The sequence below is a fragment of the Bradyrhizobium daqingense genome, from assembly GCF_021044685.1.
GTDB classification, from domain to species: Bacteria; Pseudomonadota; Alphaproteobacteria; order Rhizobiales; family Xanthobacteraceae; genus Bradyrhizobium; species Bradyrhizobium daqingense.
In genome coordinates this window covers 2,025,378-2,080,802 of record NZ_CP088014.1, presented here as the reverse complement: position 1 = coordinate 2,080,802, position 55,425 = coordinate 2,025,378, and the positions used below count along the sequence as shown (strand labels likewise).

At 64.7% G+C, this 55,425-nt stretch carries 55 protein-coding genes and 1 tRNA gene (2 of these 56 running past the window's edge); 24 read left to right on the top strand and 32 right to left on the bottom strand.

All coding sequences use genetic code 11. From position 1 onward, the window contains the following. Positions 1–334, bottom strand: partial view of a phytochelatin synthase family protein gene (locus tag LPJ38_RS09905; RefSeq protein ID WP_145637573.1) — the 5' portion only. It extends 329 nt beyond the left edge of the window; 334 of the gene's 663 nt are visible here — the first part of the coding sequence; the start codon lies at positions 332–334; its stop codon lies beyond the left edge, outside the window. 260 nt (positions 335–594) lie between these two features. On the opposite strand from LPJ38_RS09905, the gene LPJ38_RS09900 reads away from it, so the two are divergent. The 3 genes from LPJ38_RS09900 to LPJ38_RS09890 all read left to right on the top strand — a co-directional run bounded on the left by LPJ38_RS09900 (position 595) and on the right by LPJ38_RS09890 (position 1,612). Next, on the top strand, positions 595–810 hold the full coding sequence (locus tag LPJ38_RS09900; RefSeq protein WP_145637571.1) for a dodecin family protein: 216 nt from the start codon (positions 595–597) through the stop codon (positions 808–810). Between the two features lie 174 nt (positions 811–984). Next, positions 985–1,293: a hypothetical protein gene (locus LPJ38_RS09895; protein ID WP_145637569.1), complete on the top strand. Its 309-nt coding sequence runs from the start codon at positions 985–987 to the stop codon at positions 1,291–1,293. A 130-nt stretch (positions 1,294–1,423) separates the two neighbouring features. Next, positions 1,424–1,612, top strand: a complete 189-nt coding sequence (locus LPJ38_RS09890) for a hypothetical protein (protein ID WP_145637567.1) — start codon at positions 1,424–1,426, stop codon at positions 1,610–1,612. Positions 1,613–1,847: 235 nt separating this feature from the next. Here LPJ38_RS09890 and LPJ38_RS09885 read toward each other — a convergent pair whose 3' ends face one another. Then, on the bottom strand, positions 1,848–2,522 hold the full coding sequence (locus LPJ38_RS09885; RefSeq protein WP_145637565.1) for a hypothetical protein: 675 nt from the start codon (positions 2,520–2,522) through the stop codon (positions 1,848–1,850). 214 nt (positions 2,523–2,736) lie between these two features. On the opposite strand from LPJ38_RS09885, the gene LPJ38_RS09880 reads away from it, so the two are divergent. Then, complete coding sequence (locus LPJ38_RS09880) at positions 2,737–3,207, top strand: NUDIX hydrolase (protein WP_145637563.1); 471 nt, start codon at positions 2,737–2,739, stop codon at positions 3,205–3,207. A gap of 62 nt (positions 3,208–3,269) precedes the next feature. Here the strand turns inward: LPJ38_RS09880 and LPJ38_RS09875 are convergent, their stop codons facing one another. Further along, the gene (locus LPJ38_RS09875) at positions 3,270–4,379 is read right to left on the bottom strand and encodes an ABC transporter substrate-binding protein (protein ID WP_145637825.1); all 1,110 of its coding nucleotides are present in this window, start codon (positions 4,377–4,379) and stop codon (positions 3,270–3,272) included. Between the two features lie 336 nt (positions 4,380–4,715). Between LPJ38_RS09875 and LPJ38_RS09870 the strand changes: the two genes are divergently transcribed. Beyond that, on the top strand, positions 4,716–5,558 hold the full coding sequence (locus LPJ38_RS09870) for a glyoxalase superfamily protein (RefSeq protein ID WP_145637561.1): 843 nt from the start codon (positions 4,716–4,718) through the stop codon (positions 5,556–5,558). 282 nt (positions 5,559–5,840) lie between these two features. Then, positions 5,841–6,287, top strand: a complete 447-nt coding sequence (locus tag LPJ38_RS09865; RefSeq protein WP_231088600.1) for a YybH family protein — start codon at positions 5,841–5,843, stop codon at positions 6,285–6,287. 172 nt (positions 6,288–6,459) lie between these two features. Here LPJ38_RS09865 and LPJ38_RS09860 read toward each other — a convergent pair. Further along, positions 6,460–6,534: transfer RNA gene (locus tag LPJ38_RS09860), tRNA-Val, on the bottom strand. 74 nt (positions 6,535–6,608) lie between these two features. Beyond that, the gene (cpdR, locus tag LPJ38_RS09855; RefSeq protein WP_007597092.1) at positions 6,609–6,968 is read right to left on the bottom strand and encodes a cell cycle two-component system response regulator CpdR; all 360 of its coding nucleotides are present in this window, start codon (positions 6,966–6,968) and stop codon (positions 6,609–6,611) included. A 332-nt stretch (positions 6,969–7,300) separates the two neighbouring features. Between cpdR and LPJ38_RS09850 the strand changes: the two genes are divergently transcribed. The 3 genes from LPJ38_RS09850 to LPJ38_RS09840 all read left to right on the top strand — a co-directional run bounded on the left by LPJ38_RS09850 (position 7,301) and on the right by LPJ38_RS09840 (position 10,521). After that, complete coding sequence (locus LPJ38_RS09850) at positions 7,301–8,191, top strand: N-formylglutamate amidohydrolase (RefSeq protein ID WP_145637557.1); 891 nt, start codon at positions 7,301–7,303, stop codon at positions 8,189–8,191. Positions 8,192–8,736: 545 nt separating this feature from the next. Beyond that, positions 8,737–9,519 carry a histidinol-phosphatase gene (gene hisN, locus LPJ38_RS09845; protein ID WP_145637555.1) on the top strand — a complete coding sequence of 261 codons (783 nt, stop codon included), beginning with the start codon at positions 8,737–8,739 and terminating at the stop codon, positions 9,517–9,519. Between the two features lie 21 nt (positions 9,520–9,540). Next, positions 9,541–10,521, top strand: a complete 981-nt coding sequence (locus LPJ38_RS09840) for a Bug family tripartite tricarboxylate transporter substrate binding protein (protein ID WP_145637553.1) — start codon at positions 9,541–9,543, stop codon at positions 10,519–10,521. 650 nt (positions 10,522–11,171) lie between these two features. Here the strand turns inward: LPJ38_RS09840 and LPJ38_RS09835 are convergent. Continuing rightward, positions 11,172–12,062, bottom strand: coding sequence for a LysR substrate-binding domain-containing protein (locus LPJ38_RS09835; protein WP_145637823.1), 891 nt, complete (start codon positions 12,060–12,062; stop codon positions 11,172–11,174). A gap of 146 nt (positions 12,063–12,208) precedes the next feature. On the opposite strand from LPJ38_RS09835, the gene LPJ38_RS09830 reads away from it, so the two are divergent. Next, the gene (locus LPJ38_RS09830) at positions 12,209–12,961 is read left to right on the top strand and encodes a sulfite exporter TauE/SafE family protein (RefSeq protein ID WP_145637549.1); all 753 of its coding nucleotides are present in this window, start codon (positions 12,209–12,211) and stop codon (positions 12,959–12,961) included. 5 nt (positions 12,962–12,966) lie between these two features. On the opposite strand, the gene LPJ38_RS09825 is transcribed toward LPJ38_RS09830, so the two are convergent. Next, positions 12,967–13,599: a LysE family translocator gene (locus LPJ38_RS09825; RefSeq protein WP_145637547.1), complete on the bottom strand. Its 633-nt coding sequence runs from the start codon at positions 13,597–13,599 to the stop codon at positions 12,967–12,969. Positions 13,600–13,810: 211 nt separating this feature from the next. Here LPJ38_RS09825 and LPJ38_RS09820 point away from each other — a divergent pair, with 211 nt between their 5' ends. Continuing rightward, positions 13,811–15,607, top strand: coding sequence for an adenylate/guanylate cyclase domain-containing protein (locus LPJ38_RS09820; protein ID WP_145637545.1), 1,797 nt, complete (start codon positions 13,811–13,813; stop codon positions 15,605–15,607). Positions 15,608–15,792: 185 nt separating this feature from the next. Further along, complete coding sequence (locus LPJ38_RS09815) at positions 15,793–18,564, top strand: di-heme-cytochrome C peroxidase (RefSeq protein WP_145637543.1); 2,772 nt, start codon at positions 15,793–15,795, stop codon at positions 18,562–18,564. Between the two features lie 136 nt (positions 18,565–18,700). Here LPJ38_RS09815 and LPJ38_RS09810 read toward each other — a convergent pair whose 3' ends face one another. Then, positions 18,701–19,648, bottom strand: coding sequence for an alpha/beta hydrolase (locus LPJ38_RS09810; RefSeq protein ID WP_145637541.1), 948 nt, complete (start codon positions 19,646–19,648; stop codon positions 18,701–18,703). Between the two features lie 218 nt (positions 19,649–19,866). On the opposite strand from LPJ38_RS09810, the gene LPJ38_RS09805 reads away from it, so the two are divergent. Then, complete coding sequence (locus tag LPJ38_RS09805) at positions 19,867–20,331, top strand: Hsp20 family protein (RefSeq protein WP_008543818.1); 465 nt, start codon at positions 19,867–19,869, stop codon at positions 20,329–20,331. Between the two features lie 155 nt (positions 20,332–20,486). Then, complete coding sequence (locus LPJ38_RS09800; protein ID WP_145637539.1) at positions 20,487–21,257, top strand: alpha/beta fold hydrolase; 771 nt, start codon at positions 20,487–20,489, stop codon at positions 21,255–21,257. 231 nt (positions 21,258–21,488) lie between these two features. On the opposite strand, the gene LPJ38_RS09795 is transcribed toward LPJ38_RS09800, so the two are convergent. Beyond that, positions 21,489–22,265 carry a hypothetical protein gene (locus LPJ38_RS09795; protein WP_145637537.1) on the bottom strand — a complete coding sequence of 259 codons (777 nt, stop codon included), beginning with the start codon at positions 22,263–22,265 and terminating at the stop codon, positions 21,489–21,491. Positions 22,266–22,757: 492 nt separating this feature from the next. On the opposite strand from LPJ38_RS09795, the gene gltB reads away from it, so the two are divergent. Both gltB and LPJ38_RS09785 read left to right on the top strand, forming a co-directional pair. Next, positions 22,758–27,503, top strand: coding sequence for a glutamate synthase large subunit (gene gltB, locus LPJ38_RS09790; RefSeq protein WP_145637535.1), 4,746 nt, complete (start codon positions 22,758–22,760; stop codon positions 27,501–27,503). 153 nt (positions 27,504–27,656) lie between these two features. Continuing rightward, positions 27,657–29,108 carry a glutamate synthase subunit beta gene (locus LPJ38_RS09785; protein WP_145637532.1) on the top strand — a complete coding sequence of 484 codons (1,452 nt, stop codon included), beginning with the start codon at positions 27,657–27,659 and terminating at the stop codon, positions 29,106–29,108. A 162-nt stretch (positions 29,109–29,270) separates the two neighbouring features. Here the strand turns inward: LPJ38_RS09785 and LPJ38_RS09780 are convergent, their stop codons facing one another. Next, positions 29,271–29,537, bottom strand: a complete 267-nt coding sequence (locus LPJ38_RS09780; protein ID WP_145637530.1) for a hypothetical protein — start codon at positions 29,535–29,537, stop codon at positions 29,271–29,273. A gap of 12 nt (positions 29,538–29,549) precedes the next feature. Then, on the bottom strand, positions 29,550–31,304 hold the full coding sequence (locus LPJ38_RS09775) for an outer membrane beta-barrel protein (protein ID WP_145637527.1): 1,755 nt from the start codon (positions 31,302–31,304) through the stop codon (positions 29,550–29,552). A 191-nt stretch (positions 31,305–31,495) separates the two neighbouring features. Between LPJ38_RS09775 and LPJ38_RS09770 the strand changes: the two genes are divergently transcribed. Beyond that, positions 31,496–32,503 (top strand): KpsF/GutQ family sugar-phosphate isomerase, encoded by a 1,008-nt coding sequence (locus tag LPJ38_RS09770; protein WP_167520557.1) that lies wholly within the window; start codon positions 31,496–31,498, stop codon positions 32,501–32,503. A 96-nt stretch (positions 32,504–32,599) separates the two neighbouring features. Here LPJ38_RS09770 and LPJ38_RS09765 read toward each other — a convergent pair whose 3' ends face one another. Then, complete coding sequence (locus LPJ38_RS09765) at positions 32,600–33,157, bottom strand: carboxymuconolactone decarboxylase family protein (protein WP_145637523.1); 558 nt, start codon at positions 33,155–33,157, stop codon at positions 32,600–32,602. A gap of 71 nt (positions 33,158–33,228) precedes the next feature. On the opposite strand from LPJ38_RS09765, the gene LPJ38_RS09760 reads away from it, so the two are divergent. Further along, positions 33,229–33,567 (top strand): winged helix-turn-helix transcriptional regulator, encoded by a 339-nt coding sequence (locus LPJ38_RS09760; protein WP_145637521.1) that lies wholly within the window; start codon positions 33,229–33,231, stop codon positions 33,565–33,567. Positions 33,568–33,680: 113 nt separating this feature from the next. Here the strand turns inward: LPJ38_RS09760 and LPJ38_RS09755 are convergent, their stop codons facing one another. The 4 genes from LPJ38_RS09755 to hemH all read right to left on the bottom strand — a co-directional run bounded on the left by LPJ38_RS09755 (position 33,681) and on the right by hemH (position 37,419). Continuing rightward, entirely contained in the window at positions 33,681–34,124 is a 444-nt protein-coding gene (locus LPJ38_RS09755; RefSeq protein ID WP_145637519.1) for an NfeD family protein, read from the bottom strand. A 43-nt stretch (positions 34,125–34,167) separates the two neighbouring features. Then, the gene (locus LPJ38_RS09750) at positions 34,168–35,172 is read right to left on the bottom strand and encodes an SPFH domain-containing protein (RefSeq protein WP_145637517.1); all 1,005 of its coding nucleotides are present in this window, start codon (positions 35,170–35,172) and stop codon (positions 34,168–34,170) included. Positions 35,173–35,392: 220 nt separating this feature from the next. Further along, positions 35,393–36,370 (bottom strand): ABC transporter substrate binding protein, encoded by a 978-nt coding sequence (locus tag LPJ38_RS09745; protein WP_145637514.1) that lies wholly within the window; start codon positions 36,368–36,370, stop codon positions 35,393–35,395. An 11-nt stretch (positions 36,371–36,381) separates the two neighbouring features. Then, positions 36,382–37,419 (bottom strand): ferrochelatase, encoded by a 1,038-nt coding sequence (gene hemH, locus LPJ38_RS09740; protein WP_145637510.1) that lies wholly within the window; start codon positions 37,417–37,419, stop codon positions 36,382–36,384. Positions 37,420–37,501: 82 nt separating this feature from the next. Between hemH and LPJ38_RS09735 the strand changes: the two genes are divergently transcribed. Continuing rightward, entirely contained in the window at positions 37,502–37,900 is a 399-nt protein-coding gene (locus tag LPJ38_RS09735; RefSeq protein ID WP_145637503.1) for an MAPEG family protein, read from the top strand. Between the two features lie 6 nt (positions 37,901–37,906). Here LPJ38_RS09735 and LPJ38_RS09730 read toward each other — a convergent pair whose 3' ends face one another. From LPJ38_RS09730 to LPJ38_RS09715, 4 genes are all read right to left on the bottom strand, one after another. Beyond that, a complete protein-coding gene (locus LPJ38_RS09730; RefSeq protein WP_145637496.1) occupies positions 37,907–38,344 on the bottom strand; it encodes an acyl-CoA thioesterase in 438 nt (145 codons plus the stop codon). Between the two features lie 171 nt (positions 38,345–38,515). After that, positions 38,516–39,640: a nickel/cobalt transporter gene (locus LPJ38_RS09725; protein ID WP_208750566.1), complete on the bottom strand. Its 1,125-nt coding sequence runs from the start codon at positions 39,638–39,640 to the stop codon at positions 38,516–38,518. Next, positions 39,637–40,275, bottom strand: a complete 639-nt coding sequence (locus LPJ38_RS09720) for a DUF1007 family protein (protein WP_145637479.1) — start codon at positions 40,273–40,275, stop codon at positions 39,637–39,639. The genes LPJ38_RS09725 and LPJ38_RS09720 overlap by 4 nt, the downstream gene beginning before the upstream one ends. Then, positions 40,275–42,356 carry a M3 family metallopeptidase gene (locus tag LPJ38_RS09715; RefSeq protein ID WP_145637464.1) on the bottom strand — a complete coding sequence of 694 codons (2,082 nt, stop codon included), beginning with the start codon at positions 42,354–42,356 and terminating at the stop codon, positions 40,275–40,277. The genes LPJ38_RS09720 and LPJ38_RS09715 overlap by 1 nt, the downstream gene beginning before the upstream one ends. Before the next feature lie 162 nt (positions 42,357–42,518). Here LPJ38_RS09715 and LPJ38_RS09710 point away from each other — a divergent pair, with 162 nt between their 5' ends. Beyond that, complete coding sequence (locus LPJ38_RS09710; protein ID WP_145637448.1) at positions 42,519–42,773, top strand: hypothetical protein; 255 nt, start codon at positions 42,519–42,521, stop codon at positions 42,771–42,773. A 473-nt stretch (positions 42,774–43,246) separates the two neighbouring features. Here the strand turns inward: LPJ38_RS09710 and LPJ38_RS09705 are convergent, their stop codons facing one another. Continuing rightward, positions 43,247–43,435, bottom strand: a complete 189-nt coding sequence (locus tag LPJ38_RS09705; protein ID WP_167520556.1) for a hypothetical protein — start codon at positions 43,433–43,435, stop codon at positions 43,247–43,249. Here LPJ38_RS09705 and LPJ38_RS09700 point away from each other — a divergent pair. The 4 genes from LPJ38_RS09700 (at position 43,434) to LPJ38_RS09685 (ending at position 47,355) form a co-directional block, all read left to right on the top strand. Then, on the top strand, positions 43,434–44,576 hold the full coding sequence (locus tag LPJ38_RS09700; protein WP_124163264.1) for a type III PLP-dependent enzyme: 1,143 nt from the start codon (positions 43,434–43,436) through the stop codon (positions 44,574–44,576). The genes LPJ38_RS09705 and LPJ38_RS09700 overlap by 2 nt on opposite strands. Positions 44,577–44,708: 132 nt before the next feature. Further along, entirely contained in the window at positions 44,709–45,296 is a 588-nt protein-coding gene (locus LPJ38_RS09695) for a GNAT family N-acetyltransferase (protein WP_145637445.1), read from the top strand. A gap of 143 nt (positions 45,297–45,439) precedes the next feature. Further along, entirely contained in the window at positions 45,440–45,829 is a 390-nt protein-coding gene (locus LPJ38_RS09690) for a RidA family protein (RefSeq protein WP_145637442.1), read from the top strand. A gap of 83 nt (positions 45,830–45,912) precedes the next feature. After that, positions 45,913–47,355: a homospermidine synthase gene (locus LPJ38_RS09685; RefSeq protein WP_145637439.1), complete on the top strand. Its 1,443-nt coding sequence runs from the start codon at positions 45,913–45,915 to the stop codon at positions 47,353–47,355. Between the two features lie 115 nt (positions 47,356–47,470). Here LPJ38_RS09685 and LPJ38_RS09680 read toward each other — a convergent pair whose 3' ends face one another. From LPJ38_RS09680 to LPJ38_RS09630, 11 genes are all read right to left on the bottom strand, one after another. After that, on the bottom strand, positions 47,471–47,806 hold the full coding sequence (locus LPJ38_RS09680) for a hypothetical protein (protein ID WP_145637436.1): 336 nt from the start codon (positions 47,804–47,806) through the stop codon (positions 47,471–47,473). A gap of 101 nt (positions 47,807–47,907) precedes the next feature. Then, positions 47,908–48,624, bottom strand: coding sequence for an MgtC/SapB family protein (locus tag LPJ38_RS09675; RefSeq protein ID WP_145637430.1), 717 nt, complete (start codon positions 48,622–48,624; stop codon positions 47,908–47,910). Between the two features lie 30 nt (positions 48,625–48,654). Then, a complete protein-coding gene (locus LPJ38_RS09670; protein ID WP_167520570.1) occupies positions 48,655–49,674 on the bottom strand; it encodes a WD40 repeat domain-containing protein in 1,020 nt (339 codons plus the stop codon). Beyond that, on the bottom strand, positions 49,674–50,720 hold the full coding sequence (locus tag LPJ38_RS09665) for a CobW family GTP-binding protein (protein ID WP_061846483.1): 1,047 nt from the start codon (positions 50,718–50,720) through the stop codon (positions 49,674–49,676). The genes LPJ38_RS09670 and LPJ38_RS09665 overlap by 1 nt, the downstream gene beginning before the upstream one ends. Before the next feature lie 54 nt (positions 50,721–50,774). Next, on the bottom strand, positions 50,775–51,638 hold the full coding sequence (locus LPJ38_RS09660) for a metal ABC transporter solute-binding protein, Zn/Mn family (RefSeq protein WP_145637420.1): 864 nt from the start codon (positions 51,636–51,638) through the stop codon (positions 50,775–50,777). A gap of 2 nt (positions 51,639–51,640) precedes the next feature. Continuing rightward, positions 51,641–52,510: a metal ABC transporter permease gene (locus LPJ38_RS09655; RefSeq protein WP_145637416.1), complete on the bottom strand. Its 870-nt coding sequence runs from the start codon at positions 52,508–52,510 to the stop codon at positions 51,641–51,643. A gap of 6 nt (positions 52,511–52,516) precedes the next feature. Then, the gene (locus tag LPJ38_RS09650; protein WP_167520555.1) at positions 52,517–53,272 is read right to left on the bottom strand and encodes a metal ABC transporter ATP-binding protein; all 756 of its coding nucleotides are present in this window, start codon (positions 53,270–53,272) and stop codon (positions 52,517–52,519) included. A 2-nt stretch (positions 53,273–53,274) separates the two neighbouring features. Further along, positions 53,275–53,505, bottom strand: coding sequence for a hypothetical protein (locus tag LPJ38_RS09645; RefSeq protein WP_145637409.1), 231 nt, complete (start codon positions 53,503–53,505; stop codon positions 53,275–53,277). 43 nt (positions 53,506–53,548) lie between these two features. Next, positions 53,549–54,049, bottom strand: a complete 501-nt coding sequence (locus LPJ38_RS09640) for a hypothetical protein (RefSeq protein ID WP_145637404.1) — start codon at positions 54,047–54,049, stop codon at positions 53,549–53,551. After that, a complete protein-coding gene (locus LPJ38_RS09635; protein ID WP_145637402.1) occupies positions 54,046–54,651 on the bottom strand; it encodes a permease in 606 nt (201 codons plus the stop codon). Before LPJ38_RS09635 ends, LPJ38_RS09640 begins: the two co-directional genes overlap by 4 nt. Positions 54,652–54,887: 236 nt before the next feature. Beyond that, positions 54,888–55,425 carry the 3' portion of a superoxide dismutase gene (locus LPJ38_RS09630; RefSeq protein WP_061846478.1) on the bottom strand. It continues 59 nt past the right edge of the window, so only the last 538 of its 597 coding nucleotides appear in the window; the start codon falls outside the window, past its right edge; it ends in the stop codon at positions 54,888–54,890.

Here is a 55,425-nt window from a genome sequence, read left to right as displayed (position 1 = left end):
GCGTGAGGCCCATGATGCATACCCCTGTCCAGCAGCTCCACGTGCCGGCCAACACGTCGCCCTCCGTCCTTGCCGCCTCGCCAAGCGACCGGTACGCATTCGCAACAGCGGCAGGTCCGCAGCGAGAGCCGTTTGACTGCCAATCAACGTGTCTTTGAAATGTGGCTGCCACGGGCAGGTGCCACGCACGCTCTATAAGCTCAGGAGTACGTGTTACCGATGACGCTATGGCGTCTGATGGAACGTGCGTTCGACTGACCACCAGGGCCCCGGCACACACCAGACCCACGGCGACAACGATGCTGCTGATGCTTACGCGGTGCCATCGCTTCATGGGTCAGAACCTTAGCGGCAATGACGACATCGGCCTGCACGAACTATATTGAGAAACCAACCGGCGGGAAGGAGATTCCATATGCGCCCGTTCGGGCTGAAAATGCGATCGCATCTCCCGACGGGGGCGCCCGAGTTCTTCCTTGGTTCGAACAGAAAATGCGACAGCCAAACGAACCCTTTTTCCGCGGCGTCCGCGGACACGTATCGGCGCCGAGATTCAGATGCTAGATTTCCCGACCTACCGAATAGGAGGACGACATGCCCGAGAGCGTCTACAAGGTCATCGAACTGATCGGCACCAGTAAAGACTCGTGGGAGAGGGCGGCCGCCAATGCGGTCGAGCAAGCCGCCAAATCTCTGCGGGATCTTCGCATCGCAGAGGTCGTCAAGCTCGATATGCAACTGGATGAGAAGGGAACGGTCGAGGCTTATCGCGCCAAGCTCAACGTATCGTTCAAGTTCGAGGGCACCTGAGCCTCAGCACCTCGCCCCTTGCGGGCGAGGATGGCTCATTGGAGAAGGCGCGCTGCACGGTCCGCCCAACCGGACGCTCCAACCGGCCGCTGTGGCCTATCCCGGAAGTTGGCACTGGTCCGACTGGGGCCGATATGCTCTGATGCGAGCGGCGCGTATGGCACGTGGTGCTCCATGTACATGGTCATTCGCAAGTACACGAATGTTCGTTCGGTCGCGGACGCCGCTCGTCGCGCCAAGAGCGGCGTCGGTGAGATCCTGAGGCAATCGCAGGGATTTAGATCTTACCATGTGCTGGATGCGGGCGACGGTGTCGGTATCGCCGTGATGATATTCGATGACCGCGATAGCGCCAACGCAGCGAACGCCAAGATACTGGCGTTTATCGAGGCGAGCCTGCATGACCTCGATCTTGGCGTTCCCGAAGTGACCAGCGGCGAACTTTTGGTGGACATCGAGTGTAACGAGTCTTGCATAAGGTAGCCTCCAACGCCGCCAGTTGCGTGGCGGGTGCGGCCCTTGCTCATGTAACGACCTGACGTCACCTGTCGCTTTTGCAGCGATCGCGTCCTGGCCGCCCGTCAGGATATTCTTTTCGAGGAGCAGCAACGCCATGAAGCAGCACACCTTCGAAGCATTTTCCATCACAGCGATCTGCTGGACACCGCTCGTGGTCATGGGCACCGCGATGCCGCCAAGAGACCCTGAAGAGGACGAGGAAGACGATGAGGAGGACGAAGATGACGAAGGGGAAGATGACGATGACGAACCAGCGGTCGTGCGCGAGCCCGACGAAGACTAGATCGACGCTTGTTCGGTAGTCGGCGCTATATATGCCCCATTGGCTGCTTTGGTCGGCAGGACCGAGCGTGGTCGGCTGTGGTGCAGCTTCCCGAGTTCGTCGGCCTAGGGTCGAAAGCTGCCTTGGCCACATCCGATTTCGCTGGTCGGCTCGCCTCTAAGAGCTGACCTCCCCAGGCTGCTGAGCAAGGGGTGGCCTTGGGCGTGAAGCGGTCATCCCAGGGACTGTGCGGTCATTACACAGAAGCAGCGGCTATACGTCGTATGAAGCGATGAAGCCAAATGACGAGATCCCTCGCCTTTGACACTGGAGATATGACCCATTCCGGCGTTCCGAGATGACGGAGCATGTCTTCGTAGCCCTGATCTATTCCCTCCGACATTTTTTTATCGGTAAACGGTGCATTCTCATTGCACCGTTCGAGCCGCCAATTGATCTCTCCTAACAATGTGTCTGCGCTCGGCAGACGCAGAGCAAAATCCAGCTCTCTTCGAGCACAAATCCGTTCGATACGATGGCGCACCGGTTCGTCGTAGCGGACACCCCGCTTCTCCAGTCTCGCATGGGTCGCTTCATGTATGATAGCGGACGCGATCCATTCGAGAGTTGTGGTTTCAGAGGCGACGACACGCGCGTCGAGCAAGCAGGCGTTCAAGGAATGCAGATAGCAGCCGGTTCCATGCGGAACCAGCTTCACCCAAATTCGAGATAGGCTACTCTTGACGCGTCGGTAGTGAAGTGGAGAAATATCCTCCATTAGCTCGAGCGCGGCCTCAACGCGTTGCAGCGCAGGCTCAGGATCACCGTGCGAGCTTCCGATCCAAAGGCCATCGGTCATGCGGCTCGTCGAAAGCCACAGCGCAATCTTGTCATCCAGAAGCGGTCTTGAGATTGGAACGTCGCGAGACATGGGCCGCCGTCGCTTCTGCCTACAAACATATCCCCGCAATGATAAGCCGGTCCCGCTTCGGCGAACTTAACGACTTAAGTTAAACTGTCTGGAAGGTTCGAGGCATGTCCGCTATGGGTCGTCACTAGCCATAATGCTCAACCGATCGGACTATTTCCGCTCAGCCATGAGAAGCCGACATCGTCATCATGACTACACGCGCTAACGGTGCCCCATGACTACATGGCGCCCTCGTGCCCATATCAGGGTCGTCGCCATCGGCCTGCACTGGCGGGACGGGCGGCTGCTCGCGGCCGAAGTGCGCGACGATGCCGGCCGGATCAAGGGCGTGCGGCCGCTCGGCGGCGAGATCGAGTTCGGCGAGAGCTGGCGGGCTGCCCTGGTACGTGAGTTCAACGAAGAGCTCGGCATCGATGTTATCCTGAAGGGCGAGCCCTTGATGGTGGAGAATATCTTCGTGCACGAGGGGGCGACCGGCCACGAGGTGATGTTCATCTCCGAGGTCGAGTTTCCCGATGCCGCATTCTGCGATCAGGAGCGCATCGACTTCAGGGAGGACAATGGCGACCCCATCGTCGCCCGCTGGTTCGACCTCGCCGATCTCGACGTGGACGGTGCTCCGAGCCTGTTTCCGACCGGGCTGAAGGACTTTCTGCTCGGAGCGACAAAGGGCGGCACCACGTAGGCAGCGCGCCTGCTTTGCCGGACGCGACGCGTCAAGCCGAGAAGCCGCCCACTGCCGGGCTGCTACTTCATCAGCCTGAAGCGGCCGCCTTCCACCTTGATCAGAAACGCCGAGCGCTCATCGTAGCCATTGTGATCGGTTGGACTCATCGTGGACAGGCCGTTGTTCAGATACACGTCCTTGCCGCGCTCGAGTTGGTCGCGAAGGGCGGCACGAAATTCTGCCGTGCCGGGCTTCGCGGTCTTCATGGCATTCGGTATCGCCGTCTTGAGCAGCGCCATCGAGTCCCACAGATGCGCGGCGAAGATGTTCGGCTTCTGCCCATTCGCCTTCTCATAGGCGGACAAGAATTCATCCCGGACCTTGCGGAACGGATCGTCCGCCGGCAGATCGTCCGCGATCGTGAACGCCTCGCCGGTGAAGATGGCGCCTTCGACGCTGGCTCCGCCGAGCTTGATGAATTCCTCGGTGGCGACACCGTGGGTCTGGTAGATCTTGCCCGCATAGCTGCGCTCACGCAGCGCCTGTTGCGGCAGCACCGCCGGGGTGCCCGCCGAAGCAATGAAGACGGCGTCCGGATTCGTCGCGATCACCTTGAGAGCCTGGCCGGTCACGCTGGTGTCGGCCCGAGCATAGACTTCGTGCGTGGTCACGGTCAGGCCGAAGGTCGGAGCAAGCCTGCTCACTTCCTTGTAATAACCCTCGCCATAGCCGTCGGAGACGCCGATATAGCCGAGCGTCTTCGCGCCCGATTTGGCGATGTGCTTGAGGATCGCGAGCGCCATCAAATCGTCGTTGGGAACGACCTTGAAAGCCCATTTGCGCCGTTCGTCCATCGGTTGCACGATGGCCGTCGCCGCGGCCAGCGAAATGATCGGCGTCTTGGCTTCCCAGGCGACATCGAGCATCGGCATCGTCACCGGCGTCAGGGAGGAACCGATGAGGACGTCGACGCCATCCTGAATGACGAGACGACGGGCGTTTTGAACGCCCTTGGTCGAATCCGATTCATCGTCGAGGGCGATATAGACGATCTTCTCGCCGCCGATCTCCTTCGGGAGCGCCGCGACCGTCCGCATCTGCGGCTGCCCGAGCGCCGACCCCGGCCCCGTACCGGACACCACGATGCCCACCTTGATATCGGCATTGGCGCCGGAGGTGGCGAGAAGCATGGCCGCGCAAACGCACAAGGCTGCAAGGCAGCGCCTGATCATGATGTCCTCCCGTGTATTGTATTTCGCCGACGCAATCTCGCGCGGGTCGCGGCGAAAGTCTGTCCCTACGGCTAGGGACAGGTGCGATCTCAGAAGGGAGCGCCCGATGCTGCTGGTTCGGTTGACAAGCGCAGAGCCCTCGATCACAATTTGCGCAGGTAGATACCGCCTGCTGCTTGCGCCCTTCGGGGTATGGTGAAGTGTATCAGACCGCCGCACGCTTCCTTTGCACAAAGTGAACGGGTCCATAACGCAAGCCCTGACGATCTCGTTCACATTGCAGAGGATCAGCAGATGCGCGATTTCCGCGACGCCAAAGTCATGGCGCAAACCCTTCGCGAAGCCTTGAACGCCAGATCGGTCTCTCTCACCGTCGGTGAGAGCCTGGAGCTCATCGCCAAAATCCTGGGATTTCCTGACTGGAACGTGTTGGCCGCGCGTATCAAGGCCACCGGACAGGACGACAGCAAACGCGTTGCAGAGCCTGCACGAAACGCTGCGAGCGGCGCGGCAGAGACCGAAGCCGAGGTACCGCCCACGACCCTGGACCGATATGCCGGAACGTATCGGTTTCACAATGCCGTCTTTACCGTGCGGCGCGATGGGCGCCGTCTATCGGCGCATCTGAGCGGACAAGGCTCGGTGTCCTACCGCGCCTTGAGCGAAACTGAATTCGCCGGGGAGGACGTCGACGTCAAGCTTCGCTTCGTTTCCGAATCAGGCAACACGCCGGCCACACTGGTGCTGCAACAACACGGCAATGATCACACCATGCAGCGGATCGATGCGGATGCGGCTCAGGAGCTCGAGCGCGCTATCAAGGAGCGCATGAAAGGCCGCTCTGCCAATCCCGGAACTGAGGCGGCGCTTCGCCGTCTCATCGAAGAGGTCGCTGCCGGCCGGCCCGATTACTCTGCAATGAGCCCCGGATTGGCGGAAGCCACGCGCCAGCAATTGCCGCGATTGCAGCGCGGGCTTGCGGAGATGGGACCGATCACCTCGCTCGCATTTCTCGGCGTCGGCGCGCAGGGGCAGGATGTTTACTCCGTCTGGCACGAAGGCGGCGCCTCGCACTGGCACATTGCCCTCGACGCCGATGGCAGGATCGGGTCGGCCTTCGTCATGCCGGGGCCCTGACGCGGACGCGATTGCCCCGCGCCCGCGTCACGACGGGCGCGGAAGTCGCACGGTCGTCACCGTAGACGCGTCGCGATCATGCAGGGCCTGTGGCGGCACCTGCCTGGGCGTGGGCAACGGATACGTGATGCATCGACGACTGCGGATCGCATGATCCTGAATGCGCGGTGAAGCGTTCAATGGTATTATTGTTGTCATTCAATCAGAGGGGCGACGATGATCCATTCCGAGATATTTGCAGGCGGCCTCAAGCCACGGGCACGACGTCGCCACGTCGCTGCAATGGCCGCGGCGCTGTGTCTCGCGGTGACATTCGGCTCAGGCGGACGCGCGCTGGCTAACGATGCCGAGGCACGCACCACCTTCGAAAAGTTCATTGCCGCGCAGAACGCGCATGATGCGGACGCGGTAAAGGCCATGCTCTGGAATTCACCGGGTACGCTGCTGTTCGCGAGAGGCATCGAGACGCGAGGCCGCGATGCGGTGGCCGCCCGGTTCAAGGCATATTACGAGGGCACCTGGCACCTCGAACCCGACATGTCGAAATTCCACGTCGCCGTGATCTCCAACGAGGTCATGCAGGTCCTTGTCCCGATCGTTTTCACGCGCGGCCTTCCGGGCAAGCCACCCCAGCAAAACACGTTCCTGATCAGCCAGACCTACGTTCACGACGCGGCCGGCTGGTCCGTCGCGTCCATCATGCCGGTGGCGAATACGGAACTGAGATGAATGGTTGGGAGCCGGCTAGCGGCGGCAGTCCGTCTTCGCTCTTCGAACTACGCCGGACACTCTTCGCGTTTAGAGGGGGTGGTGGCTTGCCGAGCCGAAGCTCGCGGCGGCAGCCCGCCTGCGCCCTTGGGGCTTCGGCGTGGCATCCTTCTCTCGCTTCGCGAGCGAAGGATGGTGGGCACGACAGGGATCGAACCTGTGACCCCTACCATGTCAAGGTAGTGCTCTCCCGCTGAGCTACGTGCCCTAGAGGTCGTCTAGATCGGGTGGGGTCCCTATAACGGCTCAGGGGAGCCGGCGCAAGGACGGAACGGGGCCGATTCAGGCGGCCAGCATCTTGTTCACTTCGCTGACCAATTCGCGCAGGTGCACGGGCTTGGACAGCACCTTGGCGTTCTTGGGGGCGTCCGAATCCGAGTTCAGGGCGACCGCGGCGAAGCCGGTGATGAACATGATCTTGATGTCGGGGTCGAGTTCCGAGGCCCGGCGCGCGAGCTCGATGCCGTCCATCTCAGGCATCACGATGTCGGTCAGCAGCATCTCGAACGGCTCTTCCCGCAGCCGCTGATAGGCGGCCATGCCATTGTCATGGGACGAGACCTGAAAACCGGCGTTTTCCAGCGCCTTGACCAGGAAACGGCGCATGTCGTTGTCGTCTTCGGCGAGCAGGATCTTTGGCATGGCAGGAAACGTCGCATCCCCAGAGGATATCAGCAGAACTCACTAAGCCCGACAGAGGGTAAATTTGGGGTGAAAATCTTTACCCTGAGACGGCTGCCGCTGCCGGTCCGTTGTGAACCGGAATGCGACTCGAAGCAATCGAGCCGCGCGCGCGCATCCCCGCCTCCCTGCCCGCACGGTTAAGACGCGTTCCAACGCGCCATCACATCTTTTCGCTTGGCAGAATGGTTGCGATTCCGGACAATGACGACACATAAGAGCCGCTCGATCGGCCGAATCAAGCGACCTGGCCCCCTGCCAGGTCCCGGCGCGAAGGGACGAAGCCTGAGAAGATGACCCGGTTTGACGGCGAGACGTCGCCAGCCTTTGAGATCGTCGAGCCCGCGCAATGGCGTGCGCCGGTCATCTTCAACTCGCCCCATTCCGGCTCGACCTATCCGGACGAATTTCTGGCGGCCTCGCGGATCGACCTGCCGACGCTGCGGCGCTCCGAAGATTCCTTCATGGACGAGCTGATCGGCCATTTGAGCGATCGCGGCTTTCCGACCGTGCGGGTCAACTTTCCCCGCTCCTATGTCGACGTCAATCGCGAGCCCTACGAGCTCGATCCGCGCATGTTCACCGGCCGCCTGCCGAGCTTCGCCAACACCCGCTCGATGCGGGTCGCCGGCGGCCTCGGCACCATCCCGCGCGTGGTCGGGGACGGCCAGGAGATCTATCGCGATCGTATTTTGGTCGACGATGCGCTTTCGCGAATCGAGACGCTGTACAAGCCCTATCACCGCGCGCTGCGCCGGCTGATCAACAAGGTGCACCAGACGTTCGGCACAGTGGTGCTGGTCGACTGCCACTCGATGCCGTCGGTCGGCGTCAGCAGGGACGAGCCGCGCCGGCCCGATATCGTGATCGGCGACCGTTACGGCACCAGCTGCACGCCGCTGCTCTCCGACCGCGTCGAGGAGACCATGACGGGGCTCGGCTATTCGATCGGGCGCAACAAGCCCTATGCCGGCGGTTTCATCACCGAACACTACGGCAATCCAGCGAGCGGCCTGCACGCGGTGCAGCTCGAGCTCAATCGCGCGATCTACATGGACGAGCGGCGGCGTGAGCGTGGGCCGCGCTTTGCGCAGGTGGCGAGCGACTTCGGCATTCTCGCCGAGGTCTTGGCGACCACGATCCCGTTCGGCGATCTCGGCCCGTTCCAGGCCGCGGCGGAATAGACGCGACTTTTACGTCGGACGGCTCGTGTTGCCTGCTGCTGGCGCGTCCGCGTTTCGCTTCGAGAGTTCGCGCGCATCGAAATGAAAACAGCAGCTCAAAGAGAAATAACGGCCCTAAGAAAAAAGGGCCGCTTCTGATGAAGAAGCGGCCCAAGTCTAGGGAGGAAACGCCCAAGGAGGGCAGCGGTAACGCCAAGCGCTACCGCACCGCAACAATATGCGACCGCGGCGCACAAAGTGCAAGGGCTTTTGCGCCGTTTCCCATGCAATATGCACATGGCTCAGTTGCTTCCACGGAAACCCAGATTCAGTTTCTTTGATAAGGAAATTCAATGGGTTGATAGATGTTTGCATACGAACGAGGCATGGTCGGAACTAAGTTTTCAACGCTGTGATCGATATTTGGCCAGCAGATGACTGAGATGAGGCAGCCATCTGCGGCATTCAAAATACCAGGGAGCAAGACAAGACAACGCTGCAAGATCCTGCCGAATTGAGCTAGGCAAGAGCGAGCTTCACCTAATTTTCGCTTTCGAGGATCCGCCGTGACGGTGATCGACTTCTCCGCCTTCATCGGACGGCTCGCCACCGCCTCCGGCGAAACCATCCTGCCGTTCTTCCGCACCTCGCTGTCGATCGACGACAAGAGCAAGACCAAGGATTTCGACCCCGTGACGGAGGCCGACCGTGCCGCGGAGGCGGTGATGCGTCGGCTGATCAAGGCCAACTTCCCCCAGCACGGCATCGTCGGCGAGGAGTTCGGTAATGAGCGGGACGATGCTGACTATGTGTGGGTGCTCGACCCCATCGACGGCACCAAATCCTTTATCGGCGGCTTTCCGATCTGGGGCACGCTGATCGCGTTGCTGCACAAGGGCACGCCAGTGTTCGGCATGATGCATCAGCCCTTCATCGGCGAGCGCTTCTCCGGCGACAACGGCTCGGCCACTTATAAGGGCCCGTCCGGCGAGCGCCGGCTCCAGGTCCGCCGCTGCGCCTCGCTCTCGCAAGCGACGACCTACACCACCAGCCCCTTGCTGATGAACGAGAGTGACCGCGCCATCTTCGGCCGCATCGAGCAGGGCGCGCGGCTGTCGCGCTATGGCGGCGACTGCTATTCCTATTGCATGCTGGCGGCAGGCCATGTCGACCTCGTGGTCGAGACCGAGCTGAAGCCCTACGACATCGCGGCGCTGATCCCGATCGTGACCGGCGCCGGCGGCGTCGTCACCACCTGGGAAGGCAAGCCGGCCCAGGGCGGCGGCCGCATCATCGCGGCGGGCGATCCCAGGGTCCACGAAGAAGCGCTCAAGCTTCTGAACCAATAACAGCGCGAGCGGAGGGCTTGCATGACCGTCTCACGCAGGCTGCTCGCTCAATTGTTCCTGGGATTGATGGTGCTTCTGCTGCCGACGCTCGCCACGGCGCAGAATTTCCCGGTCAAGCCGATCAAGCTGATCGTGCCCTTCCCGGCCGGCGGGCCCAACGACATCATCGCCCGCGTGATCGGCCAGCGCATGTCGGAACTATCAGGGCAGCCGGTGGTGATCGACAGTCGCGGCGGCCAGGGCGGCGTGCTCGGCACTGACGCCGTCTCCAAGGCCGCGCCCGACGGCTACACCATCGCGATCTCCTCAGCCGGCGCGCTCGCGATCAGCCCGAGCATGGAGAAGGTGGCCTACGACACGCTCAACGACCTCACGCCGGTGACGCTGGTTGCGACCGTGCCGGAAATGCTGGTCGTTGCCACCAACGTGCCCGCCAAGGACATCGGCGAACTGATCGCGCTCGCCAAGGCGCAGCCGGGCAAACTCAACTTCGCCTCCTCCGGCCCCGGCAGCCTGCCGCATCTCGCCGGTGAACTGTTCAAGCTGACGGCGAAGATCGACATCGTGCACGTGCCCTATCGCGGCGCCGCGCCGGCCGTGAACGATCTGTTGGGCCAGCAGGTCCAGATGACCTTCCTCGATCTCCCCGTGCTGCTGCCGCAGGTCAAGGCCGGCGCCCTGCGCCCCATCGCGGTCGGCTCGGCCGAGCGCGCGCCGACCGCGCCCGACGTGCCGACCACGGCGGAAGCGGGATTTCCCGTATTACGCATCGAGAACTGGTACGGCATGGTTGCGCCGAAGGGCACGCCCAAGGATATCCTCGCCGCGCTGCATGGCCTTGCAACGAAGGCGATGGCCGATCCCGCAGTGAAGGAGAAGCTCGCCGCGCAAGGCGCGACGCTGATCGGCGACGAGCCGGATCACTTCCGCAGCTTCATCGCGGATGAGACGAAGAAATGGGCCAAGGTGATCAAGGATGCCGGCGTGGAGACGGGAAAGTAGGACGCCGGCGCCGCCAAAGCACCGCCGCGTTTCCTCGGTTGTGCCCATGCCCGCCCTTGTCGCGGTTGTCGAACCGGGATCATGCCTAGCATCCCTTGCAGATGCTCTTGATCTTTCGGTCGGCCTCTGAGTTCGCCGAGCTCTCCGAGCGAATCTGGTCATCGCCCTGCAATGACGGACCAGGCGTCACCGTTCCGTCGATCCGACCGATATTGGCGCCACCCGCCGGATTGCCGGGCCGCCCAACCGTCGTGGATCCTCGCGGTCCGGCCCCACCGCCCGATTGAGCCGTTCCGGCCGCGTTGGTTCCGGGAGCGGTCGCGGTCCCAGACGAAGCGCCACCGCTGCCCGCGCCCGAGCCTCCCCCGCCCGAACCTCCACCACCCCCGCCGCTCTGCCCTGATGCCGGACCAATGGAAGCGCTTGCCAGCACAGCGACCAGCACGAGGCCGGTTACGCGCATCGAACGTCTCGCGTTCTGCATGTTCCTGGACATGGTTTGCTCCTGGCTCGTTTCGCCAACTGGGCAATGAGATGCGGCTGCGACCGTTCCCAGGGCTGATCGCCGCAGCGGCCTGAATGCGAACGCCACATCAAACGACCGATCCTGGTTCAGTTGGTCAGCATCGTCGCGAGCGCGGCGCTACGGCTCACGTTGCCTCGGCCCTCAAATGGTCCACCAGCATCTTGGCCGGCTTCGGCAGCGCCTTGAAGCTGCGCGCACAGATCACGAGCTTGCGGTTGGCGAAGGCATCGCGGAGGCGGACCATCGCGAGCGGCATGGTCCTTGCGCAGCGGCGGGCAGCGACTTCTGGCACGAGCGCCACGCCGACATCAGCAGCGACCATCTGGCAGATCGCGTCGAAGTCGCGCAGCCGTGCGCGAAAATGCGGACGCATGCCGAGCCGCGCCGCATGTTTGGCGATGTGCATCTGCAGCGCGGTCGCGCTGGTCAGGCCGACGAAGTCACACGCTCCCGCTTCCTGAAAGTCGATCTGGCGGCGGCCGGCGAATGGACCGCGTTTCGACGTCACCAGCGTCAGGCGGTCCTCGCTGAAGACGAAACGCTCGATATGCTCGGGCAATGCATGCTCGGCGGCGAAACCGAGATCCGCGGCACCTGCCGTGATCGCCGCCGCGATGTCGGTGCTCTCGCGCTCCTCGATATCGATCGCGACGTCGCGATGCTCGCGAAGGAAGCCGGCGAGCGCTTTCGGCAGATGCTCCGACAGGCCCGACGTGTTGGCGAGGAAATGCACGTTGGCGCGGACGCCAGAGGCAAAGCCGGCGAGATCGCCGCGCATGGCGTCGACCTGATGGATGACCAGCCGCGCGTGATCGAGCAGGCTCTGGCCGGCCGCGGTCAACTCCACGCCGCGGCGCCCGCGCTTGAGCAGGGCGACGCCGAGCGCGTCCTCGAGGCCCTTGATGCGCGCGCTTGCGGAGGCCAGGGCCAGGTGCGAGCGCTCCGCACCGCGGGTGATGCTGCGCTGGTCGGCAACCGCGATGAAGAGCTGGAGGTCGACGAGGTCGAAGCGCATGGGGTCCTGCTCTTGTTGTTGGAGCATGATCTCGTCGGAAAAAGCTGCACACTGTTCCGGATCACGCTTCAGCCTTCGGCTGGGACGAAGGCAGTCTCCGTAACCTCCAGATTGTGCCGCCCGGCGGCTTCGGTCAATGTGCAGGTATGATCGACCCGCTGCTCATCCTCATTGCCGCCGTCTTCCTGCTCGCCGGGTTCGTCAAGGGCGTGATCGGGCTCGGCCTGCCGACGGTGTCGATGGGCCTGCTCGCAGTGAGCATGACTCCCAGCCGGGCCATCGCCATCGTCATTGTGCCGGCCATCGTCACCAACATCTGGCAGACCTTCGTCGGCCCGCACTTGCGCGACATCCTGCGGCGGCTGTGGCCGCTGATGATCGGTACCGTGATCGGCTGCTGGCTCAATGCCGGTGCGCTGACCGGTCCGCACGCCCGCTACGGCACGATCGTGCTCGGCGTCCTGCTCGTCATCTACGCCGTGATCGGCCTGAACAAATTCCAGTTCCAAGTCTCGCCCAAGAACGAGAAATGGGTCGGTGGCCTCGTCGGTATCGTCACCGGCGCGATCTCGGCCTCGACGGGGGTGCAGGTGATCCCCTCGATGCCGTTCATGCAGGCGATCGGCATGGAAAAGGACGAGCTGGTGCAGGCGCTCGGCGTGTTCTTCACGACGGCAACGCTGGCGCTCGCCTTCAACCTGACCGCAGTCGGACTGCTGACGCCTGCCAATGCCATCCCGGGCGCCGTCGGCCTCGCTATGGCCTTTGCCGGCATGTTCATCGGCCAATCGGTGCGGGCGCGGATGCCGGCGGAAGCGTTTCGTCGCTGGTTCCTGATCGCGATGATCTTGCTCGGTCTGTATCTGGCCGGCAGCGCGCTGGCGCAAGAGCTCACCTGAGAGGGTTACCGTGTCTCCAGCATGGCGACGCGGATTCCGAGATAGATGAAGAGGCCGCCGAGGGCACGGTTGACCCAGGCGATCGCGCCCTCGGATCGCCGCAGGCGATGGGCGGCCCGGGCCGCAAACGCCGCTAGCACCAGGCACCACAGCGTTCCCGTAAAGATGAAGATCAGGCCGAGCGTCAGGAAGGCGAGCGGCTTGTGCGCGGAGTCGGCTGCGACGAATTGCGGCAGGAAGGCCAGGAAGAACAGCGCGACCTTGGGATTGAGCGCATTGGTAAAGACGCCCTGGAGGAACACCCGCCGCAGCGAGCTCCGCACCGGCTCGTCGATGGCCGTGGCCAGCGCCGGACGTGACCACAGCATCTGAAGTCCCGTCACGACGAGATAGGCCGCGCCGACCAGCTTCAGGATCGAAAACGCCGTCGATGAGGCCATCAGCAGCGCCGAAAGGCCGATCGCTGCGGCCGCGACGTGGAAAAAGCAGCCGAAACTGATACCCAGCGCCGCGGCGGCGCCGCCCCGCCAGCCCATCTGCATGCTGCGGCCGATCACATAAACCGAGTCCGGGCCCGGCGTGATGTTGAGCAGCACACCTGACAGGATGAAGAGCCAGATTTCGTGAATGCCCAGCATGCGAAGTCTCCCGATCGGCCTTCAGGCGGCATATTCGGTTCGCCCCTCCCCGTCCACTGCCGCAATTGCGTGGGATTTTCCGCGAATTTGCAATGCGGATCACTCTTTCGCGCGGCTCCATCTGCTTTATAAAGGCACGGTTCTTGAAATGCAGGGTTCAGGGCGATTGCCACGCCGTGGCCGGTCCGCCATCCGCTGGAGCGCTTAGGATATGGAAAGACGTCTGGCTGCCATCGTCTGCGCCGATGTCGCCGGCTATTCGCGCATGATGGGCAGCGACGAGGCCGGCACCCATGCCGCCTTCAAGGCTCACCGCGCCGCGATCCACCCCATCATCCTCAATCATGGTGGCCGCGTCGTGAAGAACACCGGCGACGGCTTCCTGCTGGAGTTCCCCTCGATCGTCGGCGCCACCGAAGCCGCGATTGCAATGCAGACGCTGATGGCGGAGCGCAACCGGCATCTGCCGGCCGACCGCGCCATGCAGTTCCGGCTCGGCATCCACATGGGCGACGTCATCGCAGACGAGGACGAAGTCTTCGGTGACGACGTCAACATTGCCGTCCGCCTGGAATCGGTGGCGAGCCCCGGCGGCTTTGCCATCTCGGCCAAGGCCCATCGCGAGGCGAGCAAGCATCTCACCGTGCCGCTGACCGATGCCGGCAATCACCGCTTCAAGAACATCAAGGATACGGTCGGGGTCTGGACCTGGACGCCCGACGGCGCGCCGGCGCTCGCCCCTGGAATGAGAGAGGCGTCCGCGCTCTCGCAACAGTACCGCACCGCGATCGTCGGCGTGCTGCCCTTCGCCAATCTCAGCGATGCCCAGGATGAATATTTTTCCGACGGTTTGACCGAGGATTTGATCCACGCGCTGTCGCTGCAATCCTTCTACCGCGTGCTGAGCCGCAACTCGACCTTCGCGTTCAAGGGCAAGAACACCAGCACCCGGCTGATCGCGCGCGAGATCGACGCCACCTATCTGATCCAGGGTTCTGTGCGGCGCGCCGGCGCCAAGATCCGCGTCACCGCCGAGCTGATCGCGCCGGAGACCGGCGAGCAGCTCTGGACCGGGCGTTACGACCGCGACATCGGCGACCTGTTCGCGATGCAGGACGAGATCACGACCAATCTGTCCGCCGCCATCGCCACCGAGATCGTTCGTGCCGAGGCCTCGGCACCGGCGCGGCTCTCGACCGACGTCACCGCCTGGGACCGCTTCCTCAAGGGACTGTCGCATTACTATCGGCAAACCAAGGAAGATCTGGCCGCCGCAGTCGAGCTGTTCCGGGAGGCCATTGAGCTCGATCCCAAGCTGTCGATCGCACACGCCTATCTCGCCACGATCCAGATCCAGAGCATTCAGTTCGGCTGGGTCAAGGGCACGCGCGAGATGTGGGCTGAGGCGATGAGCCTCGCCGAAACCAGCGTCCGGCTCGATCCGCGCTCCTCCTTCGCATTCTCGATCCTGACCTGGGCGCACGCGTTGGAGGGTCATCACGAGGCGGCAATGGACGCCGCCAAGCGCGCGGTCGCGCTCAACCCTTACGACAATGGCGCGCGCGGCGTGCTCGGCATCTGCCATTTCATGATCGGCGAGCACCGCGAGGCGATCGAGCTGTTCTCGATGGCGTCGCAGCGCGACAACAGCGATCCTCGCTACCAATGGGCGGCGCTGAACGCCTTCAGTCACTACCTGTTGCGCCAATATGACGCGACCCTGTCATGGGCCCGGGAACAGCTCTACATCAACCCGAACCACATGCAGGCGCTGGCGATCCGCGCAGCGGCCTTGGCCCAGATGGGACGGAACGACGAGGCCAGCGAGGCCGTCGGCGTGCTGATGGCAAACTATCCAACCCTGAACGTCGACAGGCACTTGCGCAATTTCCACTGGAAGCGGCCCGAGGACCTCGCCCATTACCGCGAGGGGCTGCTGAAAGCCGGCGTGCCCCTCGGCAAGCTGAGCCTGGTGCAGAGCGACGTCAAACGCGCCGCCGAGTCCTGAACGACAGGCCACCGCTCCGTTGCGCTCCTGCCGCGATCTTACGCTGCTCTTGTTGACCCGACAGTGAAATGCGCCACACTTCGTCACACGCCCAAGTAGTATATTGTGCTGTCGGTTTGTTAGGACTTTCCGCGCTCTAACAGCGCGCCTCATTTTCACGATTTGCTGCTTTCAGGATTTGGGCCATGCATCACCCCGCTTCGAAGCCGCCCCTCGATCCCTCGATCCCGGTCTCGCCGAACAACCCCTGCCCGTTCCTGCGCGGCCTCGTCGGCGAAGGCTTCGTCGAGGGCGGCACCGTGCCGCTCAACACCCTGTCTCAGACCATCGCCAACGCGACCGGCGAGACGGGGCTGAAGAGGGTCTCGGGCCGAATTCAGGTCCGCGGCGTTGCGATGATCGCCAACGGCGTCAAGCACATCTTGAAGAGCCTCTGGTCGGGCGCGCAGCTCGACGCGCTACGCGGCGGTCCGCTCGACAAGCGCGGTGCCGGCTCGCGCATCCTCGGCGTCGACGGCAAGGTCAACGAGGACGAAATCGCGCGGCTCGCGAGCTTCGGCCGGACCTACATCGACCCGAACACCGGCAGCAGCGAGCCCGGCCTCAACGCCGCGGAAATCAAGACCTTCATGCGCGACAATCTCAAGCGCGCCGGCAGCGCCGCGCGGTGGTACTACCCGCTGCTGATGAAGTTCGAATGGCCGGTCCTTCTGAAGATCATCGGCAAGGGCAAGCAAGGCGAGGAGCGCTATCTCAGCGTGGCCGACGTGCGCACCCTGTTCGAACAGCGCCAATTCCCCGACCGCATCAACCAGCGGATCGTGTCGCAGCCGCTGCTGTCGTCCGGCCAGCTCCGCTTTCGCTGGGCCATCGCGCTCTCGGCGCTCGTCATCGGGCTTGGCCTCGTTGCCCTGGTCGCGGTCGCCGAATTCCCCAACCAGGTTCGCGCCATGCTGCCGCAGAAGAGCGTCCTCGTGAACCTGCTGCCGCCGCCCCTGCCCGCGGTCCCCGAAACGAAAGCGGCTTACTGGCTCGAGCAGAACTGGTCGCTGAAGGACCGGCACTGGTTCCACCATGCCAGCCAGGGCACCGCGACCTTCCCGGTACCCTATGAGTGGTTCGTGGCATTGGAGCAGCCGCAGCTGCATCTGTTCTCGAAGCCCGGCATGATCAAGGACAGCGCCTATCTCGAGCGCTTCGGCTTCATCCCCAGCCCGCAGACGATCCAGACCGACACCGCGACGCTGCGCCGCTTCGGCTATGCCAATGTCTACGAGACGGCGCAGGTGTCGGACTGGTCGACTCGATGGACCCCGGCCGAGAACGTCGACGGCCTGCCCGTCGGCTTCGCGCGCATGACCGGCGTGGTCGATCCCGCGACGGGCCGCCGCGAGGACGACATGATCGGGCTGACCTGCGCGGCCTGTCATACCGGCCAGATCCACTATCAGGGCGTCGACGTCCGCTTCGACGGCGGCGCGGCGATGACCGACCTGAAGAAGCTCGAGCTCGCGACCGGGCTGTCGATCGCCTACACGCTCTACGTCCCGTTCCGCTTTCAGCGCTTTGCCGATCGCGTGCTCGGTACCGATGCCAGCCAGGCAGACCGCGCCGTGCTGAAGCAGAAGCTCGGCGCGATCGGCAGCTTCCTGATCGACTGGGCCAAGAATTACGAGAAGACGATCGAGGGCAAGACGACCTGGGACGGCAAGCAGCAGCAGGACACCGAGGAAGGGTTCGGCCGCCTCGATGCCCTCAACCGCATCGGCAACCAGGTCTTTTCGCAAGACCTCGCGATGAGCGGGATCAAGGGATTCGAGAAGAACCTGCACGCCCAGGACGCGCCGGTCAGTTACCCCGCGATCTGGACCGTGCCGTGGTTCAGGTTCGCCCAGTACGATGCCTCGATCGAGCAGCCGCTGATCCGCAATGCCGGCGAAGCCCTCGGCGTGACGGCCCTGCTCAACCTGTCAGACGCCTATCCCGAGGAGAGGCTATGGCGCTCCTCGGTGAACTTCCGGACGCTGGGCTGGATCGAGGACATGCTGCGAGGCCCCGATCCATTCAAGACAGCCGGTCCTTCCGGTCCGAAGTTCGGCGGCCTGCTTGCGCCGAAATGGCCCTCGCAGATCCTCGGCGACGCCTGGAGGCTGAAGCCGGATCGGGTCGAGCGCGGCCGCGCCGTCTACACCGAGATGTGTTCCGGTTGCCATTTGCCGGCGATCGACACGCCGGCCTTCTGGTCGTCGAAGCGTTGGGAGCAGAACGGCGACAGCAAGGTGCTGAACGCGGTGACGATCCCGCTCAACGAGATCAAGACCGATCCCGAGCAGTCGCTCGTTCTCAGCAAGAGGACCGTCGATGTCCCCGGCTTCCTGAAGGTGAACACGGCCGACCTGCAAAAATGGTGGCAATGCGAGATCCCGACCGCAAGCAAATCGCCCAACGAGATGGTCTATGCGCTCGGCCTCATGACGGTGGTCGATCTCGTCGCCCGCAAATGGATGGATGATGAGAAAATCCCGGAGGCCGAACGGGCGGAGATCTGGAATCTTACGCGCAAGAACTGCCTCAATCCGGCGCCTGATCCGCGCTATCGCGCGCGGCCGCTGAACGGCATCTGGGCCACCGCGCCATACCTGCACAACGGCTCGGTGCCTTCGCTGTACTGGCTGCTGAAGCCGCAGAGCGAGCGTCCGCAGAAATTCTGCATGGGTCGCCGCGACTATGACCCCGAGATCGTCGGTTTCGCAGTCAGCGCCAACGAGCGCTGCAAGACGGGAGAGACGGAGCTCTCGGCGACCGGACCTGACGGCAAGCCGATCCAGGGCAACAGCGTGCTCGGCCATTCCTTCGAGCTCAAGCCGGGCGAGCCGAAACGCCCGGGCGTGATCGGCCGCATGTTCAAGGACGACGCCGAGCGCTACGACCTGATCGAGTATCTGAAGACGCTGTAACGACCCGTCGTCATGGCCGGGCTTGTCCCGGCCATCCACGTTCTTTGCTGCAGCAACAAGACGTGGATGCCCGGGACAAGCCCGGGCATGACGAAGACTGTGGAACGTTCAGTGGCGCAGGAAGCGTCCGAGCCCCTCACTTGAACAGCGGCGTGCCCGGCACGAAGGCGTCGAAGGCGGCCCAGAACTGGGAGCGGTAACGGTCCTGCTCCTGGAGGATTTCGTGCTTCGAACCGGCGATGACGAGGTGCGAGCCGGCGCGCAGATGATAGGCGAACTCTTCGATCGCCGCGGTCGAGACCACGGTGTCATTGGAGGCCGCCAGCATCAGGATCGGCTGGCGGATCTTGGAGGGGTAGTTCATGCCCTTGAAGGTGTGCATCGCGCTGAAGGCCGCGTCGGCCCAGGCCACCGTCGGTGACGCCAGCCCCAACGTCGGATCCTCCTCCAGGATCGCGGCATTGCGCGCATAGCGCACGGGGTCGCTGGTCAGGGGATTGTTGATGAAGGGATCGAGCCCGGTGATGCGGCTGCTGCCGCCGGGGACATAGCGGCCGCCCTGCCCGAACAGGCGCATCGCCTTCAAGAGCGCCCGGGCCGGAAACGACGTGGTGCGACCGGGCAGGTCGATCATCGGCGCGGACAGCACCATGCGGTCGAACCAGCGCTTGCCGGCATGCGCGATCCGCAACAGCACGGTGCCGCCCATGGAATGGGCGAGCGCGAAGAAGGGCGGCGGGCAGTCCGGCAGCACCACCTGCTGCACGAAGGTCTCGACGTCGATCTCGAAATCGGCGAAGTCGCGCACATAGCCCTTGCGTGGATCGCGCAGCCGGCGCGAGGAATGGCCCTGCCCGCGCCAGTCGATCATCGCCACCGCAAAGCCGCGATCGCGCAGGTCGCGCACGGTCTCGAAATATTTCTCGATCTGCTCGCTGCGTCCGGTGAAGACACAGACCGTGCCCTTGCGGCCCGCCGGAGGCGCCCAACGCGCAAAGCGCAGCTCGGCGCCATCGGGGGTCTTGATGGTGCCGCTGACGACGTTTTCCGGAACGGGGTTGGCGGGAATCGAGACCAGCGTCATTTGGGCGTGCTTGGGCGCGAAGTGCTGCAAATCAAGGGGCGGGAGCGCCGAAAAGGCGCGTGTTGCCGCCCTCTTGAACGCCGTCTCGATCCACCCATATCATTTTCGTGCAGGCCGCTACCAGTGTTTCGGAACCGGAACATGAGGCTGCACACAGACGAAAGCCCGGCCCGATTGGCGGGCGGGTACCCAACAGTCGCTCAATGGAGGACTTGACCATGCGTAGCTACGATCTCACCCCGTTCTATCGTTCCACCGTCGGCTTCGACCGTCTCTTCAACCTGCTCGACCAGGCCGGTTCGGACGGAAGCCCCGGTTATCCCCCCTACAACATCGAGCGCACCGGCGAGAACGCCTACCGCATCACCGTTGCGGTCTCGGGCTTCGCCAAGGACGAGCTCTCCATCGTCGCGAAGGAAAACACGCTGACGATCAAGGGCGAGAAAGTCGCCAACGAGAACTCGAAGTCCGAAGTGCTCTATCGCGGCATCGCCGCACGTGCCTTCGAGCGCGCCTTCCAGCTTGCAGATTTCGTGCAGGTGAAGGACGCCTCGCTCGAGAACGGCCTGCTTCACGTCGATCTCGTCCGCGAGATTCCCGAAGCCAAGAAGCCGCGCCAAATCGCGATCAACGCCGGCGCCCCGAAGGCGCAGGTGATCGAGAGCTCGGCGCAAGCCGCCTAAGCCAAGGCGACTACTTCTAGGTTGCGAAAACGCCCCGGTGCCCCGGGGCGTTTTTTTTGTTTTTGCACCGCATCACAGAGCAGTGAAGTCGCGTAACGTCGCAACTCTCCTCTCCGTCCTTTGGGCATCGAACCCTGACAATACGGAGAACGATCGTGACCTTCTGGCGCAACCTTTTCGTCGCCGCGAGCCTGCTCGCAGCCCCCTTCAGCGTTGCCCACGCAGAGACACCGCAGACGGTAAAAGCGACGAATGTCGTGCTGGTGCATGGCGCCTGGGCCGATGGCTCGAGCTGGTCGGAGGTGATCCCGATCCTGCAGGCGGCAGGCCTGCACGTGACGTCTGTGCAGAATCCGCTGTCGTCGCTTGCGGACTCCGTCCAGGCGACCAAGCGCGCGCTGGCTCAGCAGGATGGACCGACAGTGCTCGTCGCGCATTCCTGGGGCGGCACCGTGATCAGCCAGGTCGGCACCGATCCGAAGGTCACCGGGCTCGTCTATGTGGCCGCACGCGCGCCCGATGCGAATGAGGATTTCGTCGCGCTGTCCAAGCAGTTTCCGGCCGGACCGGCCCGCGCCGGCATCGTCGAGCACGACGGCTACACCAAGCTCTCGGAAGAGGCCTTCCTGAAGTACTTCGCCAATGGCGTGAAGGCGGAGCAGGCCAAGGCGCTTTACGCGGTGCAATGGCCGACCGCAGCCTCCATCTTCGCCGGCCGCACCACGGAAGCCGCCTGGCACAGCAAGCCGAGCTGGTACGCAGTGTCGAAGAACGACTACACCATCAATCCCGATTTCGAGCGCTTCCTCGCCAAGCGCATGAACGCCACCACGGTCGAGCTCGACGCCGGCCACCTCTCATTGGTGTCACATCCAAAGGAGGTCGCGAAGCTGATCCTGGAGGCTGCGGGGCAGCCGCGGAGCTGAGGCGATTGCCGTGACTGCAAAAGGCGCCTGACTGCTCAGGCGCCTTTTGTTTGTAAGTGTCGTCCTGGCGAAAGCCAGGACCCATTACCCCAGGAAGTAGTGTGGCGAAGATTCGGAGTTTGGTACGCGCACCTCACCCGATCGATAGACCTCGCGGTATGAGTGCTGGCCTTCGCCAGCGAGGGTGTGGCACTCGGCTCGCCTCGCACAACGAGCCGATTGCGAGCGCGCCTAATCCAGCCCCTGCGCGGCCGGCATATCCTGCGTCGGCAGAATCGTCGACGCCGGCTTGGCCTGACTGACTGTGGGTACAGCGGCTTGTGGCGCGGCTTCAGCCGGCTTGGCCTGCATAGCGGCCGCGGTCTGCTGCGTAGACTGCGTCTGTGCAGGCTGGAACTGCTGCGGCGCCGGCTCGGCCGGCTTCGCCGCGACCACCGGTGCCTCGGCGCGGCGCGGGGCGGCCTTGGGCAGCGGCACGGTGCGGCTTGCCACATGCGGGATCGCAGCCGGCGGGCGCGGCGGACCGTTGCGAACCACGGTCGGCGGCGGCAACGCGCTTTGCGGACTGTAGGGCGCGACCGCGGGCTCGTCATAGGCGGGTGCCATGCCATAGGCATCGGCCGAAGGCATGAAGCGCAGGATCCGGCCGTCACGGGCGTCGATCACCAGCCGGCCGTTGTCGCCGCGACGGTCGATCACCGCGATTGTGTAGACGCTGCCGCGCAGCCGCGGGATGCCAAGCGGCAGGAAGCCATTGTCGCGCAGCACCACGTAGACTTCGGTGGACGGCAGCAGCTCCGGGCCGGGACCGCGCTCCTCGTAGCCATAGCCGTAGCCGTAACGCGGCGGCGGGGGCGGTGCGGCCTCCGGCGGCGCATTTGGCCCGTCGAAATCCGAGACCGGGATCACTGCCCCTCCTATAATACCGCTCGTGGGAACTTGCGCCTGAGCGGCGGTTACAGCCAGCGCCAGCGTGGCCGCAGCCACACATCCTGTGAAAAACTTCATGGTCGATACGCTCCTGTCAGGCCCTCCGATGGCCGCCATCTTTCGCTTCTCGCGGCGTGGCGCGCCTTCCGAAGGGTTGATCCGAAGCTTCATTTGGGATTCCGGCGTCCACAGGGCCGGATCAGGGCGCGTTTGCTCCAAAATCGGGGCTGCGCAACTTTCGGAAAGCGATTGATTGACTTATGGGGAATCGGGACTTCCGCGCGCTTGTGTGCTAGACAAAAATTTGGCAAGGTGATGGTTAGGACAGGAAGACTGTCTCAATTTTGCTTGCGGTTCCGGCATAGGGATTGCAGCGAGAACTGGTGCTCTTGAGCCCCAGGAAGGTGCCAGGCAAAGCCGTTCTCGGGGACGAAGAACGCCTAGGCCTGAATTTAAGAAAATGCGGCTCGCTAGCGGAAGAGCGGTGACCCAGAGGCGGGTGCCGCGGAACGCCCAAGGTGCGCCGAAGATGGCGGTGAGGCAGCTTGCCGCATGGAGAGGATTGGAACAATGAACGGGTCGCAATTCGAGCGCGCAAACATCGTGGCAGAAGAGCTGTCGGCGACGGTCGCCTCGAAAACGACCGATCCGATCGCTTACCCGATCCAAGAGCACAATTCGCGCCCCAAAGCCGAAGGCCTCTATGATCCTTCCCTGGAGAAGGATTCCTGCGGCGTCGGCTTCATCGCCAACATCAAGGGCAAGAAGTCGCACGAGATCGTCTCGGACGCGCTGAACATCCTGTGCAATCTCGAGCATCGCGGTGCCGTCGGCGCCGACCCGCGCGCCGGTGACGGTGCCGGCATTCTGGTGCAGATCCCGCACGCCTTCTTCAGCCGCAAGGCCGCGGAGCTCGGCTTCAAGCTGCCGGCGCCCGGCGAATACGCCATCGGCGCGCTGTTCATGCCGCGCGACACCGCCTGGCGCAACGTCATCAAGAGCATCATCGCCGACCAGATCAAGGAAGAGGGCCTGACCCTGCTCGGCTGGCGCGACGTGCCGACCGACAATTCCTCGCTCGGCGTCACCGTAAAGCCGACCGAGCCCGCCTGCATGCAGGTGTTCATCGGCCGCAACGGCACCGCCAAGACCGAGGACGATTTCGAGCGCCGGCTCTACATCCTGCGCAAGTCGATCTCGCAGGCGATCTACCAGCGCCGCGACCGCGGCCTTGCCGGCTATTATCCCTGCTCGCTGTCGTGCCGCACCGTGATCTACAAGGGCATGTTCCTTGCCGACCAGCTCGGCAAGTACTATCCCGATCTGCACGAGACGGATTTCGAGAGCGCGCTGGCGCTGGTGCACCAGCGTTTCTCGACCAACACCTTCCCGGCCTGGTCGCTGGCGCATCCCTACCGCATGATCGCGCATAACGGCGAGATCAACACGCTGCGCGGCAACGTCAATTGGATGGCGGCGCGTCAGGCCTCGGTCAGCTCCGAACTGTACGGCAAGGACATCAACCGCCTCTGGCCGATCTCCTACGAAGGCCAGTCCGACACCGCCTGCTTCGACAACGCGCTCGAATTCCTGGTGCAGGGCGGCTACTCGCTGCCGCATGCCGTGATGATGATGATCCCGGAGGCGTGGGCCGGCAATCCCTTGATGGACGAGAAGCGCCGCGCCTTCTACGAATACCATGCCGCGCTGATGGAGCCGTGGGACGGCCCCGCCGCGATCGCCTTCACCGACGGCCGCCAGATCGGCGCCACGCTCGACCGCAACGGCCTGCGGCCGGCGCGCTATCTCGTCACCAAGGACGACCGCATCGTGATGGCGTCCGAGATGGGCGTGCTGACCATCCCCGAGGACCAGATCATCACCAAGTGGCGCTTGCAGCCCGGCAAGATGCTGCTGGTCGACCTCGAGCAGGGCCGCCTCATTCCCGACGACGAGATCAAGGCCGAACTCGCCAAGAGCCATCCCTACAAGGAGTGGCTGGAGCGGACCCAGATCGTGCTGGAAGAGCTGCCGAAGGTGCCGACCACAGGCGTGCGCTCGAACCTGTCGCTGCTCGATCGCCAGCAGGCGTTCGGCTACAGCCAGGAAGACATCTCGATCCTGATGACGCCGATGGCGTCCACCGGCGAGGAAGCCGCGGGCTCGATGGGCAACGACACGCCGATCTCGGCGCTGTCGGACAAGGCCAAGCCGCTGTTCACCTATTTCAAGCAGAACTTCGCGCAGGTCACCAACCCGCCGATCGATCCGATCCGCGAGGAGCTGGTGATGAGCCTCGTCTCCATCATCGGGCCGCGGCCGAACCTGTTCGACCTCCAGGGCATGGCGACGACCAAGCGCCTCGAAGTGCGCCAGCCGATCCTGACCGACGCAGATCTGGAAAAGATCCGCTCGATCTCGGACGTCGCCGAGTCGCATTTCAAGTCGCGCACGCTGGACACCACCTTCCACGCCGGGCTCGGCGCGGCCGGCATGGACCAGGTGCTGGACGAGCTCTGCGCGCGCGCCGAGAGCGCAGTGCGCGAAGGCGTCAACATCATCATCCTGTCCGACCGCATGGTCGGCACCGACCGGGTGCCGATCCCGGCACTGCTCGCTTGCGCCGCCGTGCATCATCATCTGATCCGCGTCGGACTGCGCACCTCGGTCGGCCTCGTCGTCGAATCCGGCGAGCCGCGCGAGGTGCATCACTTCGCCTGCCTCGCAGGCTACGGCGCCGAAGCGATCAATCCCTATCTCGCGTTCGAGACCATCATCGCGATGAAGGACCGCCTGCCCGGCTCGCTCGACGATTACGAGATCGTCAAGCGCTACATCAAGTCGATCGGCAAGGGCCTGCTCAAGGTGATGTCCAAGATGGGCATCTCGACCTACCAGTCCTATTGCGGCGCCCAGATCTTCGACGCGGTCGGCCTCAAGGCGGACTTCGTCGCAAAGTTCTTCGCCGGCACGCACACCCGCGTCGAAGGCGTCGGTCTTTCCGAGATCGCCGAAGAAGCCGTGCGCCGTCATGCCGACGCGTTCGGCGAGGCGCAGGTCTACAAGACCGCGCTCGATGTCGGTGGCGAATATGCCTATCGCAGCCGCGGCGAGGACCATGCCTGGACCGCCGAGTCGGTGTCGCTGCTCCAGCACGCCGCGCGCGGCAATTCGCAGGAGCGCTATCGCGCCTTCGCCAAGATCCTCAACGAACAGTCGGAGCGGCTGCTGACGCTGCGCGGCCTGTTCCGGATCAAGAACGCGGACGAAGAGAAGCGCAAGCCGGTGCCGCTCGACCAGGTCGAGCCGGCCAAGGACATCGTCAAGCGTTTTGCGACGGGTGCGATGAGCTTCGGCTCGATCTCGCGCGAGGCGCACACCACGCTCGCGATCGCCATGAACCGGATCGGCGGCAAGTCGAACACCGGCGAAGGCGGCGAGGAGGCCGACCGCTTCAAGCCGATGCCGAACGGCGATTCCATGCGCTCGGCGATCAAGCAGGTCGCCTCCGGCCGTTTCGGCGTCACCACGGAGTATCTCGTCAACTCCGACATGATGCAGATCAAGATGGCGCAGGGTGCCAAGCCCGGCGAAGGCGGCCAGCTGCCCGGCCACAAGGTCGACGCCACCATCGCCAAGGTCCGGCATTCGACGCCGGGCGTCGGCCTGATCTCGCCGCCGCCGCACCACGACATCTATTCAATCGAGGATCTGGCGCAGCTCATCTACGACCTTAAGAACGTCAACCCGGCGGGTGACGTCTCGGTCAAGCTCGTCTCCGAGATCGGCGTCGGCACGGTCGCCGCGGGTGTCGCCAAGGCGCGCGCCGACCATGTCACCATCGCGGGCTTCGAGGGCGGCACCGGCGCGTCGCCGCTGACCTCGATCAAGCACGCCGGCTCGCCGTGGGAGATCGGTCTCGCCGAGACTCACCAGACGCTGGTGCGCGAGCGGCTGCGCAGCCGCATCGTGGTCCAGGTCGACGGCGGCTTCCGTACCGGGCGTGACGTCGTGATCGGCGCGCTGCTCGGCGCCGACGAGTTCGGCTTTGCGACTGCGCCCTTGATCGCGGCCGGCTGCATCATGATGCGCAAGTGCCACCTCAACACCTGCCCGGTCGGCGTCGCGACGCAAGATCCGGTGCTGCGCAAGCGCTTCACCGGCCAGCCCGAGCACGTGATCAACTACTTCTTCTTCGTCGCGGAAGAAGTCCGCGAGATCATGGCCTCGCTCGGCTTCCGCACCTTCAACGAGATGGTCGGCCAGGTTCAGCTGCTCGACCAGACCAAGCTGGTTGCGCATTGGAAGGCCAAGGGCCTCGACTTCTCCAAGCTGTTCGTCAAGCAGAAGGAAGAGAAGGGCCAGAAGATCTATCACTCCGAGCGCCAGAACCATCATCTGGAGGCGGTGCTCGACCGCACGCTGATTGAGAAGGCGCAGCCCGCGCTGGACCGCGGCGCGCCGGTGAAGATCGAGGCCAACATCAACAGCACCAACCGTTCCGCCGGTGCGATGCTGTCGGGCGCGGTGGCCAAGATCTACGGCCATGCCGGCCTGCCGCATGACACCATCCATGTCAGCCTCAAGGGCACCGCCGGCCAGGCCTTCGGCGCCTGGCTCGCCCACGGCGTCACCTTCGAGCTGGAAGGTGAAGGCAACGACTATGTCGGCAAGGGCCTCTCGGGCGGCAAGATCATCGTCAAGCCGCCGAGGAACGCCGGCATCGTGCCGGAAGAGAGCATCATCGTCGGCAACACCGTGATGTACGGGGCGATCGAGGGCGAGTGCTACTTCCGCGGCATCGCCGGTGAGCGCTTTGCCGTGCGCAACTCGGGCGCCGTCGCGGTGGTCGAGGGCGCGGGCGACCATTGCTGCGAATACATGACCGGCGGCATCGTGGTCGTGCTCGGCAAGACCGGGCGCAACTTCGCGGCCGGCATGTCCGGCGGCATCGCCTATGTGCTGGACGAGACCGGCGACTTCGATAGGCTCTGCAATCTGTCGATGGTCGAACTCGAGCCGGTACTGTCCGAAGAGCTGATCAACGCCGGCACCTACAACCACTCAGGTGACCTCGAGGCACACGGCCGGGTCGACGTCTTCAAGAACCTGCTCGACTCGGACGTCGAGCGGTTGCACGTGTTGATCTCGCGCCATGCGAAAGCGACTGGCTCCAAGCGCGCCGCCGACATCCTGGCCAATTGGAAGGAATGGCTACCCAAATTCCGCAAGGTGATGCCGGTCGAGTACCGGCGCGCACTGCGCGAGATGGCCGCCAACGCGGACGCCGAGCCGAAAATCGCGATCGGGGCGTAAAGAAAGCCTCATGGCGAGGAGCGCGAAGCGCGTCTCGAACCATGAGGTCACCATCCGGGCCTTTATCCTTCGAGACGCGGCGCGACGAGCGCGCCGCTCCTCAGGATGAGGAGTGAGAGAACAAACGACCAAGCGGCAGGGACTTCGGGTTTAATGGGCAAGATCACGGGTTTTCTCGAAATCGAACGGCACGACCGCAAGTACACCCCGGTCGCCGAGCGCGTGAAGCATTACAGCGAGTTCGTCGTTCCCCTCTCCGAGAAAGAGGTGCGCGACCAAGCCGCGCGCTGCATGAATTGCGGCATTCCCTATTGCCACGGCACAGGCTCGGTCGCGCCCGGCACGCCCGGTTGCCCCGTCAACAACCAGATCCCCGACTGGAACGACCTCGTCTATCAGGGCAATTGGGAAGAAGCCTCGCGCAATCTGCACTCGACCAACAATTTCCCGGAGTTCACCGGCCGCATCTGTCCGGCGCCCTGCGAGGCCTCCTGCACGCTCAACATCGACGATAACCCCGTCACCATCAAGACCATCGAATGCGCGATCGTCGATCGCGCCTGGGACAATGGCTGGCTGAAGCCTGAGATCGCAGCCGAGAAGACCGGCAAGATGGTCGCGGTCATCGGTTCGGGGCCGGCCGGCATGGCCTGCGCGCAGCAGCTCGCGCGCGCCGGTCACGACGTGCACCTGTTCGAGAAGTACGCCAAGGCCGGCGGCCTGCTGCGCTATGGCATCCCCGACTTCAAGATGGAGAAGGGCGTCATCGACCGCCGCGTCAAGCAGATGGAAGCCGAAGGCGTCACCTTCCACTACAACAGCCATGTCGGTGCCGACGGCAATGTCGATCCGCGCGAGATGCTCAACGAGTATGACGCGGTCGCGCTGACCGGCGGCGCGGAAGCCCCGCGCGACCTGCCGATCCCCGGCCGCGAGCTCGCGGGCATCCACTACGCCATGGACTTCCTGCCGCAGCAGAACCGCCGCGTCTCCGAGGAGCCGCTCGGCGGCGTCCAGGAGATCCTGGCCGGCGGCAAGCATGTCGTCGTCATCGGCGGCGGCGACACCGGATCCGACTGCATCGGCACCTCGCTGCGCCAGGGCGCGCTGTCGGTCACCCAGCTCGAGATCATGCCCGCCCCGCCCGAGCGCGAGAACAAGGGCCTCACCTGGCCGAACTGGCCGCTGAAGATGCGGACCTCCTCCAGCCAGGCCGAAGGCGCGGTGCGCGAATTCGCCGTGCTGACCCAGAAGTTTTCCGGCGACAACGGTCAGGTCAAGAAGCTGCACTGCGTCCGCGTCGACGACAAGTTCAAGCCGATCGACGGCACCGAGTTCGTGCTGGATGCCGAATTGGTCCTGCTCGCGATGGGCTTCGTGCATCCCGTGCATGAAGGCCTTTTGAAGATGCTCGCGGTCGAGCTCGACCCGCGCGGCAACGTCAAGGCCAACACGCTGGACTATCAGACCTCGCGCCCGAACGTGTTCACCGCCGGCGACATGCGGCGTGGGCAATCGCTGGTGGTGTGGGCGATCCGCGAGGGCCGGCTGTGCGCGCGGTCGATCGACACGTTTTTGATGGGGAAGACGGATCTGCCGCGGTAAGGCGCGGCGCGAGCTACCAGATTTGCAAACGGTGTCATCGCCCGGCTTGACCGGGCGATCCAGTACTCCAGAGGCCGTTGTCATCTACGGATAGGCCACGGCGTACTAGATGCCCCGGTCAAGCCGGGGCATGACAGCGGAGGAAGCGGGTAGAGGTTGGCGTCAGCCTAAGACGTGCGGAAATTGACGCGCGTCCCACTCGTCAAGTCGGAACAGAACCTTGCCGTATTCGAGAAGTTTGTCGCCCGGTCGGTAGGATCGCGTCGAAACTTCAACGTCCGATGCAACCTCACTGGACATCAAGTGAAAATGGTCGTTGGTCTCACTGAGAGCCAGCAGCTCTTTGACCAGAAGATCCCGGCCTTCGGGATTAAGCCATAGCTCGAATTCACCGGCCGAGTTGATATCCAAAGTAATTCGAGCTGCCATGGTGGCTTCTCCTTAATTCTGCAGCCGCACCCCCAGCAGCACCACCGTGCCCTGCGAGCTCGCGGCAGCGATGTTCGAGTCCAGGATGTCGTGGCGGAGCGTGCCCTTGATCCAGATGTTGCGGTTGAGCTTGTAGATCAGATTGCCTTCGAGCGAGTAGGTTTTGTCGTTGCGGTTCTGGTTCTGGTAGTCGTAGGTGCCGTAGGTGAACTTGCCGACCGCGGTAAGCCAGCGGCGGAAGTCGTGGTCGACTTCGGCGGAGTAGGTACGCACCAGCACGCCGGAGGAGCCGGGGACGGTGGTCTCGTTGATCTGCGTGTCGGTGAAGAGCTTCACCGTGGTGAGGCCGCTCGCATTCCAGATCAGCGAGCCCGTGGTGAGGAAGCCGGCGAGCTGGCTGAGACGCGGATCGGTATAGCTGCGCGCGGAATAGCCGACCGAGATCTCGCCGGTGAGGATGCGCGAGAATTCGAACGACGAGCCGACCTTGGCATAGCCGCCGTTCGAGTCGCGGAAGAAGCCGTTACGATCGGCGGCCTGGTCGTGCACGCGGGTGTCGCCCTGGATCTCGACGAAGGGTTTTAGGCCTGGTTTGAGATCATACGAGAAGCGCCCGACGCCGCCATATTGATTGAAGTCGCGGTCGGTGTTGGGAAAGGTCGAGCCGTCGGTGAGCCTCGAGTCGGTGTAGGCGGTGCGATCAACGGTGGCGCCGGCCGAGACCTGGAAGCGATTGAAGGTCTGGTCGAAGCCGATGGTCGTGCCGTAGGTGGCATAGACCGGATATTTCTGCAGGCCGGCCTGCACGTTCGGGCTGCCGGGATTGTCGGTGGCGAGCCGCAGGCGCAGCTGCGAGAGCAGCTTGAAATCGCGGGTGACGTCGAGGCGGCCGTCGACATGACCGGTGAAATCAGGGCGGTTGGCCTCGACCGGCGACGGCGATGCGAAGCCGTTGATCGTCGCCGGCATGTCGTTGGTGTAGCCCGAGAACGAGCCGCGCAGATCGGCGACGAGCGCATGGCGCTCCCAATCGGACACCACGAGCAGATCGGGCGCGATCACATAAGCCGGCGAGCCCACCGGCTTGTTGAGGCGCGTCGGGTTGGTGTCGTAGCCGGCGGAGAGTTCGAGCCCGCCCTTGATCAGGAAGCTGCCGGCGTAGTCGCCGACAGCGCCGAACGGATCCTCATCCAGCTTGAGACGGCGGCGCAGCGGCTGGCCGGGCACGTTGCCCGCCATCGCCGGCGGCACCGGCACCTTGTGTGCGGTCTCAGAGGGGGGCGGTGCGATGCGCGGCGGCGTGAGCGTGCGCTCCGGCGTCGCCGGCGGGGCCTTCGAGCCGGGGCCGACCGGGCGCTTCGGCTTGGGCTGCCCGGGATAGAGTTTTGGCTGCTGTCGCTTGCGGTTCAGCGAATCGTAGCCGGAGCCGCTCGCGCCATTGGCGGCGGGCAAGCCGTAGGTCGGGACCGGAGCGGTTGCGGTTTGGCCTGGACGCGAAGTCGCGGGGGCCTGCTGGCGCCGGCGTAGATCGTTGGGATCGGGCAGCGGCGGCAACGCATCCGACGGCGCCTGCGGCACGCCGGCGGTACGGCGCGTCGGCAGCGTCTCGGGCGCGGCGAAGCCACCGCGGCTGGGATTGAAGAGCTCCGGCGTGAGGCCCTGGGCGCTAGCCGGTGCGCTCTCGAGGACCGTCAGCGCAAGGCACGGCAAAGCCGCGCGCAGGAAATGCGCGCGCTTGCTCCGGCCGGTGCCTGGAGACGACCCCACGATGGAAGAACTCCAACGAAATCAAACACTTTCATGACGACCTCCGCCGGTAGGCGGGAACCATCCTTAATGGAGTTAAAACAATTATGGTTAATGACCCGTTGAGGGAGTTGGCGGCCGCGTCGCCTCCTCGACCGCGGCGTGCTAAGCAGGCCCCAATGGGCGAACGCCCCTCCTCCCTGGACCTGAGCATGCCGAGTTCGAAACCGCTGATGACCGCATCATCCGGCTCCATCCCTGACAGCGTCGAGTCCGCGCTCCGCACGCTGGAGACGGAGAGCGGCGGGATCACCGCGCTCGCCACGGCCCTGCGCGGCCCGCTGGGCGCGACCTTTGCCAAGGCGGTCGATCTGATCCGCAACGCCAAGGGCCGCGTCATCGTCACCGGGCTCGGCAAGTCCGGCCATATGGGCCGCAAGATCGCAGCGACGCTGGCCTCGACCGGCACGCCCGCCTTCTTCGTGCACACGGCCGAAGCCGGCCATGGCGATCTCGGCATGATCACGCCCGACGACGTCATCATGGCGCTGTCCTGGTCTGGCGAGCAGCCCGAGATGAAGAACCTCGTGAACTATTCGGCCCGCTTCGCGATCCCCATGATCGCGGTGACGTCGAGCGCGGTATCCTCGCTGGGCCAGGCCGCCGACATCGTGATCGAGTTGCCGAAGGCGCGCGAGGCCTGCCCGCACAATCTGGCGCCGACCACGTCGACGCTGATGCAGGCCGCGATCGGCGACGCCATCGCGATCGCGCTGCTCGAGGGCCGCGGCTTCACCGCGCTGGAGTTCGCGCATTTCCATCCCGGCGGCAAGCTGGGCGCGATGCTGAAATTCGTCCGCGACTACATGCGCACGGGTGCGGAGATTCCGCTCAAGCCTGAAGGCACCGAGATGTCGGACGCCATCGTCGAGATGTCCGCCAAGGGGCTTGGCTGCGTCTGCATCGTCAACGATGCGGGCGAGGCCGTCGGCATCATCACCGACGGCGACCTCCGCCGCCACATGCGGCCCGACCTTTTGACCGTGACGGTCGACGAGATCATGACCCGGCAGCCGAAGACGGTGCCACCCTCGATGCTCGCCACCGAGATGATCGAGGTGCTGAACACGCGCAAGATCACCTCGCTGATCGTGACCGATGCGGGCAAGGTGGTTGGCATCGTGCACCTTCATGATCTGTTGCGGGCGGGGGTGGCGTAGGTCGCTGTCATTGCGAGCGCAGCGAAGCAATCCAGACTGTCTCCGCGGAAACAGTCTGGATTGCTTCGTCGCAAGGGCTCCTCGTAATGACGGCGGTTAGGGCGCGGCCGGAAACCGCGCCGCCTTTTCTTCCAGCGGCAGCTTCAAGCCGTTCGCCAGATACGACACCGTGCGATAGAAGCCGCACAGGAGCATGATCTCCAGGATCTGCGCCGCGTCGTAATGCCCCGACAGGTCGGCGAACTCTTCGTCATCGAACGTTGCACGGTCATGCAATGCGTCCACGGCCGCGATCAGCGCCTGCTCGGCCGGTGACCAGCAGACCGAAGTCGCATCGCCCAGCACCGTTGCCCGCACCTCGTCCTCGGTGAGCTTGGCCGGCCCGGCAAAGATCGCGACATGCACGCCCCATTCATACTCGCATCTGTTCAGCGCGCAGGTGCGATCGATCACGATCTCGCGCTGGCGCAGCGAGAGCGGCCCCGGATCAAGAAGTCCGCCGGCGCGAAACTTGTCCCAGGCGCGGCCGTGTCCCGCCATCACCCGGAACAGCAGCAGCGGCGGCGCACCGCGCATGATGCGATCGAACTGCGCCTGGATCTGCGGGGGATAAGGCGGATCGAGCGGCGGGATGCGCGGCATCGGCTGGGACATGGCCGTCTCCGTTGCTACAATTACCGTAGCAATACGCTACATTATTTGTAGCATCGTGCAAGGGGCCGCCGATGGCGAAACGAGCCGACACAAAAGCACGCAGCGTGCGCGGCTCGCGCACGGGACGGCCGATCATGGCCCTGCTCGACCTGCTTGGCCGGCGCTGGAGCCTGCGGATCCTGTGGGAGTTGCGGGACGAGCCCCTCACCTCGCGCGCGCTGCGCACCGCCTGCGACGAGGCCTCCCCGACCGTGCTGCAAGCACGACTGACGGAGCTGCGCGAGGCCGGGTTCGTGGAGCTGGGCGACGCGGGAGGTTATGCGCTGACGGCGTCGGGGCGAGAATTGTGCGAGACCTTCATGCCGCTGCACAGGTTTGCGGAGCGGTGGCGCAGCAAGAGCGGTGCCTGAGTCTAGCGGCGCATCCGCAAGCTCGTCATTGCGAGCGAAGCGAAGCAATCCAGACTCTTTCCGCGGGAACAGCCTGGATTGCCTCGTCGCTTCGCTCCTCGCAATGACGGCGGCTACGCCGCAGCCACCGTCAGATTCGCGCCGTCGACCTGCACCACCTTCACCCGCGTGCCCGCCGGGGTGTCCGGGCCAGCGACGCGCCAGACCGTGTCGCCGATGCGCACAGTGCCGCTGCCGTCGATGATCGGCTTCTCCAGCGTGAATTCGCGGCCGAGCAAGGCCTCGCTGCGCTTGTTGAGGAAGGGGCTGGCGCTGGCGTCCGGCTTCGGCCGGGCGAGGCGACGCCACACCGGCACGGCCGCGGCGGCGAAAACCGCGAACATCACGAGCTGGATCTGCCAGGACACGGCAACAGTGAACGAGATCAGCCCGACCAGGAGCGCAGCGAGTCCGAGCCAGAACAGGAAGATGCCCGGCGCCAGCACCTCCAGCGCCATCAGGACGAAGCCGAAGATCAGCCAGTTCCAGTTGCCGAGCGATACGAACATGTCGGTCATGACACGATCTCTCTATATGGCGCGTGCCCTTCGCGCAAACGCCTTACCCCTGCCGTGGTGGCACCGCCGGCGGCGTGCTGCCGGTCGGCGGCACTGAGCCGGGTCGGCGTGCGGCAGCAGCCGCGGAGGCCGCGCTCTCGCCGAACGTCGCCTTGGCGATCTCGCCGATGCCGGCGAGCGAGCCCAGCATGCTCACGGCTTCCACCGGCAGCATGATGACCTTCTGGTTCGGCGAGTCGGCCAACTGTCCGAACGCCTTGATATATTTGTCGGCGATGAAATAGTTCAACGCGGCGACGTCGCCCTTGGAAATGGCTTCGCTCACCATCTGGGTGGCCTTGGCCTCGGCCTCGGCGGACCGCTCGCGGGCCTCGGCGTCGCGGAACGCTGCTTCCTTGCGGCCTTCGGCCTGGAGGATCTGGCCCTGCTTGGCGCCCTCGGCGCGCAGGATCTCCGACTGACGCTGGCCTTCGGCGGCGAGAATGTCGGCGCGTTTGACGCGCTCGGCCTTCATCTGCCGGCCCATGGCTTCGACGAGGTCGGCGGGCGGCACGATGTCCTTGATCTCGATGCGGTTGACCTTCAGGCCCCAGGGCGAGACGGCGGCATCGACCACGCGCAAGAGGCGCTCGTTGATCTCGTCGCGATGCGACAGCACCTGATCGAGATCCATCGCCCCCATCACCGAGCGGATATTGGTCATGGTCAGGACGGTGATGGCCTGGGTCAGGTTGGAGACCTCATAGCTCGCCTTGGCGGCGTCGAACACCTGATAGAAGGCGACGCCGTCGACAGTCACGGTGGCGTTGTCCTTGGTGATGACCTCCTGCTCGGGAATGTCGATCACTTGCTCCATCATGTTGATCTTGCGCCCGACGCGGTCGAAATAGGGCACGATCAGGTTGAGCCCGGGGCTCAAGGTCTGGGTGTATTTGCCGAAACGCTCGATGGTCCAGTCATAGCCCTGCGGCACCGTCTTCACGCCGGCCACCAGCGTGACGATGACGAGCAAAACCAGAACAATCGCGAAAATGTCGAAACCGCTCATATGTCCTCCAAGGCAGGGAAAAGACCCTTTCCCGCGCCGTCATTGGTCGGGATCGCAACCCTACCGGTTCAGAGGTCGCAAGTAACGTCGGTATGGCTGCGATTCTGCACAAGACGCGTGGAGAGGGAATGCCTGCGATTTGTATTTGCGGAAGGCTCTTGAAAGCGCGCTGGCTCAGACCTAGCGGCAAATATTAACATGCCGTCCGCCGCAAGCCGCGTCATTCGATGACAGCGTCCGCGATTGCGAGCAGGCCCGCTGGAAGCGAGATGCCGAGCGCCTTGGCAGTCTTCAGGTTGATCGTCAGCTCGAAGGTGGTGGGATTCTGGACCGGCAGATCGGCCGGCTGCGCGCCCCTCAGGATGCGATCGATATAGGAGGCCGCGCGGCGAAGCTGCTCGGCGCTGTCGGTGCTGTAGGACATCAGCCCGCCCTCCTCGACGAAGGTGCGACTCCAGAACACCGCGGGCAGGCGAGCCTCGCCGATCACCGCCAGCAACTGTGTGCGATTGGCCATCGTGAAGAAATCCGGCAGGACCAGGAGGCCGCCATCCTTGAGCATGGCCAGGGCCGCGATCGAGGCGGCGTCATTCACCGGCGCCGGCTCGATCGTCACGTGCAGCGTCTTTGCTGCCTCCTCGACCGTGCGCAGCATCAGGGGCGCGAACGGTGCGGTTGCGGGATTGTAGACGACGAAGACGCGGCGGACGGGCGGCGTGACCTGGGTCAGCATCTCTAGCCATTTGCCGGCGAGCGGGCCGTCGTAATCGGTGAAGCCAGTGACGTTGCCACCGGGATGCGCGAGGTTTTTGACGAAACCCTGGCTGACGGGATCGGTGACGACGGCGAACACGATCGGGATCGTCGTGGTGCGCTGGCGCAGCTCCTCCACCGAGGGGGTGCCGACCGCAAGCAGGATGTCAGGCTTGAGCGCGACCAGTTCGTCCGCAAGGTGCGCGATCCGCGCCCGGTCGCCGCCGCCGCTCCGCCAATCGATCTTGAGATTATCGCGCTCCTTCCAGCCCAGGCCGGCGAGCGCCTCGACCAGGATGGTGCCACGCGCCTGCCCGATCGCATCCTCGGCGGCGGTGACCGAGAGCACGCCGAGCCGCCGGATCGCATGCGGTTGCTCGGCCCGCGCCGAGACCGGAAGCGCCGCGATCATCCCAAGAAGCGCCAGACAGTGACGGCGATCCATGGGGCGAACCATCAGATCCAGCCCTGAAGCTCGCGCAGCACCAGGGTCTGGATCACGTCCATGCCCGGCTCGCTGTCGTTGAGGCAGGGGATCGCGGAAAATGCCTCGCCGCCATTGTGCTTGAAGATCTCGGCATTCTCCTGCGCGATCTCTTCCAGCGTCTCCAGGCAGTCGGCCGAGAAACCCGGCGTCACCACCGCGATCCGACGCACGCCTTCCTTCGCCAGCCGCTCCATGGTCTTGTCCGTATACGGCTGGAGCCACTCGTCATTGCCGAAGCGGGACTGGAAGGTCAGCAGCAGCCTGGTCTCGTCCATGCCGAGCCGGCGGCGCAGCGCCTCGGTCGTGGCGACGCAGTGGCTCTGGTACGGATCGCCCTTGTCGACATAGGATTTCGGCATGCCGTGGAAGGACGCCACGATCAACTCCGGCTTGAACGAGAGCGTCGCCAGATGCGCCTCGATCGAGGTCGCGAGCGCCTCGATATAGGCCGCGTCCACGTAATAAGGCGGCGTCACCCGCAGCGTCGGCTGATTGCGCAGGCGGGCCAGCACGCGGAACACCTCGTCGCAGACGGTTGCGGAGGTCGAGGCGGAGTATTGCGGATAGAGGGGAACGGCGAGGATGCGCTCGCAGCCTTTCGCGATCAGCGCGTCAATGCCCGCCCTGATCGAGGGATTGCCGTAGCGCATCGCCCAGTCCACGACGACGTGGCTGCGGTCCGACAGCGCGGCCCCGAGCTTGTCGGCCTGCGAGCGGGTGATGGTCTTCAGCGGCGACTCGTTCTTCTCGGTGTTCCAGATCTTCTGGTAGTCCAGCGCCTTGGTGCGGGGACGGCTGCGCAAGATGATCCCGTTCAGCACGGCCTTCCAGATCAGCCCCTGGTCCTCGATGACGCGGGCGTCACTGAGGAACTCCTTCAGATACACCCGCACGCCCGGCGCATCGGCCGTATCGGGAGTGCCGAGATTGACCAGGAGCACGCCGACGCGCGGCAGGGCGGCCCGAGTGGCCAGTTTCGCAGTCTCGACGGGGCTGACGCTGTTCATGGCTGGTTGGGTCGCGCGTTGGTCCAAACTTGTCAAGATGAGGGCGGTTTCGCTAGGGTCGCACCCAGGCCGGGGAAAGACGATGACACTCGCGGAATGGTGCGTCTTCGGAGCGCTGCTGCTCTATCTGTCAACGATCGCCGCGATCAAATGGATCAGGTTTCGCACGTTCGACAATTCCCGGCCGCGCGACCCCGCCTTCTTCGAGGACGCCCTCGCGCAGCGCGCGCTCGGCGCGCACCAGAACGGCATCGAGACGTTTCCGTTCTTCGCCTTCGCGGTGCTGCTCGCCGAGTACCGGGATTCGCCGCAGCGGCTGATCGACGAGCTCGCCGCCCTGTTCCTGATCGTGCGGATCGCCTATGTGCTGACCTATCTCGGCAATCGTCCGACGCTGCGCTCGATCCTCTGGAGCGTCGGCTTTGCGATCAATCTCGGAATCTTCTTCATGCCGGCCTTGAAGCAGTTCCTGCCGGTCTGAGCGGCATCATGCCGCCAGGTGCCGCTCGCGCGTCGCAATCAGTGACCGCATCGATGCCGGGATCGTGACCGGGCGATGAGTCTTCTGGTCCGTGTAGACCCACACGATCTCGCCGGTCACCAGCGCCTCGGCGCCGCCCTTCATGTAGATGGCGAGCTCGAAGACGAGGCTCGAATTGCCGATCCGGGCCACGCGCGCCCCGACGTCGAGCTCCCAGTCGAACCGGACCGGCGCCTTGTACTCGATGAGGGATTTGACGACGTGGAAATCGATGCCGCTCGCCTGCGCATCCGCATATTGGTCGAAGCCCAGCGCGCGGAAATATTCGGTGATGGTGGTGTCGAAATAGGTCAGGTAATGCGCGTTGAAGACCACGCCCTGGCCGTCGATCTCGGAATAGCGCACCCGGAACGGATGGAAGAACCAGAAATTTTCACGCGACATGGAATCCCTCAAACCCAAATATTTCCGCTCGTCATTGCGAGGAGCCCTTGCGACGAAGCAATCCAGACTGCCGCTGCAGAGACAATCTGGATTGCTTCGCTACGCTCGCAATGACAAAACAAGATGCACGACCGTCATACCTCGCTGAGCGCCGCGAACTGCGGAGACTACTCAAAAACACGTCGTCCGTTCGGCGGCGATGTAGCCGAACAGCAGGCCGACGCCGAACAGCAAGACCAGGCCGGCGGCGCCGAACTCGATGCCGCGCATGAACAACGCACCGCCGCCGTCGCGTCCGGCGCTGAGGCGTGCGGCGATGCCCTTGGCGGAGACGGCGACGACCGCGATGGCCGCGACCGTGATCGCGGTGCCCAACCCCATCAGGAGGGTCGCGGCGATGCCGGCCCAGAACAGGCCCTGCGCCAGCGCGAACACCAGCACCAGGATCGCGCCCGAGCAGGGGCGGATGCCGACGGTCAGGATCGCAGAGAAGCCGCGCCGCCAGCCGCCGGGGCCGGCGAGCTCGCTGGGAGTGGGACCGTGGGAGTGGCCGCAATGCTCGTCATGGACATGCTCGTGCCCGTGGTGATGGTGGGCGTGGCTGTGGCCATGGTGGTGTTCATGGCCGTGATCGTGGTGATGATGATCATGCGCATCAGGATGATGGTGATGATCGTGATCATGAGCGTGCGGCACGCCCGCAATGGCTGGCACCGGCTGGGCGGCCTGGAGCGCGCGGATGAAGGCGCCGCCCTTGACCCAGACCAGGCGCAGGCCGAACAGCGCGATCAGGCCATAGCTCGCGATTTCGATCACGCCTTCGGCCTTGCACATGGTCTTGGCCGTCGCGTTCAGCACCCAGGCCGAGATGCCGACGATCAGGATCGCCACCAGCGACTGCATCAGCGCCGAGGCAAAGGAAAGCGCGATGCCGCGCCGCGCGGTCTCGCGGTTGGCGACCAGATAGGACGCGATCACCGCCTTGCCATGGCCGGGCCCGGCGGCGTGGAAGACGCCATAGGCAAACGAGATGAAGAGCAGCGTCCACACCGCCGAGCCGTCGGACTTGGCGGCCCGGATCGTCGCCGACATCTGGCGATAGAATTCCGACTGCTTGGCCAGGAGCCAGCCGACAATTCCGCCCGCCTCGGACTGGGCCGGCTGCGAGGCGCGCGGCGCACCGAACGGGTTCTGCGCGAGGAGATCATGAAGCGCGGCATCGGCCACGCCCACGACCAGCAGCACGGCGGCGCAGGTGAGCAGCCCGCGCGCCAGCGGAGAGAGTTGCGGCTTCAAGGGCAATCCACCGTGATCTTGTTGGCGAACATCATGCCGAAATTCGAGTTCTCACCGTTCAGGAAGGTCTGCTCGTTCAGCTTCTGGGCGCTCGCGGTGCCGTCGTTGGGCCGTTCCAGCTTCATCTGGCAGCTCGCGGGCGCGCCGACCAGCTTGACCGGATTCTCCTTGGCCATCTGGAAGTCGATGAAGAAGGAGCGGTCGAACACCTCGAGCACCAGCTGCTTGGACTTGACCGGGGCCTTCAGCGGCAGCGTGAAGTGCAGGGTCAGCACCGTATCCTTGTAGTCGAGGAAGTAGTCGACCGGCTCCTGAAATCGTTCCTTCTTGCCGTCGGCTCGCGCGAAGGTGAAGTAGGCATATTCCTTCAGCGACTCGACGTTGGTCTGCGCCAGCGGCCCAAGCTCCTCGCGCGTATAAGTCCCCTTGGTCTTGCTCTCGAGCCCCTGCACCGCATAGGCCGAGAACATGTCGTCGAACGTCCAGGCGTGGCGGACACCGGTGATGGTGCCGTCGGGGGCGTAGAGCAACTCGCTGGTCGCGGTGATCCAGACATGCGGATGCGCGCTCGCCGCACCGGCAGCGAGCGACAGGCCGGCGGCGAGCAACAGGCCGAGAATCGCGCGCATGCCCATCAGGCGGCCTTTGCCGTGTCTAGCAGGCCGCGGCGGCGCAACAGCGCGTCCGGTTCGGGCGGGCGGCCCCGGAATGCCTCGTAGGCGGCCTCCGGATCGACCGATCCGCCGGACGAGTAGATGTCGTCGTGCAGGCGCTTGGCCACGGCAGGATCGAAGATGTCGCCAGCCTCCTCGAACGCGCCGAAGGCGTCGGCGTCCATCACCTCGGACCACATGTAGCTGTAATAGCCGGCGGCATAATGGTCGCCGGTGAAGATGTGGCCGAACTGCGTCGGACGATGACGCAGCGCGATCTCCTCGGGCATGCCGATCTTCTCCAGCTCGCGTCGCTCGAAAGCGCGCACGTCCTCCGCGGCCGATGCCGGCTGGGTGTGGAATTCGAGATCGACCAGCGCCGAGGAGACGAACTCGACCGTGGCAAAGCCCTGGTTGAACTTCCGCGCTGCGAGGAAGCGCTGCAGGAGATCGTCCGGCAGCGGCTCAACAGTCTGGTAGTGGCGGGCGAACTTTTGCAGCACCTCGGGCCGCTCCTGCCAATGCTCGTAGAGCTGAGACGGCAGCTCGACGAAGTCGGTGAACACGGCCGTGCCCGACAGCGAGGGATAGGTCACGTTGGAGAGCATGCCGTGCAGGCCGTGGCCGAACTCGTGGAATAGGGTGCGGGCGTCGTCGGGCGACAGCAGCGAAGGCCCGCCGTCGGCGCCCTTGGTGAAATTGCAGATGTTGAGAATCAACGGCGCAACGTCGCCGTCGAGCTTCTGCTGGTCACGCAGCGAGGTCATCCAGGCGCCGGAGCGCTTCGACGGCCGGGCAAAGTAATCGCCGTAGAACAGCGCCTTGTGCTTGCCGTCCCTGCCCTTCATCTCCCAGACCCGAACGTCCGGGTGCCAGACCGGAACGTCCTTGCGCTCCTCGAAGGTGACGCCGAACAGGCGCGTGGCGCAGTCGAAGGCGGCGGCGATCATGTTGTCGAGCGCAAGGTAAGGCTTGATCGCTGCGTCGTCGAAATTGGCGCGCTGCAGGCGCAGCTTTTCGGCATAGAAGCGCCAGTCCCACGCAGCGAGCTTGAAATTGCCGCCCTCCTCCGTGATCAGCGCCTGCATGTCGTCGCGGTCGGCGAGCGCGCGGGCCCGCGCCGGCTTCCAGACCCGCTCCAACAGGCTCCGCACCGCTTCCGGCGTCTTGGCCATGGAGTCTTCGAGCCGGTAGGCGGCGAAGGTCGGGTAGCCCAAGAGCTTGGCGCTTTCCTCGCGCAGCTTCAGCACCTGGACGATGGTGGCGTTGTTGTCGTTGGCGTTGCCGTTGTCGCCGCGCGCGATGAAGGCCTTGTAGACCTTCTCGCGCAGGTCGCGCCGGGCCGAGCTCTTCAGGAACGGCTCGACCGAGGAGCGCGACAGCGTGACGATGGCCTTGCCTGCCATGCCGCGCTCTTCTGCCGCAGCCTTGGCGCCGGCAATCAAGCTCTCCGGCAGGCCCTGGCGGTCGGCCTCGCCGAGCTCCAGGAACCAGTCCTGCTCGTCGCCGAGCAGATGATGGCTGAAGCCGGTGCCGAGCTGGGCGAGCCTCTCGTTGATCTCCGCCATCCGCGTCTTGGCCTCGTCGGAGAGGCCGGCACCGGAACGGTGGAAGCGGGTGTAGGTGCGCTCCAGGAGGCGCAGCTGCTCGGGCGTGAGACCGAGCGAGGCGCGGTTCTCGTGCAAATGGGCGATGCGGCCAAACAGCACGGCGTTCATCATGATCGGATTCCAGTGCCGCGCCATCCGCAAGGAGACCTCCTTGTCGATCTCCAGGATGGCGGGGTTGGAATGCGCCGAGACGAGGTCGTAGAAGACCGCCGCGACCTTGCTGAGCAGCTTGCCCGAGCGCTCCAGCGCCGTGATGGTGTTGGCGAAGTCGGGCGCGGCCGGATCGTTGGTGATCGCCGCGATCTCGGCGGAGTGATCGGCGAAGGCCTGCTCGAAGGCCGGTAGGAAGTGCTCCGGCTTGATCTCGTCGAAGGGCGGGGCCGCGAACGGCGTCACCCAGGCCTTCAGCAGCGGGTTGGTCTCGGAGTCCGTAATTTGGCGGGGTTCTGACATCGCAAGTCCCGGTTTTTGAGCTGATTTGTTGCGGCCAGCTATAGCACGCGATGGGGCTTTTTTGGGCCGGTTTGCCCTTGCTCCCGGCCGCCTTTTCGAGGAGATTGCGGCCCTCGAAGCCTGCCTCGAAGCCTTGCCTCAAAGCCTGGGACCCCTGAGCTCATGAACGCGCCTTCTTCCCCGTCCCGCCAGATCGCCTGGCCGAGCGTCATCACCGTCATCAGCGCCGCCATCCTGATCGGTGCTGAGGTGTTCGGTGCAGCGTTTGCGGGCGGCTGGGCGCTGGCGATCCTGTTCGGGCTCGGCGACCAGGGCGCGCACATCCTCCAGGCCGTGCTGTTCGCACTCGGCGTGCTCGTGATGACCGCGTTCATTCGCGCAGCTCAGCGCATCGAGCCGTTCACCAAGCGCGGCTGACGCGCGACACGCGCTGCGCGGAGAAACTTAACGCGCGTTCATCTTCCGCGTCGCTCGCGCAACACTGCGCAAGCAGATGTTAGGCAATTCTGTTCTCAGCCTAAAAAAATTCTTGCGAAGCAGAGTCAAAACGCTTATGTGCGGACTTGCCCAATTTCGCACGTGCCTGTGGTCGTGTGTCAGTCGGTAGGTATCCGGACAAGAGGCCGGACAGCCGCCAAGGGGTGAAGAAGCCGAGGGGCTCTTCGGAAGTGCGGAAGTCGCGAGACCGACTGGTCGAGCGAAAGAAGCAAACCCGAAGCGTCCAGCATCTCTCTCAAGAGATGCCTTGTCGAAGGTGACTTCGCTCTTTGCAACCGTGACTGGCAGCCGGAGGCGAACCGGCGCACCCCGCTCTCAACGGGGGACGCGACTTAAAGCAACGACGGATCGGGCTTTTTTGGTCTCTACCGGCAGTCCAACGCCGGCGCGGGCTACTGAAAAGGCTTGTCCTTCATTGCCAGGTGTGCGGGCGGGAAACTCTCCCAACCAATCCACGGCAGCACAGTCTGGTTTGAGTCTTTTGGCTTCAGCGCGCCTCCATCGCGCGATGTGGCCGGAGCGCTCTTATCCGACGTCACGTTGATGCGGACCCCGTCGCTGGGGCCGTTGGAGAGTGCCATGACCGAACGTATCCAGGAATTCCTGCGCAACCGCCGCAAGGATGGCCTCGACACCGAGCCGTGCCTCGTCGTCGACCTCGAGGTCGTGCGCGACAATTACCAGAGCTTCGCCAAGGCGCTGCCCGACAGCCGCGTGTTCTATGCCGTGAAGGCGAACCCGGCGCCGGAAGTGCTGGCCCTGCTCGCCTCCATGGGATCCTGCTTCGACACCGCGACGGTCGCCGAGATCGAGATGGCGCTGGCCGCGGGTGCGACGCCCGACCGCATCTCCTTCGGCAACACGATCAAGAAGGAGCGCGACATCGCGCGCGCCTTCGCGCTCGGCATTCGGCTGTTCGCGGTCGACTGCGCCGCCGAGGTCGAGAAAGTCGCCCGTGCCGCGCCCGGCGCGAAGGTGTTCTGCCGGATCCTCTATGACTGCGCCGGCGCCGAATGGCCGCTGTCACGCAAGTTCGGCTGCGACCCGGAGATGGCGGTGGAGGTGCTCGACCTCGCGAAGCGCCTCGGCCTGGAGCCGTGCGGCATCTCGTTCCACGTCGGCTCGCAGCAGCGCAAGGTGAAGGCGTGGGACCGCGCGCTGGCGATGGCCTCGCAGGTGTTCCGCGACTGCGCCGAACGCGGCATCAACCTGTCCATGGTCAACATGGGCGGCGGCTTCCCGACCAAGTACCTGAAGGACGTGCCGCCGGTCGTCACCTATGGCCGCTCGATCTTTCGCGCGCTGCGCAAGCACTTCGGCAACCAGATTCCGGAGACCATCATCGAGCCGGGCCGCGGCATGGTGGGTAACGCCGGCATCATCGAATCCGAGGTCGTGCTCATCTCGAAGAAGAGCGACGAGGACGAGGTGCGCTGGGTGTACCTGGACATCGGCAAGTTCGGCGGTCTCGCCGAGACGATGGACGAGTCGATCCGCTACGCCATCCGCACCCGCCACGACGGCGCGGACATGACGCCGTGCGTGCTCGCAGGCCCGACCTGCGACAGCGCCGACGTGCTGTACGAGAAGAACCCGTACCCGCTTCCCGTCACGCTCGAGATCGGCGACAAGGTGCTGATCGAAGGCACCGGGGCCTATACGTCGACCTACTCGTCGGTGGCGTTCAACGGCATTCCGCCGCTGCGGACCTACCACATCTGATCCGCCTCTTGGTCTGAGGCCTGACGAACCCGGGAGCCGGCTAGCCGGCTCCTCCCTCACCATCTCGATTTCTGACGACGTCTTGGACAGGCGTGCCGCTGGCACGTCCGTTCAAGCGGGGACTGACGCGCCATGACTGCTCCTCGGAAGCCGCACATTGCCCTCACCTCGAAAGCCGCTCCGTTCGTGATCCGTGCGGAACGTGCTGCCGACGTCGCGATGCGTGAAGCGCTGCTCGATGCCTGCTTTGGCGAGAACCGCCACGGCCGCACCTGCCAACGCCTGCGCGACGGACGCGCGCCCGCCGCAGGCCTTGCCCTGTCGGCCATGCGCGAGGGCAAGCTCGTGGGAACCGTGCGGCTGTGGCATGTCAGCGCCGGAGGCAGGCCCGCTCTGGTCCTCGGACCGCTGGCGGTGGACCCTGCCTGCCGCGAGCTCGGGATCGGCGCCGCGCTGATGCATCAAGCGCTGGCCGCCGCCCGGGCGCGCGGGCATGAAGCCGTGATCCTGCTCGGCGATGCCCCCTACTACGCCCGCTTCGGCTTCTCCGGCGAGAAGACCGGCGCGCTGTCGCTGCCCGGCCCGTTCGAGCGCGACCGCCTGCTGGCGATCGAGTTCGCGGCAGGTGCGCTCGACGGTGCCGAAGGCATGATCGTCCCGACCGGCGCGGCCCTGCCCAAACGGAGGGCGGTTCGCGCCCTCCACGCGCACGCGGCCTGAGCGATCGTCATGATGGCGAGGACCAAGCCGCGTTCCGCGGCAGCGCCCGGCCGCGCCCGCGCGAAGTGTTCCTTTGGGGTTGCGCAGGCGCCGGAAACGCCGTTTAACGCCGCGAAACACCCCTTCAGTCGAGGCCCACGACCATGTCCCGTCGCCTGATCTCCACCGGCTCTCCCCTCGAGAAGACCGTCGGCTACAGCCGCGCCGTGATCGACGGCGATTTCGCCTTCGTCGCGGGAACCACGGGCTATGACTACACCACGATGGCGATGCCGGCCGATGTCACGAGCCAGTCACGCAACTGCTTCAAGACCATCGCAGCCGCCCTGAAGGAGGGCGGATTCGAGATGGCCGACATCGTCCGTGCGACCTACTACGTCACCGACGCCAGCTACATCGACGCCCACTTCGCCGTCTGCGGCGAGGTTCTCGGTGACATCAGGCCGGCTGCGACGTTGCTGGTCGTCTCCGCTCTCGCCAAGCCCGAGATGAAGGTCGAGATCGAAATCACCGCCAAGCGCCGCAGCCTCTAAAAGGTGCCGCAGCATCTGAGAAGCGCCGCAGCGCCTGATCCACCCACCCTTTGCCTGCCAGCACGTTCCGGAGAAACCATCCCATGAGCCCTCCCTCGCAGATCTACGCGAAGATCACTGGTCCCATCGTCATGGTCGGCTTCGGCTCCATCGGCAAAGGCACGCTGCCGCTGATCGAGCGGCATCTCGATTACGACAAGTCGCGCGTCACCGTGATCGATCCCAAGGACGAGGGCCGCAAGGCGCACTGCGAGAAGCACAATGTGCGCTTCATCCAGAAGGCCGTGACCCGGGACAATTACCGCGAATTGCTGACCCCGCTGCTGACCGAAGGCGGCGGCCAGGGCTTTTGCGTCAATCTCTCGGTCGATACCGGCTCCACCGACATCATGGAGCTCTGCAACGAGCTCGGCGCTCTTTATATCGATACCGTCAACGAGCCCTGGCTCGGCTTCTATTTCGACGCCTCGAAAGGCCCGGAAGCGCGCTCCAATTACGCGCTGCGCGAAGTGACGCTGGCCGCCAAGCGGGCGCGGCCTAAGGGCTCGACGACGGCCGTCTCCTGCTGCGGCGCCAATCCCGGCATGGTCTCCTTTTTCGTCAAGCAGGCGCTGCTCAACGTCGCCGCCGACCTGAAGCTCAATGCCCCCAAGCCGAAGACCAAGGCCGAATGGGCGGATCTGATGCGGCAGGCCGGCGTCAAGGGCATCCACATCGCCGAGCGCGACACCCAGCGCTCGAAGAAGCCGAAAGAGCCCGACGTCTTCGTCAACACCTGGTCGGTGGAAGGCTTCCTGTCGGAGGGCGTGCAGCCGTCCGAGCTCGGCTGGGGCACGCATGAGAAATGGATGCCCGAGAACGCGCGGACCCACGAAACCGGCTGCGGCGCCGCCATCTATCTGATGCAGCCCGGCGCCAACACCCGCGTGCGCACCTGGTGCCCGACCCGCGGGGCGCAATACGGCTTCTTGGTCACCCACAACGAGTCGATCTCGATCGCCGATTACTTCACGGTGCGCGACGCATCGGGCACGGCGATCTACCGGCCGACCTGCCACTACGCCTATCACCCGGCTGACGATGCCGTGCTGTCGCTGCATGAGATGTTCGGCCGTGCTGCGAAGATGCAGGAGAAGCATCACATCCTCGACGAGAACGAGATCGTCGACGGCATCGACGAGCTCGGCGTGCTGCTGTTCGGCCATGACAACAACGCCTATTGGTACGGCTCGCAGCTCTCTATCGAAGAGACCCGCGAGCTCGCGCCCTATCAGAACGCCACCGGCCTGCAGGTGACCTCCGCCGTGCTTGGCGGCATGGTGTGGGCCCTGGAAAACCCGAACGAAGGCATCGTCGAAGCCGACGAGATGGATTTCGATCGCCTGCTGGAAATCCAGCTGCCCTATCTCGGCCCGGTCAAAGGCTTCTACACCGACTGGACGCCGCTGACCGATCGTCCAGGACTGTTCCCGGAAGACATCGACACCAGCGATCCCTGGCAGTTCCGGAATATTCTCGTGCGGTGACAATCCAGCCGTCATGCCCGGGCTTGTCCCGGGCATCCACGAACTTTCTTTCGGCGGCTCCAAGAACGTGGATGGCCGGGACAAGCCCGGCCATGACGCTCCAACCAAGAGCCGCCTACTTCTCCTTGATCGGCGGCCCGACCTTCTCCGCCGGGGCGGGCGGCAGCGCTGGCTTGGCCGCGCCCGCCGCGCCCTGGGTCTGCGGATCCGGCCGCGCGGGCTCGGGGGCCGGCGTGGTCGGGCGATCGCCGCCGGGCTTGGATTCCGCAGGCTTGTTCTGATCGTCGGACGGCGTGCCCTGCAGCGGCGGCGTTGCCTGCGCCAGCTGTAGCCGGCTTTCGGCACGGATCTGGGCGAGCGACAATACCGACACCACGACGCCAGCTGCGAACAGCGAAGCGGCGATTGTCAGGTCGAAGTTCAGTCTACGCTTGGTCTCTTGGCCGGGCATGTCGATCACCGCCTTTGTCCGGGGGATCAACGAAACTAGGGCGCGCCGGTTCCGGCATCGCACAGGCGGGAACCCGGCCTCTGCGCGCCAAAAGGCCGCGCTCACTCCGTTGTGCTGACTTCCCAGGTGGCATGCCGCACGCCCGGCAGGTGCTGCAAATCGGTCGCCACCACGTTCAGCTCGTTCGGATCAACGGCGCTCGCGACGAGCTTCGCAACGATCTCCAGCATGTCCTCGCCGATCTCGACGAGCTCGATATCGGCGACCGGATAGTTCGCAGCCTCGAGCTTCTCGACGAGGCGATCGCGCATGTCGGGCAAGGCGTCGGCGGCCACCGCGAGCTTGAAATAGTAGGTGGCCTCCAGCGCCTTCTCGTTCAGGGGGATGCGGTTGATGGCATTGACCAGCGGGCGCAGCATGGTGTTGCCGGCAATGACGAAGACGGTGAGCGCAGCCGCCTGCGCGACCATGTCGGCCCCGGCGCAGGAGCCGACCGCGGCCGAGGCCCACAGCGTTGCCGCGGTGTTGAGGCCACGGACGTCCATGCCCTGCTTCATGATGACGCCGGCGCCGAGAAAGCCGATGCCGGAGACAACATAGGAGATCACCCGCACCGCCCCCTCGGCGCCGTCCAGATGCATCGCAAGATCGACGAAGGCGGCCGCTCCGACCGCGACCAGCACGTTCGTCCGCAAGCCCGCGGTGCGCTGGCGGTACTGCCGCTCGGCGCCGATCAGCGTGCCCAGCACGAAGGCCGTGATCAGGCTGACCAGGGTGTCGCCAAAATCTGCAAGCTGGAAGGTCGTGAGAAATCGCATGGTCCCCTATACGGCGGGAACCATGACAGATTAAAGCTCCAGCAGGCCGCCGTCCCCACTTTCATCCGCAAAGGCCAGCAATGTGCCCTTCGCATTCCAGGCGAGTGCGGCCACCGGCGGGGTGCCGTTGCGGCGGACCAGAATCTCGGCACCGTCTTCCAATCGCACCATCAGCACCGTGCCGTCGCTGTAACCTGCGGCCAGGATGTCGTTCTTCGGGTGGCAGGCAACCACGGAGACGCGCGCCTGAAGCGGGGCAAGCATCGCGGGCTCCTTGCCCATCGGGCCGTCCTTGCTGGCGAAGGGCCAGACGATGACGGTGTCGGCGCCCGAGGTCGCGAGCCCCCTGCCGCCTGCGCTCCAGGACATCGAGCGGACGCGGCCGGGATAGCCGGTCATGCGCATGTGCCTGTTGTCGGCGAGCCGCCAGCCGTGCAGCGCCGCCTCGTGCATCGTGGTGACCAGGAATTTGTTGTCCGGGCTGAAGGTGACACCGAGATGTGAGCCGGCCCAGGGCAGGAATTCGGCCGAGCCCTCCATGTTGGGAAACCACAGCGTCGCGCCGTTGTAATGCGCGATCGCGAGCCGCAGGCCCTTTGGCGCGAATGCGAGCCCGCCGACGGTCGAGGGCACCTCGAGCGATTTCTCCTCGCCCTTGCCGCTCTTGACGGTCGCGGTCTTGCCGGCCGACCAGGCGAAGGCGCCGTCCGCATGCAGCGCTACCGCGTCGATCCAGCGCCGCTTCGGGTCGGTCGCGAGCAACGTCACCTCGCCCTTGGCATCGAGCGAGATGACCTTGCCGTCGTCGCCGCCCATGACGATCCGCTTCCCGTCGGAGGCGGTCGAGAGAATGCCGCCGCTGTGCACGGCCACCTTGGTGGTCTCTCCCTGGCTATCGACGAGTGCGACGTTCTCCTCGCCGCCGACGAAGACGGCGCGGGGGCCGAGGAAGTGCACGGACGTCACGGCCATGCCGAGCGCGACCTGTTTGACGCGGTCCGTGACGGAGACGATCGAGGCGGAATCGGGAGACGGCGTGAACTCTTTCATCACGAAACGATGCAGCTCTCGAAACCCTTGCGGATCGCCTCTTCGGGCAATTCGCGGCCGATGAAGACGAGGCGGCTCTCGCGCGGCTCACCCTCCTTCCACTTCCGCTGGTGGTTGCCCTCCAGCATCATGTGGACGCCCTGGAAGACGTAGCGGTCGTCATCGTCGTGGAAAGCGAGAATGCCCTTGGAGCGCAGGATCTTGCCGCCCTCGACCTGCACCAGATTCTGGAGCCAGGGCATGAACACGTTGGGATCGAGCGGCTTGTCGGTCTTCAGGGACAACGACTGCATGTCCTCGTCGTGATAGTGCTTCAGGCCATGACCGTGATGATGGTGGTCGTGGTCGTGGCCATGATGGTGATGATCATGGTCGTGGTCATGATCGTCGGCCTCCAGGAAATCCGGCTCGATGTCGAGGATGCGGTCGAGGTCGAACGCGCCGCGATCGAGCACGTCGGCCAGCGCCACCGAGCAGCGCTCGGTGCGGTGCAGCTTCGCATAGGGGTTGATGCCGCGGATGCGGGCCTCGACCTCGGCGAGCTCGCCCTTGTTGACGAGGTCGGTCTTGTTCAGGACGATGACGTCGGCAAAGGCGATCTGGTTCTTGGCCTCGGGCGCGTCCTTGAGCCGGTCCGACAGCCATTTGGCGTCCGCCACGGTCACAACGGCATCGAGCCGCGCGTTCTTCTGCACGTCCTCGTCGACGAAGAAGGTCTGCGCCACCGGCGCCGGATCGGCAAGGCCGGTGGTCTCGACGATGATGGCGTCGAACTTGCCCTTGCGCTTCATCAGGCCGTCCATGATGCGGACGAGGTCGCCGCGCACGGTGCAGCAGATGCAGCCATTGTTCATCTCGAACACCTCCTCATCGGCGCCGATGATGAGGTCGTTGTCGATGCCGATCTCGCCGAATTCGTTGACGATGACGGCGTATTTCTTGCCGTGGTTCTCCGACAGGATGCGGTTCAGGAGCGTGGTCTTGCCGGCACCGAGATAGCCGGTCAGCACGGTCACGGGAATTTTGGAGGCGGTCGCTTCAGACATGAGAACTCCGACGTCAGGCTGGTTCGCGCGACGCGAGGCGGGGTGGCCCCTGCCCTAGTGGTCAAGCGCGCTGGTCAGGGCCTTTATATTGTGCCTGACCATGTCAATGTAAGTGGGTGCAGGCCCCTTTTCGCCGGTCAAACCGTCCGAAATCAGGGTCCCGCCGACCTTGGCGCCGGTCTCGGCCGCGATCCGCCGGATCAGCCGGTCGTCACTGATATTCTCCAGGAACACGGCCGGGATGTTCTGCGCCTTGATCTGGCCGATGATGGCGGCGATGTCGCGCGCGCTGGGCTCGGTTTCCGTGGACACGCCCAGGGGGGCGATGAACCGGATACCGTATTCGGCGGAAAAATAGCCGAAGGCGTCGTGGGTGGAGATCACCTTGCGCCGCTCGGGCGGGATTTTCGCCACGGTCTCGCGGACCTCGCGGTCGAGCGTGTCGAGCTTTTCCAGATAGGCCTTGGCCTGGGCGCGGAAAACATCCGCATCATCCGGAGCGGCCGCGGCGAGCGCATTGGCGATGTCGGTGACGTAGATCTTGGCGCTGGGGATGGACTGCCAGGCGTGGGGATCGGCGGCCGCGCCTAATTTCAGCGGCGTGATGCCGGCGCTGACAGTCACGACTTTCGCCTTGCTACCCGCGGACTGCACGAGGCGCGGCAGCCAGCCTTCGAGGCCGAGCCCGTTGACGATGACGAGCTTGGCAGCCGCGACGCGCTTCGCATCGGCAGGGGCCGGCGTGTAGACGTGGACGTCGCTGTCGGCGCCGACCAGCGTGGTCAGATTGACCCTGTCACCACCGACATTGCGGACGAAGTCGGCCAGTATCGAGAAACTCGCGACGACGTTGAGCCGCTCGGCGGCGTGCAACGGCGGGGCAATCAGCAACAATACGCAAAGCAGGATCATGCGCATCGTCACGCTTCCAGATGCCGGCCGGGAAACAATTGCCGGACGATACCGCCGACGCGGCCGAACAGGACGGAGGCCATGTAGATCACCGTCGCGACGAGAATGATCGCGGGGCCCGAGGGCACTCGGGTCTGGAACGAGAGCACGAGACCCGCATAGCCCGAGATCGCGGCGGCGACGACCGCGATGCAGATCATGGCGGTGAGATCGCGCGACCAGAACCGGGCGATACCCGCCGGCAAGATCATCAGGCCGACCGCAAGCAGTGTGCCGAGCGCCTGAAACCCGTTGACGAGGTTGATCACGACGAGCGCGAGGAAGGCAAGATGCGCTGGCCCGCCGGCGCGGCTCACTGTGCGCAAGAACAGCGGATCGACGCTCTCGATCACCAACGGGCGGTAGATCACTGCAAGCACCAGCAGCGTCACCGTGGCGTTGAAGGCAACGACCAGCAGCGTCTGGTCGTCCATCGCGAGGATGTTGCCGAACAGCACATGCAGCAAATCGATATTGGTGCCCTTGATCGAGACGATGGTGACGCCCAGCGCCAGCGAGGCCAGGTAGAAGGTCGCCAGCGAAGCGTCCTCCTTCAGTCCGGTCGAGCGCGCGACCACGCCGGCGAGGATCGCGACCGCAAAGCCGGCGATCAGGCCGCCGGCCGTCATCGCAAACAAATTGAGCCCGGAGAGCAGGAAGCCGACCGCGGCGCCCGGCAGGATCGCGTGCGCCATGGCGTCACCGACGAGGCTCATCCGCCGCAGCATCAGGAACACGCCGATCGGCGCGCCCGCCAGCGCGAGCGCGATCACGGCAGCGAGCGCCCGCCGCATGAACTCGAACTCGGTGAAGGGACCGATCAGCGCGTCATAGATCATTTGAGGTCACGCCGCCTGCGAACGCCCGTCGTCGGCCGCGCAAGCCGCCGCGCTGTCGTCGAAGGCCTCGCACATCCGCATCGCCACCAGCAGGTTCTCCGGCGTCAGCACCTCGTCGGTCGGCCCCCACGCCACGGGGCCGCGCGCCAGCACCAGCGTCTCGCTGAAATGGGTGCGCACCATCTCCATGTCGTGCAGCGCGGCCAGCACGGTGCGGCCCTCGGCGTGCCAATTTTTCACCAGCGCGAGCAGATCGGCCGTGGTCTTGCTGTCGATAGCGTTGAAGGGCTCGTCGAGCACGATCAGGCTGGCATCCTGAAGCAGCACCCGCGCGAACAGCACGCGCTGCATCTGGCCGCCGGACAGCGTGCCGATCGGGCGGTTCTCGAAGCCGTTGAGGCCAACGGCAGCGATCGCGCGCAGGATCTTTTCGCGCGCCGCCTTGCCGATGCCGCCGAACAGGCCGGTGCCGCGCCACAGCCCGGTGCCGACGAAGTCGAACACCGAGATCGGGAAGCTGCGGTCGATCTCCGCGCTTTGCGGCAGATAGGCGATATCCCTGCTGTCGAGCCCGCCAAGATGAATGCTGCCGTCGAGCGGCTTGAGGATGCCGACGATGCCGCGCAGCAGCGTCGACTTGCCGGCGCCGTTCGGGCCGATCACGGCGACCAGCGCACCGGATGCGACCTCGCCGTTGAGGTGATGCACGGCCGGATGCCGGTCATAGCCGAGCGTGACGTTCTGGAAGTGCAGCGCCGCCATGGTCACCTCATCGCCAGCAAGACCATGGCCCAGAGCGTAGCGCAAACGGCGAGCGCGGCCGCAAGGCGCCCCGCCATGGTCATGCGCAGGATCGACCAGGGCGCCGCCTGGGCCGGATGCGGCGAGGCCGCATCATGGACATGGGCATGGGTGTGGTCGTGCCCGTGCGCATGGCCATGGGAATGGCCATGAGCGTGGTCGTGATGATGGGCCTGGGAGGCGGCGGGAACCATTTGGAGACGTTATATTATAACATTGCGCCTGTCCACGCCGGGCTCAGGGTTTACCGATCAGCATGGCGATGGCGGCCGCCACGAACGGAAATGGCACCGACACGGCGCAGCGGAACCAGACGAACCGGGCCGGCATGAACGGGATCTCCCACAAGATGACGCGCTGGAAGGCGAACAGAGCCCAAGCGACGACATAGGCAACCACCTGGGGCACTCCGCCGCCCGACTTCAGCGCCACCGTGCCGATGGAGAAGCCGATGACGGGGCCGCCGGGTGTGGCGGCGCCGGCGACGACGGCGGAAGCGACTCCGAGCCAGCCGCTGTCCGGGCCGAGCCAGCCGGTGATCACCTCCTGCGGGATGATGGCGGCGATGTAGCCGGAGCCGATCACCCCAAGCGCGATCCGCGGCACGATGTTGACGAAGTCCATCGCCCCTTCGCGCAGCGAGGCCACGAACACGGTAGAGCCGCGCCGGAAGGCGATCAGGCCGACGGCGAACACCGAGCCCCACAACAGGATGTCGATCAGAAGCGCAGCGCTCAAGTCTCGTCGTCCTTGCTGGCGGGCTTCGGATACATCCTGACATAGACGAAGCGGCCGAGCGCGCCGGCGAGCACCGGCAGCGGCAGCGAGATCAGGATACGCCACAGCGTGAAATCGGTGCCCATGATCGGGATTTCCCAGGCCACCGCCCGGCCATAGCCGATCAGCGTCCAGCTCACGACCATGGCGATGGTGGCGCCGAAATCGGCGCCGACTGCGAGCAGCGCACTCGCCACCGGATAGGCCGTGAAGGGACCGCCCGGCAGGATCGCGCCGAAGGCGGTACCGATCAGCAGCCCCTTCAGGCCCGATTTCGGCCCGAGCGAGCGCGAGACCTTCTCGTGCGGCAGGATCTCCGAGATGAGGGCGCCGAGCAGGCAACCGGCCAGCACGCGCGGCAGGATGCCTGAGAACAGCCAGAGGTCGTGGGTGAGAATGTCGAGGACACCGTCGGTGCCGTCACGCCGCCAGACCAGGCCGGCGCTCACCGCCACCAGGACTGCGATGATGATGGTCGACCAGCCGATCGGCTTGCGCACGCGCCCCGGCCGCGGCTCGGCGTCCTCGGCAGGCGCCGGGTCTTTCGGGGAAGGTTCTGACAACGGGCTCGGATCGGATCGAGGGGATACCTGTCCTGATTAAGGGCCGCGTTCCCCCGATGCAAACGGTACGATCACAGAGCCGCGCGCGCATCGTGCAGGGCAATTCCGCACAGCAAAAAGGCGGCCGCTGATGCGACCGCCTTGTCTGTCATTCCAGGGCGATGCGCAGCATCGAACCCGGAAACTCGAGATTCCGGGTTCGCCCTTCGGGCGCCCCGGAATGACGGAGTAAAGCCTTACGCCTTCTCGAACAGGGACTCGACGTATTCCCAGTTCACGAGGTTCTCGACGAACGCCTTGAGATAGTCCGGGCGGCGGTTGCGATAGTCGATGTAGTAGGAGTGCTCCCAGACGTCGCAGCCGAGGATCGGGGTGGCGCCGTGCACCAAGGGATTCTCGCCGTTCGGAGTCTTGGAGATCTCGAGCTTGCCGTTCTTGACCTGGAGCCAGCACCAGCCGGAGCCGAACTGGCCGACGCCGGCCGCCTGGAAGTCGGTCTTGAACTTGTCGAAGCCGCCGAGGTCCTCGTTGATCTTCTTCTCGAGCTTGCCCGGCAGCTTGGTGCCGCCGCCATTGGGCTTCATCCAGCTCCAGAAGTGGATGTGATTGTAGTGCTGGCCGGCATTGTTGAAAACCGCGGGGTTCTTGCCGAAAGAGCCCTTGACGATCTCTTCAAGGGACTTGCCTTCCCATTCGGTCCCCTTGAGCGCGTTGTTGCCGTTGGTGACGTAGGCCTGATGATGCTTGTCGTGGTGATATTCCAGCGTCTCCTTC

What these genes read in the sequence shown, in the direction of transcription:
- LPJ38_RS09885 (WP_145637565.1), bottom strand. Translation starts at nt 2,522, where the DNA reads ATGTCTCGCGACGTTCCAATCTCAAGACCGCTTCTGGATGACAAGATT.
- LPJ38_RS09655 (WP_145637416.1), bottom strand. Translation starts at nt 52,510, where the DNA reads ATGATCTATGACGCGCTGATCGGTCCCTTCACCGAGTTCGAGTTCATG.
- LPJ38_RS09645 (WP_145637409.1), bottom strand. Translation starts at nt 53,505, where the DNA reads ATGGTTCCCGCCGCCTCCCAGGCCCATCATCACGACCACGCTCATGGC.
- LPJ38_RS09870 (WP_145637561.1), top strand. Translation starts at nt 4,716, where the DNA reads ATGCGCGATTTCCGCGACGCCAAAGTCATGGCGCAAACCCTTCGCGAA.
- LPJ38_RS09650 (WP_167520555.1), bottom strand. Translation starts at nt 53,272, where the DNA reads ATGGCGGCGCTGCACTTCCAGAACGTCACGCTCGGCTATGACCGGCAT.
- LPJ38_RS09735 (WP_145637503.1), top strand. Translation starts at nt 37,502, where the DNA reads ATGACACTCGCGGAATGGTGCGTCTTCGGAGCGCTGCTGCTCTATCTG.
- LPJ38_RS09660 (WP_145637420.1), bottom strand. Translation starts at nt 51,638, where the DNA reads ATGCGCATGATCCTGCTTTGCGTATTGTTGCTGATTGCCCCGCCGTTG.
- LPJ38_RS09835 (WP_145637823.1), bottom strand. Translation starts at nt 12,062, where the DNA reads ATGCGCTTCGACCTCGTCGACCTCCAGCTCTTCATCGCGGTTGCCGAC.
- LPJ38_RS09825 (WP_145637547.1), bottom strand. Translation starts at nt 13,599, where the DNA reads ATGCTGGGCATTCACGAAATCTGGCTCTTCATCCTGTCAGGTGTGCTG.
- LPJ38_RS09720 (WP_145637479.1), bottom strand. Translation starts at nt 40,275, where the DNA reads ATGGGCATGCGCGCGATTCTCGGCCTGTTGCTCGCCGCCGGCCTGTCG.
- cpdR (WP_007597092.1), bottom strand. Translation starts at nt 6,968, where the DNA reads ATGCCAAAGATCCTGCTCGCCGAAGACGACAACGACATGCGCCGTTTC.
- LPJ38_RS09865 (WP_231088600.1), top strand. Translation starts at nt 5,841, where the DNA reads ATGGCCGCGGCGCTGTGTCTCGCGGTGACATTCGGCTCAGGCGGACGC.
- LPJ38_RS09830 (WP_145637549.1), top strand. Translation starts at nt 12,209, where the DNA reads ATGATCGACCCGCTGCTCATCCTCATTGCCGCCGTCTTCCTGCTCGCC.
- LPJ38_RS09705 (WP_167520556.1), bottom strand. Translation starts at nt 43,435, where the DNA reads ATGGCACTCTCCAACGGCCCCAGCGACGGGGTCCGCATCAACGTGACG.
- LPJ38_RS09665 (WP_061846483.1), bottom strand. Translation starts at nt 50,720, where the DNA reads ATGTCTGAAGCGACCGCCTCCAAAATTCCCGTGACCGTGCTGACCGGC.
- LPJ38_RS09850 (WP_145637557.1), top strand. Translation starts at nt 7,301, where the DNA reads ATGACCCGGTTTGACGGCGAGACGTCGCCAGCCTTTGAGATCGTCGAG.
- LPJ38_RS09695 (WP_145637445.1), top strand. Translation starts at nt 44,709, where the DNA reads ATGACTGCTCCTCGGAAGCCGCACATTGCCCTCACCTCGAAAGCCGCT.
- LPJ38_RS09880 (WP_145637563.1), top strand. Translation starts at nt 2,737, where the DNA reads ATGACTACATGGCGCCCTCGTGCCCATATCAGGGTCGTCGCCATCGGC.
- LPJ38_RS09820 (WP_145637545.1), top strand. Translation starts at nt 13,811, where the DNA reads ATGGAAAGACGTCTGGCTGCCATCGTCTGCGCCGATGTCGCCGGCTAT.
- LPJ38_RS09745 (WP_145637514.1), bottom strand. Translation starts at nt 36,370, where the DNA reads ATGGATCGCCGTCACTGTCTGGCGCTTCTTGGGATGATCGCGGCGCTT.
- LPJ38_RS09755 (WP_145637519.1), bottom strand. Translation starts at nt 34,124, where the DNA reads ATGACCGACATGTTCGTATCGCTCGGCAACTGGAACTGGCTGATCTTC.
- gltB (WP_145637535.1), top strand. Translation starts at nt 22,758, where the DNA reads ATGAACGGGTCGCAATTCGAGCGCGCAAACATCGTGGCAGAAGAGCTG.
- LPJ38_RS09810 (WP_145637541.1), bottom strand. Translation starts at nt 19,648, where the DNA reads ATGACGCTGGTCTCGATTCCCGCCAACCCCGTTCCGGAAAACGTCGTC.
- LPJ38_RS09700 (WP_124163264.1), top strand. Translation starts at nt 43,434, where the DNA reads ATGACCGAACGTATCCAGGAATTCCTGCGCAACCGCCGCAAGGATGGC.
- LPJ38_RS09680 (WP_145637436.1), bottom strand. Translation starts at nt 47,806, where the DNA reads ATGCCCGGCCAAGAGACCAAGCGTAGACTGAACTTCGACCTGACAATC.
- LPJ38_RS09730 (WP_145637496.1), bottom strand. Translation starts at nt 38,344, where the DNA reads ATGTCGCGTGAAAATTTCTGGTTCTTCCATCCGTTCCGGGTGCGCTAT.
- LPJ38_RS09685 (WP_145637439.1), top strand. Translation starts at nt 45,913, where the DNA reads ATGAGCCCTCCCTCGCAGATCTACGCGAAGATCACTGGTCCCATCGTC.
- LPJ38_RS09875 (WP_145637825.1), bottom strand. Translation starts at nt 4,379, where the DNA reads ATGCTTCTCGCCACCTCCGGCGCCAATGCCGATATCAAGGTGGGCATC.
- LPJ38_RS09840 (WP_145637553.1), top strand. Translation starts at nt 9,541, where the DNA reads ATGACCGTCTCACGCAGGCTGCTCGCTCAATTGTTCCTGGGATTGATG.
- hemH (WP_145637510.1), bottom strand. Translation starts at nt 37,419, where the DNA reads ATGAACAGCGTCAGCCCCGTCGAGACTGCGAAACTGGCCACTCGGGCC.
- LPJ38_RS09795 (WP_145637537.1), bottom strand. Translation starts at nt 22,265, where the DNA reads ATGAAGTTTTTCACAGGATGTGTGGCTGCGGCCACGCTGGCGCTGGCT.
- LPJ38_RS09900 (WP_145637571.1), top strand. Translation starts at nt 595, where the DNA reads ATGCCCGAGAGCGTCTACAAGGTCATCGAACTGATCGGCACCAGTAAA.
- LPJ38_RS09675 (WP_145637430.1), bottom strand. Translation starts at nt 48,624, where the DNA reads ATGCGATTTCTCACGACCTTCCAGCTTGCAGATTTTGGCGACACCCTG.
- LPJ38_RS09785 (WP_145637532.1), top strand. Translation starts at nt 27,657, where the DNA reads ATGGGCAAGATCACGGGTTTTCTCGAAATCGAACGGCACGACCGCAAG.
- LPJ38_RS09750 (WP_145637517.1), bottom strand. Translation starts at nt 35,172, where the DNA reads ATGAGCGGTTTCGACATTTTCGCGATTGTTCTGGTTTTGCTCGTCATC.
- LPJ38_RS09805 (WP_008543818.1), top strand. Translation starts at nt 19,867, where the DNA reads ATGCGTAGCTACGATCTCACCCCGTTCTATCGTTCCACCGTCGGCTTC.
- LPJ38_RS09895 (WP_145637569.1), top strand. Translation starts at nt 985, where the DNA reads ATGTACATGGTCATTCGCAAGTACACGAATGTTCGTTCGGTCGCGGAC.
- LPJ38_RS09670 (WP_167520570.1), bottom strand. Translation starts at nt 49,674, where the DNA reads ATGAAAGAGTTCACGCCGTCTCCCGATTCCGCCTCGATCGTCTCCGTC.
- LPJ38_RS09715 (WP_145637464.1), bottom strand. Translation starts at nt 42,356, where the DNA reads ATGTCAGAACCCCGCCAAATTACGGACTCCGAGACCAACCCGCTGCTG.
- LPJ38_RS09760 (WP_145637521.1), top strand. Translation starts at nt 33,229, where the DNA reads ATGGCGAAACGAGCCGACACAAAAGCACGCAGCGTGCGCGGCTCGCGC.
- LPJ38_RS09890 (WP_145637567.1), top strand. Translation starts at nt 1,424, where the DNA reads ATGAAGCAGCACACCTTCGAAGCATTTTCCATCACAGCGATCTGCTGG.
- LPJ38_RS09815 (WP_145637543.1), top strand. Translation starts at nt 15,793, where the DNA reads ATGCATCACCCCGCTTCGAAGCCGCCCCTCGATCCCTCGATCCCGGTC.
- LPJ38_RS09780 (WP_145637530.1), bottom strand. Translation starts at nt 29,537, where the DNA reads ATGGCAGCTCGAATTACTTTGGATATCAACTCGGCCGGTGAATTCGAG.
- LPJ38_RS09770 (WP_167520557.1), top strand. Translation starts at nt 31,496, where the DNA reads ATGCCGAGTTCGAAACCGCTGATGACCGCATCATCCGGCTCCATCCCT.
- LPJ38_RS09690 (WP_145637442.1), top strand. Translation starts at nt 45,440, where the DNA reads ATGTCCCGTCGCCTGATCTCCACCGGCTCTCCCCTCGAGAAGACCGTC.
- LPJ38_RS09765 (WP_145637523.1), bottom strand. Translation starts at nt 33,157, where the DNA reads ATGTCCCAGCCGATGCCGCGCATCCCGCCGCTCGATCCGCCTTATCCC.
- LPJ38_RS09710 (WP_145637448.1), top strand. Translation starts at nt 42,519, where the DNA reads ATGAACGCGCCTTCTTCCCCGTCCCGCCAGATCGCCTGGCCGAGCGTC.